Here is a 56,753-nt window from a genome sequence, read left to right on the forward strand (position 1 = left end):
GCTCCTCGACCAGGTCCATGACGAGCCGGATCGCGCGCTCACGCAGCTCGTCCGGGTACTTCCTCGGTGCTGGCATGACTCCACCCTTTCGCGGGTTGGGAGCCTCCATCAATCCCGGAGCGGTTCAAGGTGGTGGGTCACCGCGGACTCGAGTCTCGTGGAGTGGTCGACATACACGGCCTGCCGGTTGTGGGACCTGCAGACACCTGGGCGGATCTCGGTCAATACGTAGGTCCGGGGCGCCCTGTCGGACTGGACGACCTCATCATGGCAGGTGATGCGGCGGCCAATCTCCTCGGTGACATCTCGCCGCTCAAGAGGGCGATCGAGACCCGGTCCCGCCCGCGCGGGAAAGTGACCTTGACCTTCGCGCTTCCCCGAGTCCGCCTGGGGTCGTGGTCCCCGATGGAGACGCGAAGTCGCCTCATGGTCGTGCGGGCTGGGTTGCCCGAGCCGCGCCACAACGTCGATGTCGTAGGCCGCGGCGGAGAGTGGCTCGGGTGCGGTGACCTCGTTTGGGAGGAGCAACGTGTCGTCGGCGAGTATCTCGGCGTCGAGTTCCACACCCGGCTGAGGGATCGAATCCATGACGGTGTGCGGCGTGACCGAGTGGTCCGCGGGGACTGGATCGTGGTCGAAATCCTCGCGCCCGATGTGTTCGATTCGACTCATCGGGCAGCGAAGCTGAGAGAGCTCGCCGGCCACCTGGGGGTGAGCGCCCACCTGCTGGACGTCATGGCCGCCGAGCCGCAGTTCCTCGCGCCGGCACAGTTCGCGCGGCCCCGACGGCGTCGGGACTGACGTGGCTCGCGACCGTCGACGGATGCGTGCTGTTGAGGTTGGCCTCTCGACGGGTGAGGACTCGCGAAGTTTGGCCTCTCGACGGGTGGGGACCCGCGAAGTTTGGCCTTTCGACGGGGGAGGGGTTGGGGGTACGGGAACGGGCCGGGTCCCCTGTGGGGATCCGGCCCGTCCTGGTCAGGCTGGTGTGGCGCTCAGCCGGTGTACGGCTTGGCGGCGACGATCTTGACGTCGATCGTCTTGCCGTTCGGCGCCTCGTACGACGTGCTCTCGCCCACGCTCTTGCCGTTGATCGCGGCGCCCATGGCGGACTTCTCGGAGAAGACCTGCAGGTCCGAGCCGTCGGCGATCTCGCGGTTGCCGAGCAGGAAGGTCTCCTCGTCGCCGAAGATCTCGACGGTCACGAGCATGCCCGGCTCGACGACACCGTCGTCGGGGGGCGTCTCGCCGATGGTCGCGGTCTGGAGCAGCTCGGTGAGCTGGCGGATGCGGGCCTCCATCTTGCCCTGCTCCTCGCGGGCGGCGTGGTAGCCGCCGTTCTCCTTGAGGTCGCCCTCCTCGCGGGCCTCCTCGATCTTGCGTGCGATCTCGAGGCGACCTTCGCCCGTGAGCTGGTCCAGCTCCGCCTTGAGGCGGTCATGGGCCTCCTGGGTCAGGAAGCCAGCGGCAGTCTCGGTCACGGTTGTCACTCCTTGGATGAACAGCGCCCACGCGGTGCTCCGCGTGGGCGCCTGCACAAAAAGATGGGCCCGGACGGGGATGTCGACAACTCGTATGCCGGTCGGCGACGGGTCCGGACCCTGGATGAAGCATTCAGGATAACAAAATGAACGGCGAAGATGCAGTTCACGCCGCTTTCGGTCCTGAAAAGGCGCAGGTCAGGAGCAGGTCTTGACCTGCCCGGTGACGGCCCGCGACGTGGTGCGCAGGGTGGCCGACTCGGTGGTCGTCTCCTCGGCGCTGGCGACCACGCGCACCGTGCTCGTGCCGACCGGAGAGAAGTCCCGCGCCAGCGCCTCGACCGTGCACGTCATGGCGCGACCGCCGGGCCGGGTGACCTGGAAGTCGACGCGCACCTGCTGGTCGCTGACCACCTTGTAGCCGAGCGTGTCCCACGACGGCTGCCCGAGCGTCGCCGAGAGGCCGAACCAGATCACGAGCGCCACGCCGGCGAGGATGCCGACGGCGCCGACGACCCACCACTTGAGCTGACCGGGGGCTGGGCGGGGCAGGGTCGGGCGGGACGGCATACGGGGTCCTGGCGGTTCGAGCCCGCGCGTCGAAGGGCGCAGGGGAGTGAGAGGATGGCAGTCGGGCCCAGTCTCTCCCATGGCAGCACGCCGGAGGGCAGCGGCCCGGGCGCCGGCAGGCATCGGGAGACCGTGAGCCGCCTGCACCCACCCCAAGACACTCCGGACGAACAGGGAGCCACGTGGCCGAGGGCATGCGTTTGATGGCGGTGCACGCGCACCCCGACGACGAGTCGAGCAAGGGCGCCGCGACGACGGCCAGGTACGTCGCCGCCGGCGCGTCCGTCATGGTCGTCTCCTGCACGGGCGGCGAGCGCGGCGACATCCTCAACGAGAAGCTGAAGGACGACCCGCACATCCTGCGCGACATCGCCCAGGTGCGCCGCGACGAGATGAAGGCCGCCCAGGAGGTGCTCGGCTGCGAGCACACGTGGCTCGGCTTCGTCGACTCCGGCCTGCCCGAGGGTGACCCGCTGCCGCCGCTGCCGGTCGGCTGCTTCGCCCTCGAGGACATCGACGTCACCACCGAGGCGCTTGTGCGGGTCATCCGCGCGTGGCGCCCGCACGTCATGACGACGTACGACGAGAAGGGTGGCTACCCCCACCCCGACCACATCATGTGCCACACGGTGTCGATGGCGGCCTTCGAGGCGGCCGGCGACCCGACGCGCTACCCGCACGCGGGCGAGCCCTGGCAGCCGCTCAAGATCTACTACAACGGCGGCTGGTCCAAACCGCGGCTCGAGGCGATCCACGACGCCATGCTCGCCGAGGGCCTCGAGAGCCCGTATGCCGAGTGGCTGGCCAACTGGAAGCCGCGCCGCTCGGGCCTGCCCACGACGACGATCGCGTGTGGTGAGCACTTCGAGACGCGTGACCGGGCGCTCCTGGCCCATGCGACCCAGGTCGACCCGGACGGTTTCTGGTTCCAGGTGCCGCTCGAGATCCAGCGTCGGGTCTGGGGCGTCGAGGAGTTCGAGGCGGCCCTGTCGTACGTGCCGATCGTCGACGGCGAGGACGACCTCTTCGCCGGTCTCGGCGGCGTCGCCGAGGCGGACGCGCTCGCGACCCGGACCGACCTCGAGCTCGTCCACGACGGTCGCATCACCGAGGAGCCCGAGCCCGAGCCGGAAGAGGCCGAGACGCAGCACGGCCGCGCCCGCGGCGACAGCTCCGAGACGCACGCCGACGAGGACGACAGCGCGCGGGGCTCGGAGAAGGCGAGCGCGAGGTGAGCGGCGGCGGCAATCTCCCGGTCGGGCCCGGCATCTGGGGCTTCATCGCCTTCTTCGTGCTGGCCATCGCGCTGTGGTTCCTCGTGCGCAACATGAACAGCCGCCTTCGCCGGATGGCCTACCGCGACCGCGACCGCGCCGAGGAGTTCGCGGCCAACGCTGACGCCGGCGTCGACCGCTCGAGCCGCGGCAGCGCCCGCACCCCCGCACCCGGCGAGCCGGACCCGTCAGCGGACTCGACCTCGCAGGCCGAGCCGGGCGAGGACCCCGACGCCCGCGGAGGGGCCACGCGTCCCTGAGACCCGGGCACACGGCATACGCCATCGACGGATGACGAACGCCCCGGCAGAACCTGCCGGGGCGTTCGTCATGTCACGGGGACGCTCAGGTGGCGGCCTGGTAGCCGATCACGGCGAGCATCACCGCGGTGAAGTGCGTGAGGAAACCGCCGAGGGTGAAGGCGTGGAAGACCTCGTGGAACCCGAACCAGCGGGGCCACGGGTTGGGCCGCTTCGTGCCGTAGACGATGCCGCCGGCGGTGTAGAGCAGGCCGCCCAGGCCGATGAGCGAGCCGATGAGCGGACCGCCCTGGCGCCAGAACGGCACGACGTAGAAGACCGCCGCCCAGCCGAGCGCCAGGTAGAGCGCGGTGTAGAGCCAGCGCGGCGCGCTGACCCAGAAGACGCGGAAGAGCACCCCGGCCACGGCAGCGCCCCAGATGACCGACAGCAGCAGCCGGGCCTGGCCGGTCGGCAGCAGGGTCACCGCGAACGGCGTGTAGGTGCCGGCGATGATGAGGTAGATGTTCGAGTGGTCGAAGCGCTTGAGCAGCCCGGACATCTTCGGGCCCCACGTGCCCCGGTGGTAGACGGCGGAGACGCCGAAGAGCAGGGCCGCGCTGATCGTGAAGACGATCGAGGCGGTGCGCACGGCCCCGGGGTCGGAGACGAGCACGAGCGCGAGGCCCCCGAGGACGGCGACGGGGAACATCGCCAGGTGCAGCCAGCCGCGCAGGCGGGGCTTGACGGTCGCGACGAGGTCGGCGACCGGAGCGCTCGCGTTCGCCTCGGTGCTCGCCTCGGTGCTCGGGAATGGGGTGGCCTCGTGGGTCGGCTCGAGGGGGCTGCTCATGGGCCCGAGTGTAACCTACGCAACCGTAGGTTACGGAAGCGTAGGTTCGGGTCTTCCCGACCGCCGCGGGCGCTCGGAGGGCGAGGGGTACGGTGGGACCGCGGCTCTCCCGGGCTGCCCAGACCTGACCGGCGATGACACGAGCGAGTCGACGAGGAGGCCCCGTGGGGTGGCGCGATGTGGTCTACGGCGCATACGAGCGCCGAGTCCTCAAGGACCTCCCCAAGGAGGCGCTCCCGCGCCACGTGGCCGTCATGCTCGACGGCAACCGCCGCTGGGCCAAGGCGCGCGGCGCCGGCACGGCGAGCGGCCACCAGGCGGGCGCCGACAAGATCGAGGAGCTGCTCGAGTGGTGCCGTGACGCGGGCGTCGAGTACGTCACGCTCTGGCTGCTCTCGACCGACAACCTGCGCCGCGCCGAGGAGGAGCTCGCGCCCCTCCTGAAGATCATCGAGACCGCCGTCGCCGACCTCGCCGAGTCCGGCAACTGGCGTCTCAAGATCGTCGGGGCGCTCGACCTGCTGCCCCCCGAGACGGCCGCGAGCCTCAGCGCCTCCGCCGAGCGCACCAAGGACGTCGAGGGCATGACGGTCAACGTCGCCGTCGGCTACGGCGGCCGCCGCGAGATCGCCGACGCCGTCCGGGACCTGCTCCTCGCCCGCGCCGCCGACGGCGAGTCGATCGAGCAGATCGCCGCCGGGCTGACCGTCGAGGACATCGCCGAGCACCTCTACACCAAGGGCCAGCCCGACCCGGACCTCGTCATCCGGACGTCGGGCGAGCAGCGGCTCGGCGGCTTCCTGCTGTGGCAGAGCGCGACGTCCGAGTTCTACTTCTGCGAGGCCTACTGGCCCGACTTCCGCCACGTCGACTTCCTCCGTGCCCTGAGGGCGTATGCCGGTCGGCACCGTCGCTTCGGTGGCTGAGCGGGCATAGGGGAGTCCTCCCCATTGTCCGGGTTGGCCCGGTTGCGTAGGTTGCGGGTGGGTCGACGTGCCGGGGCCCGTCCGGGCCGGCACACGAGAGCGGCGACGACGTCAGGGGAGCAGCACAGATGGCGATCTACAAGAAGGGTGCCGACCCGGTGGCCCTGCGGGCCTCGGCCGAGCGCATCACCGGTCACGCCCGCGAGTGCGACACCGTCAAGGGTGAGGCGAGCCGCGCGGTGCACGCCCTCAAGGGCCAGTGGGGCGGCGGCGACCTCGACCACCTGATGAGCCGGTGGCCCCCGATCGAGGCACAGCTCACGCAGTTCGGCACCGACCTCGGCAAGCTCGCCGAGGCGCTGCGCCGCAACGCAGGTGCCCAGGACACGACGAGCGGCCAGGGCGCCGGCGGTTCCGGCGGCAACGGGGGAGCGGGCGGCACCGGTGGTCCCGGCAACAGCGGCATCCCCGGCTACGACCTCCTCAAGTCGCTCTGGACCCCGATCAAGGGGCTCGGCACCGCCGTCGGCCTGCTCGGCACGAGCATGAAGGTCAGGAACTTCCTGTCCAACCTCGGCAGCTGGGACAGCACCACCGGCGTGTTCGCCAACCTCAAGAACGCGTGGAAGACCGGCCGGCTGGCCGAGTTCGGCGAGGCGCTGGCACCGAAGAACTGGGGCACGCTGTCCCGCTTCCTGCCCTCCCTGACCGAGGGCGGGGCACTGGCCCGCAGCCTGGGCACCGTGGGCAAGGCGCTCGGCCCGATCGGGGTCGCGTTCGGTGGCTTCACGGTGGCCAACGACATCTCCGAGGGTCACTACGGCCGCGCCGGCTACGACTCGGTCATGACCGGCCTGGGCGCCGCCGCCCTGATGACGCCGCCTCCGGTCGACGTCGTCTGCGGCATCGCCGCCGGCGGCATGGCCGTGGGGCAGCTCGTCTACGACAACTGGGACACCATCACCGACTTCACGTCGAACGCCGCCGATGCCGTCGGTGACTTCACGTCCGACGCGGTCGACGCGGTCGGTGACTTCGCCTCCGGCGCCGCCGACACCCTGGGCGACGTCGCCGATGCCGCGTGGCCCTTCTGACCCGCAGCGGCGACCCGAGGAGGCGACGACCTGCAGGGGCGCCGGCCCTTCGGGAGGCGGGAAGCCGGGCCGCCCGGCATCGTTGGAACCAGGACCTGAGACCGTGAACCGCACGACGTGCCCGACCGCGAACGACCGAGGAGAACCATGGCTGACCCGATGAAGGGCACCCCGCTCGAGGGTTTCGAGCTGCCCGACGACGTCTTCGGGCTGGGGGCCGCCGAGCTCGCCTACCTGATGGCCCGCCACGAGACGCCCGCCGGCGAGCGCTCGCGACGCCTGCTCATGCTCGACCCGCGGTCGGCCGACGACGCCGCCCTGCTCGCCGGGGCCTCCAGCCTCGCGTCGCGCGGCTGGCTCACCGTGACCGACGACGGCGAGGCGCAGACCCGCTCCAACGCCGCCCTGGTCGAGTACGCCGTGGGCGCGGCCACCCGCTGGACCCGCGTCGGGCTCGTCGGTGAGAACGCCAGCCAGATGGACTTCGCGGTGCTCGTCGAGTCCGACACCGTCATCGCGCTCATGCAGCCCCGCCAGCTCGCCTCGTGGTTCATCCGCCTCGGCGAGCGCAACGGCGCGACCGGGGCACTCGTCACCGGGCTCGTGCAGGAGCGGTTCGCCGCCAACCCAGAGTCCGGTGTCTTCCTCGAGGTGCAGACGCTCGAGGGCAGCTCCAACCTCGCCGTCCGGCGGGCCGGTTCGGGGTTCGAGGCCCTGGCCGACGTCGCCGGCCCGGGCACCGGCACCGGCGGGATCGTCGATGCCGACGGCCTGCAGGGTGCGGTCTCGGACCTCTACGCCGAGGCGGTCAGCGCATGAGCACCCCGACCCCCCGCGCGACCGGACCGGCCGGCGCCACGCCGCCGAAGGAGCCCTTCTCCTACGTCAGCCAGCAGCGTGGGCTGCTGACGCTGAAGATCCGCGAACCGGCCCTGATGTTCGTCTTCTTCCTCGCCTTCGCCGTCGTCGGCGTCGTCTTCTTCTTCATGGTCAAGAAGGGCGCCGACCAGGGCGCCGAGGGAGCGATGGGCGTGGCCTACCTCATCCTCGCCATCTTCGCGGGGCTCGGCGTCATCGGGATGGCCATCGCCGCCGCCCGCTGGCGCTGGAAGCGCGAGTACGTCCGCGTCATGGGCCGCTCGCCCTGGGCGTGACCAGCGACCCGCCGCCCTACGCCTGGCTCGAGGACCCCACCCGGCCGTACGGCCCGGTGGGCGTCCGCACGACGATGGTGCTCGGCGGCGTGCTCGCCGGCATCGGCCTGTTCTCGCTGTCGTATGCCGTGTTCGTCGGTCCCGACGCGAGGCCGGCCAGGTCGGTGGCCGGGATCGCCCTGCTGACGGGGTCTCGGCGCCGTTGAGCCCAGCGAGCCCGCGCAGCCCGGCGAGCCCGGCGGAGCCCGGCGAAGCCGGCTGACGTCGACCGGCTCCTCGTCGGCGCTCGACGTCGATCCGGGCCGACCCGACGCGGCCCGGCGACCGCTGCGTTACGCCCGTGTGAACACTCGGGCGACACGACGACACGAGGGCCGTCAATCCCCGCCGGGGTCACTTTTGGGTCGTACCGTCGACCCAACGGCCGACACCCGTCGGACGTTGCCAGGAGGCCCACCCATGGAGCGATCGCTCAGGACGGAGGGCCGGGCACGACGCCACCCTCTGGTGGCCGCCCGGCATCTCGGGAGCGATTAGGCGCGCGAAGCGCGCCGCGTAGGGAGTGGCACATGGCACGTACGACCCGTCAGGTCACGTCGGACCCCGCCAGCACGACTGCCAGCACGACCACCAAGCCGGCCGCGGCCTCCACACGCGCCACCACACGCACGACGGCTCGCCAGCGCGAGCCCGAGCACAAGACGTACGTCCTCGACACGTCGGTGCTGCTGTCCGACCCGCGGGCGATGCTCCGGTTCGCCGAGCACGAGGTCGTCCTTCCGGTCGTCGTCGTCACCGAGCTCGAGGGCAAGCGTCACCACCCGGAGCTCGGCTACTTCGCCCGCCAGGCCCTGCGCCTGCTCGACGACCTGCGGGTCAGCGAGGGCCGTCTGGACAAGCCGGTGGCCGTCGGCACCGACGGCGGCACCCTGCGCGTCGAGCTCAACCACACCGACCCGTCGTCGCTGCCGGCGGGCTTCCGCCTCGGCGACAACGACACCCGAATCCTGGCGGTCGCCCGCAACCTGGCCAACGAGGGCGCCGACGTGACCATCGTGTCCAAGGACCTCCCGATGCGGGTCAAGGCGTCGGCGTGCGGTCTCGAGGCGGAGGAGTACCGCCACGAGCAGGGCGTCGACTCCGGGTGGACCGGCATGCAGGAGCTCGAGGTCAGCTCCGAGGAGCTCGACCAGCTCTACGACCGCGGACGCATCGAGCACGCCGGCGCCGCCGAGCTGCCCTGCCACACCGGTCTCGTCCTGCTCTCGCCGCGGGGAAGCGGTCTGGGGCGGGTCGGGGCCGACAAGCAGATCCGGCTGGTCCGCGGTGACCGGGACGCGTTCGGCCTGCACGGTCGCAGCGCCGAGCAGCGCATCGCCCTCGACCTGCTCCTCGACCCCGACGTCGGCATCCTCAGCCTCGGTGGCCGGGCCGGCACGGGCAAGTCCGCCCTCGCCCTGTGCGCCGGCCTCGAGTCGGTCATGGAGCGCCGGATCCAGCGCAAGGTACTCGTCTTCCGGCCGCTCTTCGCCGTCGGCGGCCAGGAGCTGGGCTACCTGCCCGGCACCGAGGCGGAGAAGATGAACCCATGGGGCCAGGCGGTCTTCGACACCCTGAGCGCCCTCGTCTCGACCGAGGTCGTCGAGGAGATCATGGACCGCGGCCTGCTCGAGGTCCTGCCCCTGACGCACATCCGCGGCCGGTCCCTGCACGACGCGTTCGTCATCGTCGACGAGGCCCAGTCGCTCGAGCGCAACGTGCTGCTCACGGTCCTGAGCCGCATCGGCCAGAACAGCAAGGTCGTGCTCACCCACGACGTCGCCCAGCGCGACAACCTCCGGGTGGGTCGGCACGACGGCGTGGCCGCGGTCATCGAGAAGCTCAAGGGGCACCCGCTCTTCGCCCACGTCACGCTGACCCGGAGCGAGCGCAGCCCGATCGCGGCGCTCGTCACCGACATGCTCGAAGGCATCGATGTGACCTGAGTCACACTGCTCACGGCGTCCCCGAGCACGGTTCTCGGGGACGCTGTGCGCTGGGCCACGTGATCCGCGGCCCTCGGCGGTCTCAGGGGTGGACGCCGATTTGCACCTGTTACGGTCGGCTGGCACCGTGTCTGGTTGAAAGATCTCGGAACGATAACGCTCACCTCGGGGTGTGAGCGCCTCGGGCCGGGATCGCGTACTCACGTCGGGCGCAGCCGTCGACGGGCTCCCGCCCGAAGACGTCCGCGCCGGCGAACCCCCGAAACCCAGGAAGGCGTGACGTCTGTTCATGGCACGGTATGAAGGCCGGCATCGCAACGCACCGGTCCCCTCGACCGCTCCGCGTCCGAACCCCACCCCCTCCCCGGTGCGGTCCGGCACGGCCAGGCGCGAGGAGGTCCCGGCGGTCCCACACGACTCGCGTCCGGTGACCCCGGGCGCCCGTCGGGCCCTCGACTCCACCCGCGCCATCCCCGTCGTCAAGGCGGCCGCCGAGCGCCCGCACACGACGCGCAGCAGCCGCCACACCAAGCCGACGTCGCGCAAGCGTCACGTCGGGCGCCCGATCCTCGCGGGAGCCCTGGCGCTCGGCCTCGGCGCGTCGGGCTTCGCCTACGCCAAGGCCACCAACCTCATCGGCGCCGACGCGGCCGCGTTCGTCGTCGGCAGCGGCGTCGTCGCCCAGACGGACGAGCTCGCCCGCGCCGCGACGGTCGACACGACCTACCGCGCCGCCGCCTCGGTCTCCCGCAACGAGCGACGCACCGCCATCGCGGCCACCGGCCTGCGCACGGCCAAGGAGCTCGAGGCCAAGAAGAAGCAGGAGGCCGCCAAGCAGGCCGAGCTGGCCCGCCAGGCCGCCGCCAAGGCCAAGCGCGACCAGGAGCGCCAGCAGGTCATCGACAACGCGCAGAGCGACCCGCAGTCGGCCGCGCGCATCCTCATGGCCGACCACGGCTGGACGAGCGACGCGCAGTACAACTGCCTCGTCAACCTGTGGACGGGCGAGAGCGGCTGGCGCTGGTCCGCCGAGAACGCCAGCTCCGGCGCCTACGGCATCCCGCAGTCCCTGCCGGCGAGCAAGATGTCGCAGTTCGGTGCCGACTACCGCACCAACCCGCTGACCCAGATCAAGTGGGGCCTCTGGTACATCGAGATGTCCTACGGCAACCCGTGCAACGCGTGGTCGACCTGGCAGGCGCGCTCGCCGCACTGGTACTGACCTGACCGGTCGTATGCCGTGTGGCGCGTTCCCCGGGGAGCGCGCCACACGGCATACGTGCTCCCAGGCGTCCCCTGACGCCTCGCTCGGGCTCAGATCTTGCGCAGCCGTACCCGGCGGACCTCGTGGTTGTCGCCCTTGGACAGCACGAGGCTCGCGCGCGAGCGCGTCGGCAGGATGTTCTCGACGAGGTTCGGCCCGTTGATCTCCCGCCAGATCCGGTTGGCGGTCGCGACGGCCTCCTCGTCGGAGAGCACGGCGTAGCGGTGGAAGTAGGAGTCGGGGTCGGAGAACGCGGTCTCGCGCAGGCGCAGGAAGCGCTCGACGTACCACTTGCGCACGTCGTCGACCCACGCGTCGACGTAGACGGAGAAGTCGAAGAAGTCGCTGACGGCCAGGCCCGTCCCGCGCACGGGGTGCACCTGCGGCGCCTGCAGCACGTTGAGGCCCTCGACGATGAGCACGTCGGGCTGGCGCACGACGATGCGCTCCCCGGGCACGATGTCGTAGGTCAGGTGCGAGTAGACGGGTGCCGTGACCTCGGCGCGTCCCGACTTGATCTCGGCGACGAAGCGCAGCAGGGCGCGGCGGTCGTAGGACTCCGGGAATCCCTTGCGCTGCAGGAGCCCCCGCTCCTCGAGCTCGGCGTTGGGCAGCAGGAAGCCGTCGGTCGTGACGAGCGCGACGCGCGGGGTGTCGGGCCAGCGGGCGAGCATCTCGCGCAGGATGCGGGCGGTCGTGGACTTGCCGACGGCCACGGACCCCGCCACCCCGATGACGAAGGGCGTCTTGGCCGGGCGCTCGCCGAGGAAGTCGCTCGTCACCTGGTGCAGCTGCCGGGTGGCCCCGACGTAGAAGTTGAGCAGGCGCGACAGGGGGAGGTAGACCTCCTCCACCTCGTTGAGGTCGACCCGGTCACCGAGGCCGCGCAGGCGGGCGAGGTCGGCGTCGTCGAGGTTGAGCGGGTGGTTCTCGCGCAGGCGGGACCACGCGGCCCGGTCGAACTCGACGTAGGGCGACGGGATCACGGTGCCGTTGGTGGCGGTGCTCCCGCCGGCGCCGTTCCCGTCGATACCGCTGGATGGCTCCGACACGGGGGCCATTCTTGCGGACACCACGGCCCGGGGTGGCGTTGGCCCCTCCTGCGTTCCCCTAGGCTGGTTCTCATGTGTGGAATCGTGGGTTACGTCGGGCGGTCCAACGACGGGACGGCGCTCGACGTCGTCATGGAGGGCCTCGCCCGCCTTGAGTACCGCGGCTACGACTCGGCCGGCGTGGCGCTCCTGGACGGCGACCACGTCGAGACCCGCAAGAAGTCGGGCAAGCTCGCCAACCTCGTCGCCGAGCTCGAGACGGCCCCGCTCCCGGCGTCGACGACCGGCATCGGCCACACCCGTTGGGCCACCCACGGAGGACCGACCGACCAGAACGCCCACCCGCACCGCGGCGGCAAGGACGGCAAGCTCGCCCTCATCCACAACGGGATCATCGAGAACTTCCACGCCCTGAAGCAGGGCCTGCTCGCCGACGGCGTCGAGTTCACGAGCGAGACCGACACCGAGGTCGTCGCGCACCTCGTCGCGGCGGCCTACGACCGCGAGCACGACCTGACGGCCGCGATGCGGGCCGTCGTCGCCGACCTCGAGGGTGCCTTCACGCTCCTGGCGATCCACGCCGACCAGCCCGGCGTCGTCGTCGGCGCCCGCCGCAACAGCCCGCTCGTCGTCGGCCTCGGTGACGACGCCAACTACCTCGGCTCCGACGTCGCGGCCTTCATCGGCCACACCCGCCACGCGCTCGAGCTCGCCCAGGACCAGATCGTCACGATCACGCCCGACGGCGCCTCCGTCATCAACTTCGACGGCACGCCCGCCGAGGGCAAGGCCTACGAGGTCACGTGGGACGCCGCGGCCGCCGAGAAGGGTGGCTACGCGACGTTCATGGAGAAGGAGATCCACGACCAGCCGCACGCGGTGGCCGACACGCTGCTCGGCCGCACCGATGCCGACGGACGCCTCGTGCTCGACGAGATGAGCATCTCCGAGGAGCAGCTCAAGGCCGTCGACCGGATCACCATCGTCGCGTGCGGCACCGCCGCCTACGCCGGCATGGTCGCGAAGTACGCCATCGAGCACTGGACCCGCATCCCCGTCGAGGTCGCCCTCGCGCACGAGTTCCGCTACTGCGACCCGATCGTCAACGAGCGCACGCTCGTGGTCTCGATCAGCCAGTCCGGCGAGACGATGGACACCCTGATGGCCGTCAAGCACGCCCGCGAGCTCGGCGCCATCACGGTCTCGGTGTGCAACACGCACGGGTCGACCATCCCGCGCGAGTCCGACGCCGTCCTCTACACCCACGCCGGCCCGGAGATCGCCGTCGCCTCGACGAAGGCCTTCCTCGCCCAGATCACAGCCTGCTACGTGCTCGGCCTCTACCTCGCGCAGCTGCGTGGGGGCTCCTACGCGGACGACGCGCAGTCGGTCATGAAGGAGCTGGGCGGCGTCCCGGCCAAGATCGAGGCCCTCCTCGGCCAGATGGGCCGGGTCAAGGAGATCGCGAAGTTCATGGCCGACACCCGCTCGGTCCTCTTCCTCGGCCGCCACGTCGGCTACCCGATCGCCATGGAGGGCGCCCTCAAGCTCAAGGAACTCGCCTACATCCACGCCGAGGGCTTCGCGGCCGGCGAGCTCAAGCACGGCCCGATCGCGCTCATCGAGCCGGGCCAGCCGGTCTTCGTCGTCGTGCCGTCGCCGACGAGCGAGCACGGGCTGCACGGCAAGGTCGTCAGCAACATCCAGGAGATCCGCGCCCGCGGCGCCCGCACCCTCGTCATCGCCGAGGAGGGCGACGAGGCCGTCGTGCCGTTCGCCGACGAGGTCATCCGGGTGCCTGCGACGTCGCCGCTGCTGGCTCCGCTGCTGACCGTCGTGCCGCTCCAGGTCTTCGCCCTCTGGCTCTCCACGGCCAAGGGCCTCGACGTCGACCAGCCGCGCAACCTCGCCAAGTCGGTCACGGTCGAGTGACGTGATCGTCGGGGTCGGGATCGACGTCGTGGACATCGGGCGTTTCGAGGCCACCCTCGAGCGCACCCCGGCGCTGCGCGAGCGGCTCTTCACGATCGAGGAGCGCCACCTCGGCATCGCCTCCCTCGCCGCGCGGTTCGCCGCCAAGGAGGCGCTGGCCAAGTCGCTCGGCGCCCCCGTCGGCCTGCACTGGACCGACGCCCAGGTCGTGACCAACGACGACGGGCGTCCCTCGCTCGAGATCGGCGGCACGGTGCTGGCGCGGGCCAACGACCTCGGCGTGGACTCCTTCCACGTCTCCCTGTCGCACGACGCGGGTGTCGCGTCTGCCGTCGTCATCGCGGAGGGCTGATGATCCGGGCACACGCCGTCGAGACCGTCCGGGCGGCCGAGGCCGCCGCCATGGCGCAGCTGCCGGACGGTGAGCTCATGTCGCGCGCCGCGCTCGGCCTGGCCGAGGTCGCCGTTGCCCGCCTCGCCGACACCGAGGGCACGACCGTCGTCGGCCTCGTCGGCGCCGGCGACAACGGCGGGGACACCTTGTATGCCGTCGCCCACCTCGCCGAGTCGGGCTTCGCCTGCGCCGTGGTGCTGGTGCCGACGTCCGGCCGTTCCGGGGTGCACGCCGCCGGGCTCGAGGCCGCCGAGGCGGCCGGGGTCATGGTCCACGTGGCGGCGGACGACGGGTCCGCCGCGGCCGACGTCGTCGCCGAGGCCGACCTCGTGCTCGACGGGATCGTCGGCATCGGCGGCCGGCCGGGCCTGCGTCCCGAGGCTGCGCGACTCGTCGACGCCGTCGACGACGACGCGTGGGTCATCGCTGTCGACCTCGCCAGCGGGCTCGACCCCGCGGGAGAGGAGGGCGAGGACGACGCGGTCTGGGCCGACGAGACCGTCACCTTCGGCACCCCCAAGCCGGTCCACCTGCTGCCGGCGGGCGAGGCCGCCACGGGGCGGCTCACCGTCGTCGACATCGGCATCGACGTCGACGAGGCGCCCGCCGCGGTCGAGCGGCTGACCTGGGACGACGTCGTCGCCCTGTGGCCGGTCCCTGGCAGCGGCGACGACAAGTACTCCCGCGGCGTGCTCGGCGTGGTCGCCGGCAGCGAGGCCTATCCCGGTGCCGCGGTGCTCTGCACGACCTCGGCCGCCGAGGCCGGCGTGGGCATGCTCCGCTACGTCGGCACTCCCACGCCCGTCGGCCTCGTGCACCAGGCGGTGCCCGAGGCGGTCGTGGGCGACGGGCGCGTCCAGGCCTGGGTCGTCGGCCCCGGCCTCGACACCGACGCCGACGACACTCACGGCCGTACGCAGCTCGACGCTGCGCGAGCCGCCCTCGAGAGCGACCTGCCCGTCGTCGTCGACGCCGGAGGACTGGCCCTCGTCGAGGGTCGGCGTGCGGCGCCGACCGTCCTGACGCCCCACGCCGGCGAGCTCGCGCGGCTGCTGACCCGCCTCGAGGGCGCTGCGGAGGGGACCGATGACGCACCTTCGGCTGGTTCCGGGTCAGGCCCGAGCACGGACGACGCCCGAAGCTCCGTCAACCGTCCCGCGGGCGGGACGGCCGGCGGGCAGCAGGGCGCCGGCTCAGCTTCGCCGAGCACGGCCGGTGACGAGCTGCCAGCCCGTGGTCCCGGCCACGGCTCCGTCACGGCCGACGACGTCAAGGGCGACCCGCTCGGGCACGGCCGCCGCCTCGTCGCCCTGACCGGCGCCACCGTGCTGCTCAAGGGCGCGACGACGCTCGTCGTCACTGACGGCGAGCCGGTGCGCTCCCAGGCCGACGCACCGCCCTGGCTCGCCACCGCGGGTGCCGGCGACGTGCTCTCCGGGGTCATCGGCGCCCTGCTCGCGGCCGGTCTCACGCCCCACGACGCGGCCTCGCTCGGCGCGCTCGTGCACGGCGTGACGGCTGACCGGGTCTCCGGCGGCGGCCCGCTGCGGGCGCTCGCGGTGGCCCACGGCATACGACCGACCGTGCGTGACCTGCTGGCGCGCGGACGGTCCGCTCCGAGCTGACCCGGCCCCGCGGCGACCACGGTCGCAACGCCCCGTTCCCGGACAGCCCTGACGAACTGCGAGACTGCACGCATGAGCCAGATCGACGCCTCTGACGCCGACCGGACCGCGACCCCCGCCCCGGACACCCACGGCCTGACCGTGTGGGCCGAGATCGACCTCGCGGCGCTCGAGGCCAACGTGCGCACGCTGCGGGCCCTCGCCCCGACGTCCGAGTTCATGGCCGTCGTCAAGGCCGACGCCTACGGCCACGGGCTGCTCCCGGTCGCTCGCGCGGCCGTGCGGGGCGGCGCGACGTGGCTCGGCGTCGCCCAGTTCGCCGAGGCGTTCGCGCTGCGCGACGCCGGTCTGACGACGCGCCTGCTCACCTGGCTCAGCGTCCCCGGTGCCGACTTCGCCGGCGCCGTGCGGCGTGACATCGACCTCTCCGCGTCCGCGCCCTGGGTGCTCGACGAGATCGCCGCGGCGGCCTCGGCCCTGGGCCGCACGGCCCGCGTCCACCTCAAGGTCGACACCGGGCTGGGCCGGGGCGGCGCCTACGGCCCCGACTGGACGACGCTCGTGCAGCACGCCCGCCACGTCGAGGCCGAGGGCTCGGTCACGGTCGTCGGCATCTGGACCCACTTCGCGCACGCGGACTCGCCCGAGCACCCCACGGTCCTCGCGCAGCAGGAGCGCTTCTTCGAGGCCGTCGCCGAGGCGGAGCAGGCGGGGCTGCGGCCCGAGGTGCGCCACCTCGCCAACTCGGCCGCGACCCTCGTGCACCCGTCGGCGCACGCCGACCTCGTGCGACCCGGCATCGCGATGTACGGCCTGACGCCGGTGCCGCAGGTCGACGACGACTTCGGCCTGCGCCCCGTCATGACGCTGCGGGCTCGGCTCGCGCTCGTCAAGGCGCTGCCGGCAGGCCAGGGCATCAGCTACGGCCACGCCTACGTGCCCGACGTCGACACCGTCGTCGGTCTCGTCCCGGCCGGCTACGCCGACGGCGTGCCGCGCAACGCCACCAACGTCGGCCCCCTGCTCGTCGACGGCCGGCGCACCACGATCGCGGGGCGGGTGTGCATGGACCAGTTCGTCGTCGACCTCGGGCCCGGCTCGCAGGCCCGCGCGGGCGACGTCGTCACGCTCTTCGGCGGCGCCCCCGGCGAGCCGACCGCCCAGGACTGGGCCGACGCGACCGACACCATCAGCTACGAGATCGTCACCAGGCTCGGCGCCCGGGTGCCGAGGCTCTACGTCGGCGCTCCGGGGGACGACGCATGAGCGCGCGCCGCAACCCCGTCATCGGCATCGCCGCCGCCACCCTCGGGGTCGCGGCCGGCGTCGCAGCGGGCATCGCCGCCGACCGGGCCGGCAAGCACCGCGCGGCCATGGAGGCCCTCGAGACGCCCGAGCTGCTCGACATCACGCCCGACGAGGAGCACGTCGTGCTCACCGACGACGGCGTCCCGCTCCACGCCGAGATCGACCTGCCGGCCCCCGCGGCCGCCCGCGAGGCCGCCGACGGCACCACCCGGCACGACCGCCCCGACGAGCTCCCGACCGTCGTGCTGACCCACGGCTACTGCCTCAGCCTGCGCTGCTGGGTCTACCAGCGTCGGGCGCTCAAGGAGGCCGGCTACCGCGTCGTCAGCTGGGACCAGCGTGGCCACGGCCGCTCCGGTCGCGGCGACAAGGACAGCTACACCATCGACCGCCTCGGTCAGGACCTCCACACCGTCATCGACCAGCTCGTGCCCGAGGGCGACATCGTCCTCGTCGGGCACTCGATGGGAGGCATGACGATGCTGGCGCTGGGGGAGCAGCAGCCCCGCTTCGTCGTCGAGCGCGTCGTCGGTGCCGGATTCGTCGCCACGAGTCCCGGCGGCATCATGCTCGCCAACGGCGGTCGCGTCGCCACGCTCGGCCGGCTCATGCTCGAGCGGCTCGGCCCCGGCGTCCTCGGACCCCTCAGCCACCGGCCGGACCTGTTCACCCGGATCCGCCGCGTCGGCCGCGACATCGAGCACTTCATGGTCGAGCAGAACTCGTTCGCCTCACCCGTGCCCCGGTCGGTCGTGCGCTACACCGCCGACATCCTGCTCAGCACCCCGCTCGACGTCATCAACGACTACCTCCAGACGTTCGACGGCTTCGACAAGCGGCCCGCGCTGCTCGAGTTCCGGCACGCCGTGGTCCTCGTCTTCAACGGCCGCGACGACATCCTCACCCCGCCCACGCACAGCGAGCTCATCGTCGAGGGCATCCCCGGCGCCGAGCACATCGTCGTCAACGACGCCGGGCACGTCATCATGCTCGAGCACCCCGACCTGCTCAACGCCCACCTCGTCCAGCTCGTCGACCAGTCCGCCCGGGCGCGCGCCGAGCAGATCGAGGTCGACAAGCAGCCCCGCGTGCGCCGCATCGTCACCGACGTCGCCAAGAACCGTCGCCAGCGGCGCCTCGAGAAGGAGGCCTCCGAGCTCGCCCGTGCGCGCCGGGGCAAGCAGACCCGGCCCAAGGGGGCATGAGCGACGTGGAGCGCGAGCTGAGCTGGGCCACCACCGACGACACCCAGGCCTTCGGCCGGCGTCTCGGGGCGCTCCTGCGCGGCGGTGACGTCCTCGTCCTCACCGGCGACCTCGGCGCAGGCAAGACGACGCTGACCCAGGGCATCGCCGAGGGGCTCGGGGTGCGGGGCCCGATCACGTCACCGACGTTCGTCATCGCCCGCGTGCACCCTTCGGTCGTCGGCGGGCCCGCGCTCGTCCACGTAGACGCCTACCGCCTCGGGAGCGCCCTCGAGCTCGACGACCTCGACCTCGACGCCGACCTCGACGCGAGCGTGACCATCGTCGAGTGGGGTGCGGGACTCGCCGAGCAGCTGAGCGACGAGCGCCTGGAGATGACGATCACGGGCGAGGACGTGCGCACGGCTCACCTCGTCGGGGTCGGCGACCGCTGGGACGACGTCCTCGACGCCGTCGCGCCCACGAGCTGACGCCACCCGGCGCCCGGGGCCACGCGGCTGACCCCGCGCGGACTTCGCGCGGACGTCGCGTCCGCTCCAGCCCGGGCACGCGGCACACGACCTCGGGTTCGGGGAGCCCGCTCGTGCTCGGATAGCCTGACCGTCGTGCTCCTGCTCGCGATCGACACCTCCACGACCGCCATCACCGTCGGCCTGCACGACGGCTCCTCGGTGGTCGCGGAGTCCACGACCCTCGACGCACGCGCGCACGCCGAGCACCTCGCCCCCAACATCCGCGCCGCGCTGGCGTCCGCCGGCGCCGAGCCGGGCGACGTCACCGACGTCGTCGTCGGCATCGGTCCCGGACCGTTCACGGGGCTGCGCGTCGGCATCGTCACCGGCCGCACCTTCGCCTTCGCCCTCGGGCTGCCCGTGCGCGGCCTGACGAGCCTCGACGCGATCGCCCACGAGGCCTGGCTGGAGGGGCGCCGCGGCGACCTGCTCGTCGCCACCGACGCCCGCCGCAAGGAGGTGTATGCCGCCGCCTACGTCCTCGGGGACGAGCGCGTCGACCGCGTGGCCGAGCCCGTCGTGTCGCGTGCCGCCGACCTGCCCGCCGAGCTGCGGGCGCTGCCCACCGCGGGGCGAGGGCCGTCGCTCTACGCCGACGCGCTGCCCGGTGCCGTGGCGCCCCTCGACGTCAGCGGGGGAGTGCTCGCCGACCTCGCGGCCTGCCGTCTGCACGAGAGCCCACCGGTGCCGGACGCCGAGCTGCAGCGCGTCGACCCGGGCCACGGCTTCGACGGGCTCGAGCCCCTCTATCTCCGGCGTCCGGATGCGGCGCCCGCCCCGCCGTCGAAGAAGTCGACGCTCGGATGACCGTGGCACAGCCGGAGGCCGCCGCTCCCGCTGAGGTCGTGCTGCGCGACCTCGAGTGGACGGACCTCGCGCACCTGGCGGAGCTCGAGCAGCGGCTCTTTGCCGACGACGCGTGGAACCAGGCCAGCTGGTGGAGCGAGCTGGCCGGGCGACCCCGCCGCGACTACGTCGTCGCCGTGACGCCCGAGGGGACGATCAGCGGGTATGCCGGTCTCGACGTCTCGGGAGGCGTCGCCGACGTCATGACCATCGCCACGGCGCCCCACCACCAGGGCCGCGGCATCGGACGGGTGCTGCTGAGCGAGCTCGTCCGGCGCGCCACGGCACACGGCGTCGAGGCCCTGCTCCTCGAGGTGCGGGCCGACAACGACGCGGCCCGTCGCCTCTACGACCGCGCCGGCTTCGAGGTCATCTCGGTGCGGCGCCGCTACTACCAACCCGGCGATGTGGACGCGCTCGTCATGCGCCTGCTCGTCACGAAGGGACACGCATGATCGACGAGCCCCTCGTCCTCGGCATCGAGACGTCCTGCGACGAGACCGGCGTCGGCATCGTCCGCGGGCAGACGCTGCTCGTCGACACCGTCGCGAGCAGCGTCGAGGAGCACGCGCGCTTCGGCGGCGTCGTGCCCGAGGTCGCGAGCCGAGCCCACCTCGAGGCGATGGTCCCGACCATCGAGCGCGCCTGCCGCGAGGCCGGCGTGCAGCTGCGCGACCTCGACGCCATCTCCGTGACGTCCGGCCCCGGCCTGGCCGGCGCACTCCTCGTCGGGGTCGCGTCGGCGAAGGCGCTCGCCCTCGCCCTCGGCAAGCCGATCTACGGCGTCAACCACCTCGCCTCGCACGTCGCCGTCGACATCGTCGAGCACGGCCCGCTGCCCGAGCCCACCATGGCGATGCTCGTCTCCGGCGGCCACTCCTCGCTGCTGCTCGTCCCCGACGTCACCAACGACGTGCGCTCGCTCGGCGCGACGATGGACGACGCCGCCGGCGAGGCCTTCGACAAGGTCGCGCGCGTCCTCGGACTGCCGTTCCCCGGAGGGCCGCACGTGGATCGCGCTGCGCGAGAAGGCAACCGGATCGCCATCGACTTCCCGCGTGGCCTCACGACGGGCCGCGACATGGAGCGTCACCGATTCGACTTCTCCTTCTCCGGGCTCAAGACGGCCGTTGCGCGCTGGGTCGAGACCCGTCAGCGCGCCGGCGAGACCGTGCCCGTCGCGGACGTCGCGGCGAGCTTCCAGGAGGCCGTCGTCGACGTGCTCACCCGCAAGGCGCTGCTGGCATGCAAGGAGCACGACGTCGACCACCTGCTGATCGGTGGCGGCGTCGCGGCCAACTCCCGCCTGCGAGCGCTCGCCCAGGAGCGGTGCGACAAGGCCGGCGTGACCCTCCGCGTCCCGCGGCCCGGGCTCTGCACCGACAACGGCGCGATGGTGGCGGCGCTCGGGGCGCAGATGGTGGCCAAGGGGCGCGAGCCGAGCGACCTCGGTCTTCCTACGGACTCGTCGATGCCGGTGACTCTGGTTCAGGCTTAGGTCGTTTCAGGCCCGCGTGGCTGGGGTCGTCGGGCGCGCGCACACCCTCGCGGCGTGGAGCGTCAGCCGGCCCTACCAGCCCACCCTTGCTCGCGTACGCCGGTTGCCGGCTGCCGATGCCGCTCGGGCGCCCGCGCGCCCTCCTTCTCGACCCAGCGCTCGGCTCTCGTCCTGGCTGGGTGTCACCCGGCCCCGACGTGAAGCTGCCTCCTCCCGCTTCGTCCGCTCACACCTGAAGTGGTCGGGGTTCGGTGGGGGCTGGCGCCCGGGAGGTCGGGGGTGTCGGTGGGGGCTGGCGCCCGGGAGGTCGGGGGTGTCGGTGGGGGCTGGTGACTGTCACGTGTCCGGGTGCTGAGGGCAACCCGACGGGTGGTCAGCGGCAGTGGGCTAGGCCCATACGCAGCTTGAGGTCGACGACTCGGGTGGCGGCTGCTTCGACCTGCTTGGCGAAGGTGGGGCTCGACTTCATCCTGGTGGTGATGGCGTCGTGCATGAGGGGGACGGTGCTGGGGCGCGCGGTCAGGGTGATGTCCCCGCCGGCCTCGATGAAGCGGGTGGCCCGCTGGCCGACCGGCACGGCGGCCACGGCCTTGGCCGCGCCCACGTCGTCGGTGATGACGACCCCGCCGTAGGAGAGCCGGTCGCGCAGCAGGCCGGTGACGATCGGCCGGGAGAAGACGGCGTTGGTGCCGGGGTCGATGCGGCTGTAGATCGCCGACCCCACCATGACGAGCTCGACGCCGTCCTGGATGCCGGTCCGGAACGGCCGAAGGTAGGGGTCGTCCACCGTCGTCGTCCCGTCCGTGATGCCGCGGGCCGTGACGTCCGTGTTGCCGGTGATCCGCCCGATGCCGGGGAAGTGCTTGACCGTGCCCGCCACGCCTCCGGCCCTCATGCCGGCGAGGAAGGCGCCGACCATCCGGGACACCCGCTCGGGGTTGCTCGAGAACTGCCGGTCGTACTGTCCGATCGGCCCGTTGGCCCGACCGATCGACGTCGGGACCGTGTCGGCGACCGGCGCGAGGTTGACGTTGATGCCCGCCGCCCGCAGCTGGTTGGCCCAGCGGGTCGCGTCGGCGGTCAGGGCGCCCGGCGAGCCCTGGTCCTGGACGCGGGCGGACGGCATACGGCTGAAGCCGTCGCCCTTCAGCTGCTGGACCGCGCCACCCTCCTGGTCGGCGGCGACGAGCAGGCCCAGGCCCGCGGTGTCCTCCGACGACGCGAGGGCCGACAGGTGACGGGTCGTCGCGCGCACGCCGTCGATGCCGCCGGTCCAGCCACCGAGCAGGATGACCCCGCCCAGGTGCCGGCGCGCCACGAGCGCGTCGAGACTGGTGCGGCCCGCTCGGCTGCCGAGGCCCACCATGAGCAGCTGTCCCGCGCGTTCGTCGGCGCCCATGCGAGCGACGATCGCCGGCGCGCACGAGGTCGGCGTCGCGGGCTTCGTCTGGGTCGGAACGGGCGTCGAGGTGGTGGCCGACGGCGTGGCGCCCGTGGGCGTGCTCGTCGGCGCGCTCGTCGGTGGGGTCGACGTCGCGACGGACGAGGGCGTCGGGGACGTCGCCGTCGCGGACGGTCCGGCGGTGGGCGGCGCGGACGAGCAGGCCGCCGCGACCATCGTCACGGTCGCGGCCAGGACGGTCCAGCCCACCGCGGACGAGGGTCGTCGGCTCTGGCTCGTGCGCATCGTTCGAGCCTATCCCGGTTGCGTGGCAGTCATCTTCGTCGTGCTCGCCCTCGCGGGCCGACGACGGTCGAGCAGGTACGTTTCCGCTGTGACGACTGAACCCACTCCCGTCGTGCTCGACGTCGACACCGGTGTCGACGACGCGTGCGCGCTGCTCCTCGCCGCCCTGCACCCGGCCCTCGACCTGCGCGCCGTCTCGTGCGTCGGCGGCAACGCCTCCGTCGACGACGTCGTGCGCAACACGCTGCTCGTGCTCGAGACGGCCGGCCGCACCGACGTGCCGGTCGCCCGGGGCGCCGAACGCCCCCTGCTCGAGGTGCCGGTCGATGCACGGCACGTGCACGGCGACGACGGCATGGGCGACCTCGGCTGGGGCCCGGCCGCCGCCACCGTCGACCGCCGCCACGCGGTCGAGCTGCTGCGCGACGTGTGTCGCGAGGCCGCCGAGGCCGAACGGCCGGTCGTGCTCGTCCCGCTCGCGCCACTCACCAACATCGCACTCCTGCTCCGGACCTATCCCGATGCGGCACAAGGCATCTCGGAGATCGTCTTCATGGGTGGAGCCGCCGACGTCGGCAACGCGACGGCCTCTGCGGAGTTCAACGTCTTCCACGACCCGGAGGCCGCCGCCATCGTCCTCGACGCCGCGGCCGACCTGGGCATCCCCGTCACGATGTACGGCCTCGACGTCTTCTACGAGCCGGTCGTCGGGGCCGACGTGGTCGAGCAGCTGGTCGCCGTCGGTGGTCGCGGGCCTGCCGAGCTCGGCGGGCGGTTGCTCGCCTTCCAGAACGCTCGCTTCGACCGTGAGGCGTCCACGATCGGCGACGCCGGAGCCGTCTGCGCCGTCATCGACCGATCCGGCCTCACGACCGAGACGCTGCCGCTGCGGGTGGAGCTCGCGGGCACGTGGTCGCGCGGCCGCACCATCGTCGACCGGCGGGACTGGAGCGGCGACATGGCCCACGACCCGCACGGCGAGGCGCCGGTCCGCCTCGAGGTGGCCCTCGGCGTCGACGGGCCGCGCTACGCCCGTCTGTGGGCCGACACCCTCCTCGGGCACGTGGGGGAGCGCTGATGGGTCGGGTCGCCGTTCTCGGCTCGCTCAACGTCGACGTCGTGACCCTCGTGGAGCGGCACCCGTCGCCCGGCGAGACGGTGCTCGGCCGGGCCGGTGGCCGGTTCGCGGGCGGCAAGGGCGGCAACCAGGCGGCGGCCGCGGCGCGCGCCGGGGCGAGCGTCCGGATGCTCGCGCGCGTGGGGGATGACGACGCCGGGGTCGCGTATGCCGCCCGCCTCCGCGCGCTCGGGATCGACGTGTCCGCAGTGTCGACCAGTGCCGGCGCCCCGACGGGGACCGCGCTCATCACCGTCGACGAGCACGGCGAGAACTCGATCATCGTCGTCGCCGGCGCCAACGCCGAGGCGGACCCGTCGTTCGCGCGCGAGGCCGCCCGGCTCGGGCCCGGGGACGTGCTGCTCTGCTCGCTCGAGGTCGACCTCGGGGCCGTCGCCGACGCCGCCCGCGCCGCGCACGCAGCCGGAGCCCGGGTCGTCATCAACCTCGCGCCGTATGCCGGCCTGCCGCCCGACGTCATAGCCCTCGCCGACCCGGTCGTGGTCAACGAGACCGAGATGCGCCAGCTCGCCGACTCCGACCTGCTGCCGCAGTCGCTGCTGGTCACCTTCGGGGCAGCCGGGGCACGGTGGGGCACCGACGGCGTCGACGGCATACCCGTGGCGTCCGGCGAGGTGGGCGACACCGTCGGCGCCGGGGACGCGTTCTGCGGGGCGCTCGCCGCGGCGCTCGCGAGCGGCGCCGACCCCCAGGCCGCCCTCGAGGTCGCCAACGCGGCCGGTGCCGCCGCCGTGCGCTGGGTCGGTGCCCAGCCCGACGCCGCCCTCTGACGCCCACCACGACGCAACCCACCGAGCAGTCGTCGACGCACCCCGCCCCCAGCCGGGTGCGTCGACGACTGCTCGTGTTGCGGACGGGTGTGTGCCTTTTGGGTTACGTAACGCGTGAGTTACGCTTCGTCAGGTGAGTGGGACCTGGGAGGCGCTGACCGACCCGACGCGGCGCACGATCGTCTAGCAGCTGGCCCGACGTGAGCTGACGGCCGGCGAGGTCGCGGCCCTCTTCGACGCGGCACGTCCGGGGATCTCGCGGCACCTGCGGGTGCTGCGCGAGGCCGGCGTCGTCGAGGCGGAGGCGGTCGGGCAGCGCCGGGTCTACCGGCTGGCGCCAGGCGCGCTCGACGAGGTCGAGCAGTGGTGTTCCGAGGTCCGTTCGTTCTGGGGGCAGCGACTCGACGCCCTCGACACCGAGATCGCCCGCGGAGCGCGGGCCCGACGACAGGGGCAGTGATGAGCGAGCTGGAGCAGGTGCTGGGACGGATCGAGCGGGTGGGCGAGTCGGTCGCCGTCGTCTTCGACCGGGGCTACGCGACGTCACCGGGCGACCTGTGGGAGGCGTGCACCCACCCCGAGCGTCTCGCCCGCTGGTTCGCCCCGGTGTCGGGAGAGCTGCGCCCGGGTGGCCGCTTCACGATCCACTTCGACGACGCCGATACCCCGACCTGCCGGGTCGTGACGTGCGAGCCGCCGGCGCGGCTCGTCTGGGAGTGGCCGCTCGGTGACGTCGCCACCCTCGTGACCGCTGAGGTGAGCGCCGACGGCCCAAGCGCCCGGCTGGTCCTGCGCCACGAGCGGCTGAGTGCCGGGCAGGCGCCGGGGTATGCCGCGGGCTGGGACACCTACGTGCGCCGCCTCGAGGCCGACCTGGCCGGCGACCCCCTGCCGGACTGGGACGCCACGTGGACGGCCCTGCACGCCCGGTACGCCGACCGAGTCTGAGCGGCCGGAGTTCCGAGGACCTTTCGCCTCCTCGTACGCGTTCGGTCGCCTCGGCAGTGGCAGACCGCGTACCAAGAGCCTTTTGCGGTCACGAAGGAACCAAGCACCGACGGGCCGTTGCCGTCAGTGACCTCGGGAGCGTTGCGTCCGTCGCTGGGAGCGGCATCGGCGGCGGGCAACGTGTGCTGGAAGGTCACGTTGCCCGAGAACCGCCCGCCGACGCTCCACGCCGCGAGCAGGGGCGGACGCAGCGGTCGCTGCCGACCCAGGGGCAGGTGATCGGTGTCAGGCGGGGGTGACGACGAGCGCGACCTGGCTGCCGCCGACGCGGGTGAGCACCAGCGTGGCCTCGGACCCGCCCCTGCCCCGGCCGGTCATCTTCAGCTGGCGCCGGAGCACGTCGGCATCGAGCGTGACCCCACGTTTCTTGATCGTCACCCGGTCGTGGCCGTGGTCGCGCAGCCAGCGCGCCAGTCGCTTCGTCGACAGCGGCATCGCCTCGACGACCCGGTAGCGCCGGGCCCACGGCAGGTCGCGGGACCGGTCGCTCGTGACGTAGCCGACCCCGGCGGCGAGCTCGGCGCCGTCCACCGCTGCGACGAGCGCGCCCGTCAGGCCGGCCCGGATGACGGCGCGGTCCGGCTCGTAGAGCCAGTCCTGCACGGCATCGAGCGAGGTCAGTCCCGCGACGCCGTCGCCCTCGGAGGCGTCGGCCTCGGTGACGACCGACGTCGAGGTCTCGGTGCACACGGCGGCGGTGCGGCCGGCCGTGGCCACGAGCGGGCCCCACCAGACCGCGCACTCGAGCACCTCGCCGTGCCACGACGTCCACTGCGCCTCAGCCCCGCGCGGCACCGATCCGTGCGGGAAGGCGGGGGAGAGCTTGGCGCCCGTGGCCGGGACCTGCTCGGCGAAGGCCCGCACCTGCGACCAGGACGGCGAGATGGCGTCGAGGGAGAAGACGCGCTTGGTGCGGCCGGTGATGTCGGCGACCCCCGTGACGCGGCGGGCGGGGTCGAGCCACAGGCCGAGGTGGCGTCGCCCCTCACCCTGCGGCAGGCGTACGTCCTCGGCGAGCGCGTGCGTCACCCGCGCCGACGGCCAGTGGCGCAGGTTCACGGCGGCGATGCGGGCGGTCGTGTCGTCCGCGTCCACCGCGTGCACGGTGAGGTCGAGCCCGGCGAAGGCCAGGGCGTCGGCACCGAGGCCGCAGCCGAGGTCGTAGACCTCGCGGACGCCGGCAGCGGCGTACCGGTGGGCGTGACGGGCCGCGATCGCGAGCCGCGTCGACTGCTCGAGGCCGTCCGGGGTGAAGAGCATGCCCGCGGCGAAGTCGCCGAACTTCTCCACGCCCCGCGCCCGCAGCCGCGACTGCGTCATCGCCGCGGCGACGAGGTCGGCGGCGAAGCCCGCATCGCGCAGGCGCCCCTGCAGGTGCAGCGACTCGCGCTCGTCGTAGGGCGGCAGCGACTGCAGCAGCGCCCAGCCCTCGCCCGCGGAGAGGCGGTCGACCATCGCGGCGTCCATGGCCTCATCCTGCCAGCGGACGCGACGAGCGCGACGCGCCGGTGAATCTGGCACTCGACTTGACCGAGTGCTAATGGCAAACCTAGATTTCTTCTTGTTGGCACTCTCGACCTGAAAGTGCCAGCGCCCTCCTCGAGGGAGGTCGACCCCCGCGACGGCGGCCAGCCTCGAAGAGCCCACAGTCCGTAGTCAGTTCCGACTGTCCCGAAGGGAAGGTCACCACCGTGTCGGTTTCCATCAAGCCGCTCGAAGACCGCATTGTCGTCAAGTCCCTCGAGGCCGAGCAGACCACTGCGTCCGGCCTCGTCATCCCGGACACGGCCAAGGAGAAGCCCCAGGAGGGCGAGGTCCTCGCTGTCGGCCCCGGCCGCTTCAACGACAACGGCACCGAGCGCGTCCCGCTCGACGTCAAGGTCGGCGACAAGGTCATCTACAGCAAGTACGGCGGCACCGAGGTCAAGTACGGCGGCGAGGAGTACCTCATCCTCTCCGCCCGCGACGTCCTCGCCATCGTCGGCTGACCCAGCCGTATGCCGTGAACGCACCCCGGTGAGCCCCGCTGGGGTCTCACCGGGGTGCGTCCCGTTTCACCCCGGCCCGCGCGGAACGAACGCGCGCGAGACCGGAACCACCCAGAACCGCCAAGCACCCCGAGCCAAAGGAACACCATGGCCAAGCAGCTGGAGTTCGACGACTCCGCCCGCAAGTCGCTCGAGCGCGGCGTCAACGCGCTCGCCAACGCCGTCAAGGTCACGCTGGGCCCGAAGGGCCGCAACGTCGTCATCGACAAGAAGTGGGGCGCCCCCACGATCACGAACGACGGCGTGACCATCGCCCGCGAGATCGAGCTCGAAGACCCCTACGAGAACCTCGGCGCCCAGCTCGCCAAGGAGGTCGCGACCAAGACCAACGACGTCGCCGGTGACGGCACGACGACCGCGACCGTGCTCGCCCAGGCCATGGTCAAGGAGGGCCTGCGCAACGTCGCCGCCGGCGCCGCTCCCGCCGCGCTCAAGCGCGGCATGGACAAGGCCGTCACCGCGGTCAACGACCAGCTCCTCGCCAACGCCCGCGAGGTCGACGGCAAGGACGAGATCGCCTCCGTCGCCACGCTCTCCGCCCAGGACGCCACCCTCGGCGGCCTCATCGGCGAGGCGTTCGACAAGGTCGGCAAGGACGGCGTCATCACCGTCGAGGAGTCCTCGACGACCGCCACCGAGCTCGAGTTCACCGAGGGCATGCAGTTCGACAAGGGCTACCTGTCGGCCTACTTCGTCACCGACACCGAGCGCATGGAGACCGTCCTCGAGGACGCCTACGTGCTCATCAACCAGGGCAAGATCTCCTCGGTCGCCGAGGTGCTCCCCGTCCTCGAGAAGGTCGTGCAGTCCGGCAAGCCGCTGCTCATCATCGCCGAGGACGTCGACGGCGAGGCCCTCTCGACGCTCGTCGTCAACAAGATCCGCGGCACGTTCAACGTCGCGGCCGTCAAGGCCCCCGGCTTCGGCGACCGCCGCAAGGCCATGCTCCAGGACATCGCCATCCTCACCGGTGGCCAGGTCATCGCGCCCGAGGTCGGGCTCAGCCTCGACCAGGCCGACCTGACCGTCCTCGGCCAGGCCCGCCGCGTCGTCCTCACCAAGGACAACACGACGATCATCGACGGCAACGGCGAGGAGGGCGAGGTCGCCGGCCGCGTCCACCAGATCAAGGCCGAGATCGAGCGCACCGACTCCGACTGGGACAAGGAGAAGCTCCAGGAGCGTCTCGCCAAGCTCGCCGGTGGCGTCTGCGTCATCAAGGTCGGCGCCCACACCGAGGTCGAGCTCAAGGAGAAGAAGCACCGCATCGAGGACGCCATCTCCGCGACGCGTGCTGCGATCGAGGAGGGCATCGTCGCCGGTGGCGGCACCGCCCTCATCCACGCCGCCTCCGCCATCGACGCGCTCGAGCTGAGCGGTGACGAGGCGACCGGTGCCTCCATCGTGCGCAAGGCCGTCGCCGAGCCGCTGCGCTGGATCGCCGAGAACGCCGGCCTCCAGGGCTACGTCGTGACCTCCAAGGTGGCCGAGCTGCCCCTCGGCCAGGGCCTCAACGCCGCCACGGGCGAGTACGGCGACCTCATCGCCGCCGGCGTCATCGACCCGGTCAAGGTCACGCGCTCCGCACTGCGCAACGCCGAGTCCATCGCGTCGATGATCCTCACGACCGACACGCTCGTCGTCGACAAGCCCGAGGACGAGCCGGAGGCCGGTGGCCACGGTCACGGCCACGGTCACTGAGCGACACCGACGAACACCGCCACACGGCATAAGGCAGGGGGCGCCTGAGGGCGCACCTTGCCGGTGCCGGGGCACGACAGCAAGGGCCGCTCCCTGGTGGGAGCGGCCCTTGCTGCTGCTCGACCTCCGCGACCCCGTCGTGACTCGCGGGTGGGTCGAGGGGCTGGGCGCCGCCGGCGACGTGTGCCGGCGGCCGTCAGGTGGTCACGACGCCTGCGGGATGCCGTCGTAGAGGACCTCGCGCTCGGACTCGGTCAGACCGCCCCAGACGCCGTAGGGCTCGCGGACCTCGAGGGCGTGCGAGCGGCACTGGGTCAGCACGGGGCACGCGCCGCACACGGCCTTGGCCTCGGCGTCACGGTTGCGGCGGCGTGGTCCACGCTCGCCCTCGGGGTGGAAGAAGACCTCGGGACTGACGCCTCGGCAGGCTCCGTCCAGCTGCCAGTCCCAGAGGTCGGCAACCGGTCCGGGCAGGCGGGTGATCTCGGCCATGAACTCGTCTCTCGGTGGGGCGGGGGTTGCCGCCGTGTCGTACCGGCCCGCTCGGTGCACGACGTGGTGGTGCGGGACCGCGGAATCGACGCTAACCGGGCACGCGATCACGGATAAAGAGCGGAATCTTAAGGACTTGTTCAAGAATTGCCATCCGGATGGCATGCTCGTCCTCGGAGGGAGACGCGACCGGTCGCTCGTGCGAAACGGGCGCATCGCACTAGCATGGGTCCGCTCCGGGCGAGGGTCGACCGGAGCGCTGACGATGGCGTCACCAGCACAGACGACAGTTCGGGGGGACGACGACTCTCATGGGTCTTGGGTGGTCCACACACACGGGCGTAACGCCCGGTGGTGTTGGCGCGATGGAGCGGATGGACGCTCCATCGCTTCGTGAGCTTGCGGCGCTCGCCGTGCGTGACTCCAACGCACGCGACGTCCTGCTGGCGCGCGTCAGGGACATGGCCCTGCGGTACTCCCGCGTCCGCCTCGGGCGCTTCGGCGCCGAGGACACTGCCCAGGACGTCGCTCAGGAGGTGTGCATGGCCGTCGTGACCGCCCTGCCGACCTACCAGGAGCGCGGGCTTCCCTTCGAGGCCTTCGTCTACACGATCACCTCCCGCAAGCTGGCCGACGCGCAGCGCGCCGCGATGCGGGGTCCGGCCCCGGTCGCCGACCTGCCCGACGGACCGGACGACGGGCCGTCCCCGGAGTCCGTGGCCGTCATGCGTGACGACGCCGCCACGGCCATGGCGCTCATGCAGCAGCTTCCCACGCAGCAGCGCGAGATCCTGACGCTGCGCGTCGCCGTGGGGATGAGCACCGACGAGACGGCGGCTGCGCTCGGCATGTCCGCCGGCGCGGTCCGCGTCGCCCAGCACCGGGCGCTGACCAAGCTGCGAGCGCTGCTCGCCCAGGCCGGGGCGGGTGACGTGGCGTGAACGACCTGTCTCCCATGAGCGACCTCATCGCCGACGACCTCTTCCTCGACCGCCTCGCCGGTCGGGTCGACGCCGGCTCGGACCCGCTGGCCGGCCTCCTCGGCGCTCTCGCCACCCAGGCGGACACGCCGCTGCCCTCGCGCACGGGTCGTCGTCGGGTCGCCAACAAGCACCGCTACTTCGGGGCGTTCGCCGCTCTCGCGGTGGCCGCCTCGGGCGCCGGTGTGGCCGCGGCGGTCACCCTTCCCTCCAACGGTCCGAGCCAGGCCGACCGGGCCCGCATCGTCAAGATGATGGACGACAGCGCCCGGAGCAGCGCGCCGAGCGCGCTGCTGAGCCGTCTCGGGCTCCCGCAGACCGTCGGCTCCGTGCAGGCGGCGGGGCTCGTCCTCGCACGTCGCGACGACGGCACCATCGTGCTGCTGCCCGCCGCCATGGTCACGGCGGGGCGGCCCAAGCCCGGAACCGGCCAGACCGAGGCGTCCGGCGCCACCGGCGCCGGCAACGGTCAGGGCGCCAACGGCCAGAACGGCAACGCCGCCACCGGCAACGGTCAGGGCAGCAACGGCCAGGGCGGCACCGGCGGCACCGTGGGCGCCGGTGGCACCACGACCGGACAGGGCGACCAGGGAAGCCAGGGGGCTCAGGGGGCTCAGGGGAGCCAGGGTGGCAGCACCCAGACCGGGACCCCCCAGGCGACCAACAACGGCAAGAAGCCCACCCCCGGGTCCAAGGGCGGCAAGAACTCCACCCCGACGCCGACGGGCACCACGACCAGCGAGGCCGTCGCGCCCCAGACGGCGCTGGCCCCGGCGACCAGCGGCACGTCCACCCCGACGGCCAAGGCTCGCGTGACCGGGTCGAGCCCGACGAACCCGCCGCGGGTCAAGGCGACCTCCAAGCCGACCCCCACGTCGACGCCCAGCACCACCAGCACCACCAGCACCACCAGCACCTCCGGCAGCGTGGACAGCGCGACGGCAGGCGCCGTGGACGCGGTCGGAGGGGTCGTCGACACGGCCGTCCCGGCGGTGGCCCGGACCATCGCCCCCGCCTCGCCCGCGAGCGGCAGCACCCCGTCCTGACACCCGTTCGGACGGGCTCTCGCGAGCCCGTAGAATCGGGCAATGAGCCTCGGATCGTCAGACGTGCCCGCTGCTTTCGCCCCGATGGGCCTGACGTACGACGACGTCCTGCTCCTGCCGGGCTACAGCGACCTCGCCCCCAACGACATCGACACCTCGACGCGCCTGACGCGTGAGCTGTCGATCAGGTCCCCGCTCATCTCGGCGGCGATGGACACCGTGACCGAGGCCCGCATGGCGATCGCCATGGCCCGCCAGGGCGGCCTCGGCGTGCTGCACCGCAACCTCTCCATCCAGGACCAGGCCTACCAGGTCGACCTCGTCAAGCGCACCCAGACCGGGATGATCTCCAACCCGATCACCATCGGCCCCGACCGCACCCTCGAGGAGCTCGACGCGATCTGCGGTGAGTACCGCGTGTCCGGCCTGCCGGTCATCGGCGAGGACAAGAAGCTCATCGGCATGGTGACCAACCGGGACCTGCGCTTCACGCCGGTCGCCGAGTGGGCCACGACTCTCGTGCGCGACGTCATGACGCCGATGCCGCTCATCACGGGTCCGGTCGGCATCACCCGTGACGAGGCGACGGCACTGCTGCGCCAGCACAAGCGCGAGCGCCTGCCGATCGTCGACGCCGACGGTCACCTGGCGGGGCTCATCACGGTCAAGGACTTCGTCAAGGGCGAGCAGTTCCCCGACGCGAGCAACGACGCCGACGGTCGCCTCATGGTGGGTGCCGCGATCGGCTACTTCGGCGACGCGTGGGAGCGGGCGACCACCCTCATCGAGGCCGGTGTCGACGTGCTCGTCGCCGACACCGCGCACGGCCACGTGCGGCTGCTCATCGAGATGGTGGCGCGCCTCAAGAGCGACCCGGCGACGCGTCACGTGCAGGTCATCGGCGGCAACGTCGCCACCCGCGAGGGCGCCCAGGCGTTCGTCGACGCAGGCGCCGACGCGGTCAAGGTCGGCGTGGGTCCGGGCTCGATCTGCACGACCCGCATCGTCACCGGCGTGGGCGCCCCGCAGATCACGGCGGTCCACGCGGCCGCGCAGGCCTGCAAGCCAGCCGGCGTCCCGGTGATCGCCGACGGTGGCCTGCAGTACTCCGGCGACATCGCCAAGGCCATCGTGGCCGGCGCCGACTCGGTCATGGTGGGCTCGCTGCTCGCCGGCTGCGAGGAGAGCCCCGGCGACCTGATCTTCGTCGCCGGCAAGCAGTTCAAGAGCTACCGCGGCATGGGGTCGCTCGGGGCGATGAGCTCGCGCGGCAAGAAGTCCTACTCCAAGGACCGCTACTTCCAGGCCGAGGTCGAGTCCGACGACATGATCGTCCCTGAGGGCATCGAGGGGCGCGTCGCCTACCGCGGGCCGCTCTCGGCCGTCGCCCACCAGATGCTCGGTGGCCTGCGCCAGTCGATGTTCTACGTCGGCGCGCGCACGGTGCCCGAGCTGCAGGACAAGGGCCAGTTCGTGCGCATCACCTCCGCGTCGCTCAAGGAGAGCCACCCGCACGACATCCAGGGCATCGTCGAGGCACCCAACTACACCGTGGGCTGACCGTCCTCCCGCGAACCACCCGATGGCGTATGCCGTCCCGCGGAGCCCGCGGGACGGCATACGTGCGCTCGTGGCCGGGTCGGTAGGATCGGCCGGTGACCGAGATCGAGATTGGCCGAGGCAAGCGCGGACGGCGCGCCTACTCCTTCGACGACATCGCCGTCGTGCCCTCGCGGCGCACGCGCGACCCCGAGGAGGTCTCGGTGTCGTGGCAGATCGACGCCTACCACTTCGACATCCCGGTCATGGCCGCCCCGATGGACTCGGTCGTCTCGCCCGAGACCGCCATCGCCCTCGGCAAGCTCGGCGCGCTGCCGGTCCTCGACCTCGAGGGTCTCTGGACGCGCTACGACGACCCGACTGCGCAGCTGGCCGAGATCGCGGCCCTCGACGACGCCGCCGCGACGGCGCGCATGCAGCAGATCTACGCCGAGCCGATCAAGCCCGAGCTCATCACCGAGCGCCTGCGCCAGCTGCGTGAGGCCGGCGTGACGGTGGCCGGTGCCCTGTCGCCGCAGCGCACCCAGCAGCACTGGAAGACCGTCGTCGAGGCCGGCGTCGACCTCTTCGTCATCCGCGGGACCACGGTGTCGGCCGAGCACGTGTCGGGCCGCGCCGAGCCGCTCAACCTCAAGCGTTTCATCTACGAGCTCGACGTGCCGGTCATCGTCGGCGGTGCGGCCACCTACACGGCGGCGCTGCACCTCATGCGCACCGGCGCGGCGGGCGTGCTCGTCGGCTTCGGTGGCGGAGCCGCGCACACGACGCGCACGGCCCTCGGCATCCACGCCCCGATGGCCTCGGCCGTCGCCGACGTCGCGGCGGCCCGCCGCGACTACCTCGACGAGTCGGGCGGCCGCTACGTCCACGTCATCGCCGATGGCGGCGTCGGCACCTCCGGCGACATCGTCAAGGCCGTCGCGTGCGGCGCCGACGCGGTCATGCTCGGTGCGGCCCTGGCGCGCGCGACCGACGCCCCCGGCGGCGGCTACCACTGGGGTCCTGAGGCTCACCACCAGCAGCTCCCGCGCGGCGAGCGCATCGCCCTCGGCGGGCAGGCCTCGCTCGAGGAGGTCCTCTTCGGACCGGGCCGCCAGGCCGACGGCGCGACCAACGTCATCGGTGCCCTGAAGCGCGCGATGGCCACGACCGGCTACTCCGACGTCAAGGAGTTCCAGCGCGTCGAGGTCGTCGTCTCGCCCTACCTCGGCAACTGAGCCCGGCCCCTCCGGGGCGCGTGTGGCGAAGGTTACTGCCGGTAGCCTGATGCGCCGGCGCTCCCTAGGGTGGGCACATGGAGTTCGACCACGACGTCGTCGTCATCGGGTCCGGCTTCGGCGGGTCCGTGGCCGCGCTGCGGCTCGCCGAGAAGGGCTACCGCGTCCACGTCTACGAGGCGGGGCGCCGCTTCGAGGACGAGGACTTCGCCCGGACGAGCTGGGACGTGCGCCGCTACCTGTGGGCGCCGAAGCTCGGAATGTTCGGCGTCCAGCGCATCCACCGGCTGCCGGACTGCCTCGTGCTCGCAGGCGCGGGCGTCGGCGGCGGGTCGCTCAACTACGCCAACACCCTCTACGTGCCGCCCACGCCGTTCTTCCGGGACCGGCAGTGGGGGCACATCACCGACTGGCAGGCCGAGCTGGCGCCGCACTACGCGACAGCGCAGCGGATGCTCGGCGTCACCGTCAACCCGTGCGACGGGCCGGTCGAGCAGCTGATGCGCGACACCGCGGCCGACCTCGGTGTCGGCGACACCTTCCGCAAGACGCCGGTCGGGGTCTTCTTCGGCGAGCCGGGCAAGCGGGTCCCCGACCCCTACTTCGGCGGCGACGGGCCGGCGCGCACCGGCTGCACCGAGTGCGGCAACTGCATGGTCGGATGCCGGGTCGGTGCCAAGAACACCCTCGTCAAGAACTACCTCGCCCTCGCGGAGCGACGCGGGGTCACCATCGAGCCGTTGCGCACCGTGACGCGCGTGCGCCCGCTCGACCCGGCTGCGCCGGAGGAGGGGTATGCCGTGACGACCGTGCGCAGCGGGTCGTGGGGTCGGCGCCGGGCGGGGGAGCGCACCGTCACCGCCGCGCAGGTGGTCGTCGCTGCGGGGGCCTGGGGCACGGCGCAGCTGCTGCAGGCGATGAAGGCCGAGCCCGAGGGGCAGGGGCTGCCACGTCTGTCGGACTCCCTCGGTGAGCTGACGCGCACCAACTCCGAGGCCCTGGGCGGGGCCATGACAGCCCGCGTGCCGGACGGGGTCGACCTGACCAAGGGCGTGGCGATCACGTCGAGCTTCCACGTCTCCGACACGACGCACGTCGAGAACTGCCGCTACGGCAAGGGCTCCAACCTCATGGGAGCACTCGCGGTCATGCAGGTCGACGGTGGCGGCGGCATACCCCGGTGGTTGCGTTTCGCCGGCGGCGCCGCCCGGCACCCGCTGGTGTTCGCCCGCTCGCTGTCGACCCGGCGCTGGAGCGAGCGCACGGTCATCGCCCTCGTCATGCAGACGAGCGACAACTCGATCAAGGTGCGGCGGCGGCGCGGGCTGCTCGGCTGGCACCTGACGTCGTCGCAGGGCCACGGCGAGCCCAACCCGACCTACATCCCCGAGGGCAACGTCGCGGTGCGCGCCATGGCGGAACGTCTCGAGCAGAGCACCGGCGAGCGGGCCTGGCCCGGGTCGTCGGTCGGCGAGGTCTTCGACATCCCCATGACGGCCCACTTCCTCGGCGGCGCGGTCATCTCCGACTCGCCCGAGCACGGCGTCATCGACCCCTACCAGCGCGTGTGGGGCTATCCCGGGCTGCACGTGCTCGACGGGTCGGCGGTCTCGGCCAACCTCGGCGTCAACCCGAGCCTGACGATCACCGCCCAGGCCGAGCGGGCCGTGTCGCTGTGGCCTGCCCTGGGCCAGGCCGACCGGCGGCCCGCACAGGGCGAGGCGTACCGGCTCGTCGACGCCTGAAGGCTGCCCGCCCGGGCCAGGTGACGTCGCGCGGGCGCCGGCCTGGCCCGGGGTGCCGACGTGCTGCCCCCGGCCACCCGCGGCGGGGCGGCCTCCGGTGCCGTAGGTGGACGGAGGGCGTCAGGCGACGGGCGTCAGGCGCAGGATGACGTTGCTCTTGTCGTCCGAGACGTAGATGCGGCCGGCGGCGTCGACGAGCAGACCCTGCGGCTCGACAAGTCCGGAGCGGGCCAGGACGGTGGAGGCGCCTCCGCTGAGCGACCAGCGGCGCACGTCGTGGTTGACGTGCCGGACGTCGGTCACGAGCAGGTTGCCGTGGCCGTCGAGCACGACGTCGTCGGGCATGCTGGCTCGGGCGACCCTGGTGTGGCTCCCTCCGGCGCCGAGACGCCACACGTCGCCGCCGCACTCGTCGGCGACGTAGACGGCGCCGTCGGGTCCGACCGCGGCACCGACCGGGTGCGCGAAGCCGCTCGACAGCCGGGTGCGGCCTGAGCCGTCCGGCTGCATCCGGTAGATGGTGCCGGTGACCGGGTCAGGCACGACGAGGGTGTGGGTCCCCGCGTCCCAGGCGATCCCGTCGACGCCTTCGTGGCAGGTGACCTTGACCGGTGTCCCGGGGAGCGCAGTCAGCACGTGCGGGCTGCTGGCCCCGGAGGCGTAGGCGAGCACGCGGTTCGTGTTCTCCTCCGCGACGACGAGGGTGCCGTCGGCGAGCAGCACCATGCCCTCGGGCCCGTCGAGGCCGCGGTGGATGACGGTGGCGGTGCCGCCTGGGTCGAGCCGGCTGATGGTCCCGTTGGTGTAGTCGCTGTAGAGCAGGCGACCCGAGGCGTCGAGCACGAGGTCGTCGGGGTGGTCGGCCCCGTGGTGGACGACAGCGGTCCGGTACGCCGTGGGCGCCGGGCCGGACCCGGTGGACGGCTGCGAGGCGCGCGGGCGGGGCGCGGCCGCAGTGGTCGTGGGCGAGCTGGCGGGCGTGCTCGTCGAGGGGGCGATGGACGGCCGGGCCGAGGTGGGTGGCGAGGCCGAGGTCGTCGCGCCGGCAGCGGTTGCCGGGGCCGACGTCGGCGCGGCCGGGCCCGTGCACGCGGCGAGAGCCACGCACGCACCGAGCACCGTGATGAGACGGGGGAGGCCGTTCATGGTCTGACGGTAGGCGCCGAGCCTGTGACGCATCGGGGAGAGCGTGCAGGATCGCCCGAGTCCGTCGACAGAGGGAGGGTGAGGCCGTCACCCCTCAGAGACGGCCCCACCCGGCGGTGCGGGCCTGCAACCGGTCGAGAAACAGCCCGGCACCGCGCTGCAAACGAGGCAGTCGGGACCGGGTTACGGGTCCTGTCGATTCTTTGCAGATCTCCTTGTCCGACTGCGGCTCTGTGACGACGGGGCCACCCGAGGGTGGGACGGCGGGGCCACTGCAGGGTGCGACGGCGGGGCCACTGGGGTGTGACGGCGGGGCCGCTCGACGTGGTGGTCGAGTGGCCCCGTCGTCACATCGTGGGTCAGCGAGCGGGCTGGGGCTCGTCGCGCCAGGAGCGCCACAGGGCGGCATACGCCCCGTCGGAGGCGAGCAGCTCCTCGTGCGACCCGATCTCGCTGATCCGGCCGTCCTCGACGACGCAGACCCGGTCGGCGTCGTGCGCAGTCATGAGCCGGTGCGCGATGGCGACGACGGTGCGTCCCTCGACGACGGCCGCCAGCGAGCGCTCGAGGTGCCGGGCGGCCCGAGGGTCGAGCAGCGACGTCGCCTCGTCGAGGACCAGCGTGTGCGGGTCGGCGAGGACGAGCCGAGCGAGCGCCAGCTGCTGCGCCTGCGGCTCGGTGAGCCGGTGGCCGCCGGAGCCGACCATGGTGTCGAGGCCGTCGGGCAGCCCGAGCGCCCAGCCGCGGGCGTCGACGGCCGTCAGCGCCTCGAGCAGCTGCTCTCGGGAGGCCTCCGGGCGCGCCAGGAGCAGGTTGTCCTCCAGCGATCCCACGAAGACGTGGTGCTCCTGCGTCACCAGGGCCACCTGCCCGCGCAGCTGGGCGAGCTCGAGGTCGACGAGGCGCACGCCGCCCACGTCGACGCGTCCCTCGCGGGGGCCGTCGATCCCGGCCATGAGCCGACCCAGCGTCGACTTGCCGGCGCCCGATGGGCCGACGATGGCGAGGCGCTCACCCGGCCGGAGGTCGAGCGAGACGCCGCGCAGCACGTCGCGGCCGGCGCGGTAGGAGTAGTGCACGTCCTCGACCTCGAGGTGGTCGTCCGCCGGCTCCTCGCCCGTCGCCGCGCGGTCGGCCGGCACGTCGGCGATGCCGATGACGCGCGCGAGGCTCGTCGCGCCGACCTGGATCTCGTCGAGCCAGGAGATGAGCTCGTCGAGGGGGCCGGCCATCTGCTGGACGTAGAGCGCCACCGCGGTGACGGTGCCCGCGGTCGCGAGGTCGCGCGAGATGAGGAAGCCGCCCCACAGCAGCGTCACCGCGACCGGCGCGAAGAAGGCGAACTCGACCGAGGGGAACCACCGCAGCCGCAGCTTCAACGTGTAGAGCTCGGCGTCGTAGCAGTCCCGCAGGGCATCGTCCATGCGACGGCGACGACGACCGCGCAGGCCGAGGGCGTCGACGGTGCGAGCGCCGTCGGCGGACTCGGTGACGACCCCGTTGAGGACGGCATACGTGGCTCGCTCACGCAGGTAGCCCTCGGGCGCGTGCCTCAGGTAGCGCCGGGTCGAGACCACCAGGATCGGCACGCCGACGACGATGGCCAGCGCGACCTGCCACCCGGTGAGGAACGCGGCGACGACGGTGATGGTCGTCGTGACGGCCCCGACGAAGATCGACGGGATGCCGAACCGGATGACGTGCGAGAGGGCCTCGACGTCGTTCGTCGTGCGGGAGACGAGGTCTCCGGTGCCGGCGCGCTCGACGGTCGACAGCGGCAGCTCGACGACGCGCTCCATGAACTGCTCGCGCAGCTCGGCGAAGATCGTCTCGCCCATGACGAACGAGGCCCGTCGGGCGAACCACGTGACAACCGTCTGCACGACGACGGCGCCGGCGATCCAGAGCGCGAGCCGGTCGACGACCTCGAGGGAGCGACCGTGGCTGATCTCGTCAACGAGCAGTCCGATGACGCGCGGCGCCACGAGCGCGGCGCAGGCGGCGACGGCGTGCAGGCCGATGACCGTCAGGAGGCTGCCACGGTGTCGACGGAGCAGCCCGCGGGTGTGCTCCTTGACCGACGTCATGTCGGCCACGGGAAGGGTGCGCGCGGACGGCGCGGGTGTCAGCGACATCAGTCCTCCTCTCCTCGGACGACGGTGCGTCGGTAGTCGGGAACGTCGACCATGAGCTCGCCGTGGGTGCCGGTCGCGGCGACCCTGCCCTCCCGCAGGAAGACGACGTGGTCGGCCTGGTCCAGGATCAGCGGGCTCGCCGACATGACGACGGTCGTGCGGCCGGCACGGGCCGCCGTCAGCCGACCGGCGATCCGGGCCTCGGTGTGGGCGTCGACGGCGCTCGTCGGCTCGACGAGCACCAGGGTGTCGGCATCCGTCAGCAGGGCGCGGGTGAGCGCGAGCCGCTGGCGCTGGCCACCGGAGAAGGCCCGACCGCGCTCCTCGACCTCGTTGTCGAGACCGCCCGGGAGAGCCTCGAGGACGTCCTCGCCGCTCGCCACGGCGAGAGCACCGAGCACCGTCTCGTCGTCGTGCTCGCCCCACGGGTCGAGCTCGTCGCGCAGGGTTCCGGTGAAGAGCCGCGGGTCGGTCTCGGAGACGACGATGCGCCGGCGCACCTCGGCGAGCGAGGCGTCCGCGAGGCGAGTGCCGTCGAGCCGCGCTTCGGTGCCGGCGGCGCCGAAGCGGCCGAGGCGGTCGGCGAGGGACGCCGAGTCCTCGGGCCGCGCCGACACGACGACGGTGAAGCGGCCCGGCTCGATGGTGACGCCGCTGCTCGGGTCGTGGAGTCGGGCCGGCCCGGTCGGCAGCGGCTTCGGGTCCGGCGTCTCGACGTCGTCCGGCTCGACGAGCAGGATCCTCGTCAGCTTGCGGGCGCCGATGTGGGCCCGCGTCGCCCGGTCGACCATCTCGGTCGCGGTGCGCAGCGGGATGACGAGGAAGGCCGTGTAGCCGTAGAACGCGACGAGCTGCCCCGCCGTGATCTCGCCGGCCACGGCGAAGCGCGCGCCGAGCCACACGACGACGAGGACGAAGAGGCCGGGCAGCAGCACCTGCGCGGAGTCGAGGGCGGCCTGGTAGCCGGCGACCCGGTTGCCCACGAGGCGCACGGACTGCGACTGGACGGCATACCGGCGCAGGAAGGTGTGCTCGCCGCCGATGCCGCCCAGGACGCGCAGGCCGGCGACGGTGTCGGCTCCGAGCCCGATGAGCTTGCCGGACTCCTCGCGCTGGGCGAGCTGGCGGGCCTGGAGCGGCCGGACGATGAAGGTGAGGCACGCGACGAGGACCGGGACCCCGATGAGGACGACGAGGCCGAGCGTCGTCGAGGCACCGAGCAGGATGAGGGCGACGACGACGTAGGACACGACGGCGCCGGCGAATCGCGCTGTCACGTCGTAGAGCCCACCGATGCGCATCGCGTCGGAGCTGACCGTGGCCACGACGTCGCCCGTCGGGACGGTGCGCGACAGAGCCTCTCCGGTGTCGGCCGCCTTGTGCCCGATGAGCTGCGCCGAGCGGAACGCCCCCTGCATCCAGTTGGCGACGGCATACCGGTGGCGCATGGCTCCGGACAGCGCGCTGACGACGACGAGGCCGACGAGGATGCCGCACCACAGCAGCAGCGAGCCGGAGTCGCCGCCGATGATGCCCTCGTCGATGGCCTTGCCCATCGCGGCCGGGAAGAGCGCCTGGCTGACGAGCCACACGATCCCGAAGGCGATGGCGAGGACGAGGGTGCGCCACTGGCCCCTGCCGACCCACCGGAGGTCTGCCGTCGGGCTGGTCAGGTCCGGGGTGCCGGGGTCGGCGTGGGGGAGCGGGATCACTTGGTTCATTTTACGTTCGGCGGGGTGGCGCCTCACGTGGTTTTCCGGTCGGGTCACCGCTCGACCGTAGGAGTTCGAGCAGCCTTGAGGTCAAACGCTGCTGGGGTATGCCGGCTGGCCGGGTCTCGGTCAGCCCGCGGTGTCCGCGCCGCGCCCCTCGGGGCCGTCCGGGCTGTCGGAGTCGCCGCCGGCGGCTCGCTCGAGCGCGTCGGACAGCTCGTCGATCTCGAGGGTCTCGGAGTCGACGCACCGGTTGCGGTAGGCCGCCCGCCCGACGAGGTGCGCCGAGACGGGCGAGGTGAAGAACTGCGTGGCCGCGAGCAGCACGAGCGTCGTGACGGCCGCCCAGGTGCGCAGCGTCAGGGCGAGCCCGGTGAGGATGAAGATGAGCCCGAGCGTCTGCGGCTTGGTCGCGGCGTGCAGTCGCGACAGCGTGTCGGGGAAGCGGAGCAGGCCGATGGCCCCGGCGAGGCAGAGGAACGAGCCGAGCAGGAGGCAGACGGCCCCGGCGGCGTCGAGCAGCGAGGTCCACGTCATGACTGCTCCCTGTCCTCGCGCGGCTCGTACGCCTCGGGCTGCTCACGGACGACGGCCTCGGGCTCGTCGGAGTCGCGGGACAGGAACCGGGTGACGGCGACGCCGCCGACGAAGCCCACGAGCCCGAGGATCATGAGCAGCGGGAGGTAGGTCGTGGTGCGCTGGCGCGCCGACTCGAGTGCGACGCCGGCGATGACGATGACGAGCAGGATCTCGGCGGCGACGATGCGGTCGAGGTTGCTCGGTCCCCGGTAGAGGCGCACGAGGACGAGCGCCGCGGCCGCGCCGAGCATGGCGAGGGAGACGGCGAGGACGACGGTCATGCGAGATCCTCCTCGTCACGGTCGGTGCGGTCGGTGCTGCCGGTGCGCTCGGTGCCGCCGGCGGGGACGGTCGGCCACGGGCCGCCGGTCTCGATCGCCTCGATCTCCGCGCGCGAGCCGAGGGCCCGCACGACGCGTCGTTCGACGGCGAGGACGTGGGCGCGCTGTGCCTCGATGCGGCCCTCGTGCTCGACGTCGAGCAGGTGCAGGTAGAGCACCGAGGTCGAACGCCTCGCGTCGATGACGACCGACCCGGGCACCAGCGCGACGAGCTCGGCGGTGATGGTGAGGTAGAAGTCCGAGCGCGAGCGGAGCTGGACCTCGATGACGGCGTTGCGGGGGCTGCGCCGGCCGAACGCGAGCCGCATGACCTGCCACGAGGCGCCCACGAGGTCGACGAGGAAGTGGCCGATGAGGAGCAGCACGCGGTGCGGGCGCAGGCGGCCCGAGAACTCGATCGACGGCAGGGGGAACGCGTAGGTGACGAGCAGCCCCACGAGGACGCCGTTGACGGCGTTGCCCCACGTGACCCGGTCCCACAGCAGCACCCAGGCCAGGGCGATGGTCGCCACCGCGCGGGGCTGCAGCACGCGGCGCCGACGGCGCGGGCTCTCGGGACCGCGGGGCGCGGTGGCCGTCCGGACCTCGCTCATCGCCGCACCTCCACCGGCAGGACGCTCGTGATGTAGGGCTGCCGGCTCGTCAGGTCGGCTGCGGCGCGCTGCGTGTAGGCGAAGAGAGGCCCGGCGACGACGGTGATGAGCAGCCCGACGAGCGTCATGACGGCCGTCGCCCCGAGCATGGTGCGGGGCAGGGCGCGCGGGGCCGAGTCGACCAGCACGGCGCTCGCGGGGTCGCGCGCCGGCTCGACGTCGAGCGTGCCGTCCTGCAGGGCGGCCGCCGTCTCGGTGGAGCGAGGCGCGTCCGCGAGGGTGCGCCAGAACGCCTGGCTCCAGACCTTGGCGAGCGCGTAGAGCGTCAGCAGGCTCGTGACGATGCCGCCCACGACGAGCAGCCACGCGAGCGGGGTGCCGACGGCGATGCCGGCGTCGAGGAGGCCGACCTTGGCCAGGAAGCCCGAGAGCGGCGGGATGCCGGAGAGGTTCATCGCCGAGACGAAGAAGAGCGTCGCGAGCACGGGGGAGGCCACGGCCAGCCCGCCGAGCCGGTCGAGGGACGTGGTGCCGCCGAGGCGCTCGACGAGGCCGGTGATGAGGAAGAGCGCGGTCTGGATCGTGATGTGGTGGGCGACGTAGAAGATCGCCCCGGCCGTGCCCTGCGGCGTCGCCAGGGCGATGCCGAAGATCATGTAGCCGATGTGGCTGACGAGCGTGAAGGACAGGATCCGCTTGAGGCCCGACTGCGACACGGCGCCGAGGATGCCGATGACCATGGTCAGCAGGGCCGCCCACATGAGCAGTCCCTGCAGCGGCGAGTCCGGGAAGAGCAGGGTCTGCGTGCGGATGATCGCGTAGACACCGACCTTCGTCAGCAGGCCGGCGAAGACGGCGGTGACGGGCGCCGGCGCCGTGGGGTAGCTGTCGGGCAGCCACGCCGACATGGGGAAGACGGCGGCCTTGATCGCGAAGGCCGTGAGCAGCGAGAGCTGGAGCACGAGCGCGACCCCGGGGGAGAGGTCGCCGATGCGGATCGCGAGCTGCGCGAGGTTGACGGTGCCCGTCGCGGCATACACGGCGGCGATGCCGACGAGGAAGAGCGCGGAGCTGAGCAGGCTGACGACGACGTAGGTCGTGCCCGCGTGGATGCGGGCCGCGGCGCCGCCGAGGGTGATGAGGACGTAGGAGCTGAAGAGCAGGATCTCGAAGCCGACGAAGAGGTTGAAGAGGTCGCCGGCGAGGAAGGCGTTGGAGACACCCGCCGCGAGCACCAGGTAGGTCGGGTGGAAGATCGTCAGCGGCGTCTCGCTCTCGGTCTCGTCGTCGCTGTCGGCCTGGCCCTGACCGATGGCGAAGACGAGCACGAGCAGCGTGACGATGGCCGAGACGAGCAGCATGAGCGCGCTGAGGCGGTCGGCGACGAGCGAGATGCCGAGCGGCTCCTGCCAGGCGCCGAGCCAGAGCACCTGCGGGCCCCTGGCGTCGGTCTGCCAGACGAGGACGGCGGCCACGACCACGACGGCTGCGAGCGCGGCGAGGCTGACGATGCGCTGCAGGCGCGGCGACCTACGGAAGGCGAGCGCGAGGGCGGCCCCGAGCAGCGGCAGCAGCACGGGCAGTGGCACGAGGTCGGCCACGGGGAAGTCGGTGAGATCCATGGCGTCAGGGGCTCCCGTCGCCGTGGGCGAGCTCGTCAGAGGTCGTCGTCGACGCCTCGGAGGGGTCGTAGGTCGAGGACGTCTGGTCCTCGAGGGCGAGGCGCTGGATGCGGGCGTCCTCGGCGTCGTCGGGGACGTCGTCGGTGCCGGCGATCTGCCAGAGCCGGTAGGACAGGGCGAGCAGGAACCCGATCGTCGCGAGCGAGATGACGATGGCCGTCAGCACCATGGCCTGCGGGAGCGGGTCGCTGATCGCCGCGGCGTCCTCACCGACGAACGGCGCGCGCCCGGCACGCCCGCTGATGACGAGGTAGAGCACGGCGATGCCGTTGCCGATGAGGACCATGCCGAGCAGGACGCGCACGAGGCTGCGGTCGAGCGCGAGCGCCGTGCCGGCAGCGACGAGCCCCACCGTGACGAGCACGAGCGTGATGTTCGGCTGGAGGGTCGGCTCGATGAGGGCCGGAGCGAGGGTCGTCATGGCCGGACCGCCTCCTCCTGGCTGCCGCTGCCGGCGTCCTCGGCCTCTTCGGACGTCTCGGACTCCTCGGCGATCTGGCGGTCGATGCCCGTGCCGAGGCTGCGCACGATGTCGAGCATCATGCCGACGACGATGAGGTAGACGCCGATGTCGAAGACGAGGGAGGTCACGATGTGCACCTCGCCCCACGGCGGCAGGGTGAAGTCGACGGTCGTCGTCTCGAGGATGGTGCCGCCGAACGCCAACGGGGCCAGGGCCGAGCCGACCGCGACGAGGAGCCCCAGGCCCACGAGCAGTCCCGCGTCGAACGGCGCCGCCTCGTCGAGCTCGTACCGGCCGCCGGCGAGGTAGCGCACGACGAGGGCGAGGCCGGCGACGAGGCCGCCCGCGAAACCACCTCCGGGCTGGTTGTGTCCGGCGAAGAGGAGGAAGAGCGAGGCGGCCAGCATGACGTGGAAGACGAGCCTGGTCACGACCTCGAAGATCACCGAGCGCTTCTCCGTGCGCATCGTCCGCCCGCCGTGCAGCCACGTGCCGCGGGCGGGGTCGCTCGACGGGAGTGCCTTGGACGTCGCGCGTGACAGTCGCGTGTTGCGGGTGCGGACGAAGATCAGGCTGGCGATGCCGGTCGCGGCGGCCACGAGCACCGACACCTCGCCGAGGGTGTCCCAGGCGCGGATGTCGACGAGCGTGACGTTGACGATGTTCTTGCCGTGGCCGAACGCGTAGGCCTCCGTGGGGAACCCGGCGGACACGGGCTCGGTGTTGCGTCCACCGGACGCGACGAGCGCGATCGCGCCGACGGATACACCGACGGCCGCGCCGAGCGCGATGCGCCACGTGCGAGAGGGGGAGTGGGGGTGCCGCGTGAACTTCGTCGGCAGCCGGCGCAGCGCGAGGACGAAGACGACGAGCGACACCGTCTCGACGAGCATCTGGGTGATGGCGAGGTCGGGAGCGCCGTGGAGGATGAAGAGGAGGGAGACGCCGTAGCCGGTGGCCCCGACGAGCATCACCGCCGTGAGGCGCCGGCGGGTCACGAGCACGAGCACGGCGGCCGCGACGACGACGACCCCGACGACCGCCTGCCCGGCGTTGTCCCAGAGCCGCACCTGCGGGAACGACCCGCTCGTGACGGCCGCGGCCCCGGGCAGCGCCACGAAGACGATGAGGATGCCGGCGAGGTAGATGGGCAGCGAGCCGCGCTGCGTGACCGCGGTGGTCTCGACGGCGCCGCGGTCGACCCACCGCAAGGTCCGGGCGAAGCCGCGCTCGCCGTCGACGTGCGCCGGCACGCGCGACTGGACGCGGGAGACGAGGTCGCGCTGGGCGAAGAGCACGATGCCGACGGCCACCGACACGAGCGAGAGCAGCAGCGGCACCGTGACGCCGTGCCACAGCGCGAGCGTCTGCGGCTCGGACCCGACGGGGAAGCCCACGGCATACGGCAGCAGCCACGGCGACTCGAGCGGCGCGAGGAGTCCCAGCAGCAGGCTCGTCACGCCGAGCAGCAGCGGGGCCAGCACGAAGCCCGGGTGCGCGGCCCTGACCGTCGTCGGCGGGACGCCGGGCTTGGTCGCGAACGCGCCCCAGAGGAACCGCGCGGTGTAGGCCACCGTGAGCGCCGACCCGACGACCACACCGACGACCGCGAGCCAGCTCCACGGTGCGGCGAGCGGGGCCGAGGTGTGCACGTCCTCCCAGAGGGACTCGAGCGCGCTCTCCTTGGACACGAACCCGGCCAGCGGCACGATGCCGGCCATGGACAGCCCCGCGAGCGTCGCCGGCACCGCGACCGGGAGCAGCCGGCGTCCCACCCCCGAGAGCCGGCGCAGGTCGCGCGTGCCCGTGCACTTGTCGATCACCCCGACGGTGAGGAAGAGCGTCGACTTGAACAGGGCGTGGGCCACGACGAGGGCGAGCGCGGACAGCGCGGACTGCTTGGTGCCGAGACCGGCGATGGCGACGATGAAGCCGAGCTGGCTGACGGTGCCGTAGGCGAGGAGCAGCTTGATGTCGTGCTGGCGCAGGGCCCGCCAGCCGCCGACGAGCATGGTGAAGAGGCCGAGCCCGACGGTGAGCGCGTGCCAGGCCGGTGCGCCGGCGAAGGCCGGCGCGAGCAGCGCGACGAGGTAGATGCCGGCCTTGACCATCGCGGCGGCGTGGAGGTAGGCGCTGACCGGGGTCGGCGCTGCCATCGCGCCCGGCAGCCAGAAGTGGAACGGCACGAGCGCGGACTTGCTCAGGGCCCCGACGAGGAGCAGGACGACCGACGCCACCGTCACGGCGTCGAGCGGCGGAGGGTCGGCGAGCAGCCCGGAGATGGAGTAGGTGTGGTGGACGCCGAGGGCGATGATGCCGATGAGCATCGCGAGGCCGCCGAAGGTCGTGACGATGAGGGCCTGCATGGCGGCGCGACGGTTGGTCGAGCTCGCCGGGTTGTGGCCGATGAGCAGGTAGGAGAAGACCGTCGTCAGCTCCCAGAAGACGTAGAGCACGAGGAAGTTGTCGGTGAGGACGAGCCCGAGCATCGCCCCGGCGAAGGCCGTGAAGACCGAGGTGAAACGCCACAGCGTCGGGTCGCGGTCGGTGAAGTACCACGTGCAGTAGACCAGGACGAGCGCGCCGACGCCCGTGACGAGCAGGCCGAGGACCCACGACAGCGTGGTGACGCGGAAGTCGAGGTCGATCCCGAGCCCCGGCACCCACGAGATCCGTTGTGTCGGAAGGGTGCCCGAGCGCACGTCGTTCGAGACGGACACGAGCCAGCCGAACGAGATCGCGGGTGCGAGCGCCAGGACGAGGAACGCCTTGGTGCGCAGGACCTTTGCCAGCCACGGCGCGAGGGCGGCGGCGAGCAGGTGCAGGAGCAGGAGTTGCGCCACGGCGGCCCTTCGGTCGTCGGGTGGGTTGAGCTCGGTCCTCGTCGGTTCAGGTCGTGCCCCAATCCTAGGTGCAGCGAAGGGCCCCGCCGACCACTGGCCGGCGGGGCCCCTCGTGCTCAGTCCCTCGGAGCCCCCTCGGGGATCACCTCGGGTTCGCTGCTGCGGTCACTTCGGCGCGACGAGGACGTTGAGCGAGCCGCCCTGCTTCGAGGTGCCGACGACGCGGATCGTCGTGCCGGTCTTGGGCACGTCGACGCCGTACCAGCCGGGCTGGTAGCGGCCCGGGTGCGAGCCGGTCGCGCCGTGCTGGTCGGCGCCCACCCACCAGGTCCTCGTGTCGTCGAAGACCGGCTGGGCCGGCTTGCTCGCGACGGTGCCCGTGGTGCCGTCGGCCGGGTTGTGCAGCGTGATCGCGTCGGTGGCCTCGAGCCCGAAGGTCGAGTCGTAGGACAGGATCCGGTTGCGCATCAGCGTGCCGTTGGACCAGTGCGTGAACTCCGGGTGGGCGTCGACCGGGAGGACGAGTCCGGACCCGGGGTGGTCTCCGACGTTGTTGTCGTTCTGCGAGGTGTCCCAGTAGTTGATGAGCAGCCCGTTCTGGTACGGGTAGCTCTCGACCGTGTCCGGCTTCGTCGGGAAGCCGAAGTTGTAGGCCGTCCGCAGGGACGTGTCGTAGCCGTCGTACTGACGGTTCTCGGCGATGTACGCGTTGAAGAAGGTGCGCTGGACCGATGCGCCCGTGGCCCGGAAGCCGCTGCCGTCCGCGGGGCTGAACGTCCAGCCCGCAGCGGTCTCGGCCCCGTCGAGCGGCTGGCCCGTGATCGCGATGGCATCGACCTGGAACCCCGGCGGCGGGGTGCTCACCCCGGGCTGCCCGACCTGGGCGCCGTCGGCCTTGTAGCGGAACTGGACCTGCACGGTCCGGCCGGCCCACGACGTCAGGTCCGCGGTCAGGTCGGTCCACGACGCCTTGACGCCGGTGATGCCCTGGCCGAGGTTGTTGCCGTTCGGGTCGGTCGTGCGCGACAGGCTCGTCGGGACCTGGGTCCACGTGGCACCGTTGTCGGCCGAGACGCGCAGGTACGCGTAGTCCCAGTCCTCCTCGATGTTGTAGCGGGCCTTGGCCGCGAGCTTGACCGTGCCGGCCGGCAGCGTGACCGACCTGGTCATCGTCGTGTCGAGGTCGTCGGCCGCGTCGCTGTAGTAGAGCTTGGAGCCCTCGTAGGGGGCGCCCAGCTCGAGCGGGACCACCTTGTCCGGGAGCACGGTGAACAGCGCCTGCGCCTGCTTCGTCGCCGGCACGTTGGAGCCGAGGGTGTGCGAGGAGCGCTTGCCGGCGTACGCGACGTCGTAGAACGGTCCCTGCTTGCCCTGGGGCTGGAGCCAGCCGAGCTGGAAGAGCTCGAAGGCGCCGAGGTCGGTCGGGTCGTCGCCGATGCCGTCCGGGCCGCCGTCGCCGATGTTGGCGCCGGAGCTCATGAGCGTCCAGAAGGCGGTGTTGTTCTCCGCTCCGCCCGTGTTGCCGGACGTGTCGTAGAGGTCCGGCAGGCCGAGGTCGTGGCCGAACTCGTGGGCGAAGACGCCGAGCCCGCCGTTCTCGGGCTGCATCGTGTAGTCGCCGACCCAGACACCCGTCGGGTTGTTCGGCACGAGGCTGCTCGAGACGAGTCCCGCGTTGCTGCCGACGTTGACGCCGGCCCCGAGGGGGCCGCCGCCCTGGACCGCGGCGAAGGAGCGGTGGCTCCAGATGGCGTCGGAGCCCTGGTTGGGGTCGCCGGCCGCCTCGTCGCCACCCGCGTGGACGATCTGGAAGTGGTCGATGACACCGTCGGGCTCGTTGAAATTGCCGTCACCGTCGATGTCGTAGCGGTCCTGCTGGTCGAACGTCTTGAGGTACGCCTGGACCTCGGCCATGGTCTTGCCGGAGTCGAGCTGGGACTTCACCCAGACCGCCAGGGCGTCACGCACGAGCGCCGTCGAGGTGTTGCAGACGATGCTGCCGCAGTAGTTGCGACCGTAGAGCGCCTCGTTGAAGGGCACCTTGACCCACTCGGTGACGTCGCCCTCGACCGAGTAGCGGCCGGAGGACTGGCGCTCGTAGTACTTCGCCATCCGGTTGAAGTACATGTCCTGGTAGTGCGCCCGGTTGTAGTCGGCCTGCCACAGCGTCGAGTTGTCCAGGGCGCGGTTCGGCGCCGGGATCTCGTTGTGGCGCGGGCCGGTCACGTCGGCGGCGCTGCCGTCCTTCGGCGGGCCCGTGAAGGTGCCGGGCGGGTACGACCCGGTTCCCCCGGTGTACTGCTGGTCGCCGAACTCGACGATGACGACGAAGATCTTGTCGGTGCCCTCCCGCTCGAGCTGGACGTGCTGTCCCCTGCCGAGCGTGGCCACCTTGCCCTGGGCGCTCGGGTCGCCCTTGAGGCGCTTCTCGAGCGCCTTCTGGCGCATGGCGTCCTGCTTGACCGCCAACGGCGATCGCAGGTTGTCGTTCCGGCTCTTGCCCGTGACCGCGTTGTCGGTCTTGGCCTTGCCGTTGCTGGGAGCCGCCTGGACCGGCGACGCCGCAACGGCGCCGGTGACGAGGGCTCCGGTGGCGAGCAGGCCGATGAGCCTGCGGCGCCCGGAGTGCAGTGATTGCCTCACGTGGACCGTCCCTAGAAGTGTGAGTTTCCTGTGGGATGCCGTGCTCGCCGCAGATGCTCCGCTCCGCCCCCGAAGCGCGACTTTCGCAGTCAAGACCTCGGTGGGAGCCCGCGACCGATCGAGGCCGTCACCGTTACCGATTCGAGATCTTCCATGGGGGTGGTTTCACCCGGACGGTCCGATTCGTCGTGTTCGGGCCCTCGGGCCCTCGGGCCCTCGGGCCTTCGGGCCTTCGGGCCCTCGGTCCCGTCGTTCAGAAGGTGACGAAGGTGCCCCGGGCCAGGAAGAAGCCGTGCCGCCCCGTGAGCTCGATGCACGTCACCCCGGTCGACTCGCTGAGGCACGCGGTCGTCCCCGAGGGCTGGGTGCGCGAGCCGTAGCCCAGCGCGGGCTCCGAGCCGGCGCGGATGCTGTCGGTGTTGCAGACCGGCCGCGCACCGCCCACGGCCAGCTCGATGCGGCCGATGTCGGTCGCGCCGCCGGGCGGGCAGATCGAGGGCAGGGGTGGCGGGATGCGTCCCTGCTGCACCTCGCACGCGACGGCCGAGGCGCCGGTCCGGTGGCACACGATGTTGCCCGTCGGGCTGCGGAAGGCGGCGCCGACGGAAGGGGCCGGGGCCGCCTTGTCGATCCGACCCTCCGCCTCGTCGAAGGACTTCGGGGCTCCGCGCTGCTTACCGGCTGCCAGCGCCGTGGGGACCGCAGGCGTCGTGGTCGTCGTGGCCGGCGGCGTCGTGGCGGGAGGGGCCGCCGGTGACGCGGGTGCGCTCGGCGGGTCGACGGTCACCGTCACGGTGCGTCGCGGCGCCGGGATGTCGGTGGCGCCGCACGAGGCGAGGAGGGACGCCACGGCCACGGCGGCCAGGACGACGACGGCGCGACACGGCATACCTGATCGGCGTCGACGCGAGGAGCGCGTCGGTGACATCGGGAGCATGGCGAAGGAGTCTGGCACGGGTGGCGCCCCCGGGTCAGGTCGGAGCCGGGCCGGTGACCTACCCTTGGGAGGTGTTCCGGCGCCTGCTCACCCCTCGCTGGGTCGGTATGTTCGCCGGCCTGGTCGTGGTCGTCGCCGCGTGCGTGCTGCTCGGCCTGTGGCAGCTCGGCGTGGCCCGCGACTCCGGTCGCCAGGACGCCGTGACCGCTGCCGCCACGCTCGAGCGCGCGCCCCTGCAGAAGGTGACCGCGCCGCACAGCGACTTCCAGGCCGACTACTCCAACCGCGCCGTCACGGTCACGGGCACGTATGCCGCCGAGCGCACCCTGCTCGTCGTCGACCGTCGGCTGGGCGGCCGGGTGGGGTCGTGGGTCGTGACGCCGCTCGAGACGCAGGGAGGCACCGTCCCGGTGCTGCGCGGTTTCGTCGACGGCACGCCCACGGAGGTGCCCCGGCCGCCGACCGGGGTCGTCACCGTGACCGGCACGTTGGGACCGGGGGAGTCGCCGCGCGACGGAGCCCCGCTGCCCGCGCCGCAGGTGCGCTCGATCGACCTGGCCTCCCTCGTCAACGAGTGGCCCGGCGACCTCTACAACGTCGTCGTGCTCGCCTCGGCCGAGTCCACCGGCCCGGCCGCAGGCCTGACGCGCGTGCCACCGCCCGACCTCGACGCCCCGCTCAACCTGCGCAACGCGGCCTACGCCGTGCAGTGGTGGGTCTTCGGGATCTTCGCGATCTGGATGTGGTGGAAGATGTTCCGAGCAGAGCAGCAGGCCGAGGAGCTCGCCGACGAGCCGGCGCACCCGCAGGACCCCCAGCAGGCAGCGCAGCAGGCGGACGCGTCCGCCGCTGCACCGAGAGAAGGCGCGACGACGTGAGCACGTATCCCCAGACCCTGGCCAAGCCGCAGCAGATCAGGTCGGCCCTGTCGACCTACCGCGTGCTCGCGATCATCGCCGGCATCGCGCTGTTCGTCCTCATCCTCGAGATGGTGATGAAGTACGGCTTCAAGCAGACCAACGTGCTGACGCAGTACTGGAGCCCCATCCACGGGATCATCTACTTCGCGTATGCCGTGTCGGTCGCCAACCTGGGCCTCAAGGCCGCGTGGGGCCCGCTCCGCATCGTCAAGAACCTCCTCGCCGGCTTCGTGCCGGTGGTGCCGTGGATCGCCGAGCGGCGCAACAGCCGCGAGACCGAGGCGCTGCTCTCGCGGGCCTACGCCGCGGGCGACGGGACGTCGTCCGAGGAGCACCTGCAGGGCCGATAGGCTGGCGCGCGTGACCGAAGCGCACCCGACCGACCTGCAGAGCCACCCCGTCCTCGTCGTCGACTTCGGCGCGCAGTACGCCCAGCTGATCGCCCGACGGGTGCGTGAGGCGCAGGTCTACAGCGAGGTCGTGCCCCACTCGATGGCGGCGGCCGACATCCTCGCCAAGCAGCCGGCGGCGATCATCCTCTCCGGTGGGCCGAGCTCGGTCTACGAGGACGGCGCCCCGCGACTCGACCCGGCGCTGCTCGAGGCCGGTGTCCCCGTCTTCGGCATGTGCTACGGCTTCCAGTCGATGGCCCAGGCCCTCGGCGGCACCGTCGCCCGCACCGGTGCGCGCGAGTACGGCAAGACCGACGCCGCGATCAGCGACGTCGAGTCGACGCTCTTCGCCGGCCAGCCGCCCAGCCAGACCGTCTGGATGTCGCACGGCGACTCCGTCAGCGCCGCGCCCGAGGGCTTCGCCGTCACGGCCACGACCGCCGGCACGCCGGTCGCCGCCTTCGAGGACGACGAGCGTCGCCTCTACGGCGTGCAGTGGCACCCGGAGGTCCTGCACTCCGAGCAGGGCCAGCGGGTCCTCGAGAACTTCCTCTGGAAGGGCGCCCGCATCACGCCCGACTGGACCCCCGGCCACGTCGTCGACGACCTCGTCGAGTCGATCCGCGAGCAGGTGGGCGAGGACCGCGTCCTCTGCGCCCTCTCCGGCGGCGTCGACTCGTCAGTCGCGGCAGCCTTGGTGCAGAAGGCGATCGGCGAGCAGCTGACCTGTGTCTTCGTCGACCACGGCCTGCTCCGCGAGGGTGAGGCCGAGCAGGTCGAGACCGACTTCGTCGAGGCGACCGGCGTCGACCTCGTCGTCATCGACGCCCGGGAGCGCTTCCTCGAGGCGCTCGCGGGGGTCACCGACCCCGAGACCAAGCGCAAGATCATCGGCGAGCAGTTCATCCGCGTCTTCGAGCAGGCGGCGCGCGACATCGTGCACGACCGCGGCGACGAGCAGCACCCCGTCAAGTGGCTCGTCCAGGGCACGCTCTACCCCGACGTCGTAGAGTCCGGCGGCGGCGAGGGCGCGGCCAACATCAAGAGCCACCACAACGTCGGCGGCCTGCCCGACGACCTCCAGTTCTCGCTCATAGAGCCGCTACGCACCCTGTTCAAGGACGAGGTGCGCCAGGTCGGCCTCGAGCTGGGCGTCCCCGAGGTCATCGTGTGGCGCCAGCCGTTCCCCGGCCCCGGCCTCGGCATCCGCATCATCGGTGCCGTCGACGCCGACCGGCTCGCGATCCTGCGACGCGCCGACGCCATCGCCCGTGAGGAGCTGACCCGGGCCGGCCTCGACCGGGACATCTGGCAGTGCCCCGTCGTGCTGCTCGCGGACGTCCGCTCCGTGGGTGTCCAGGGCGACGGCCGCACCTACGGCCACCCGGTCGTGCTGCGCCCGGTGGCCTCCGAGGACGCCATGACCGCCGACTGGGCGCGCGTGCCGTACGACGTGCTCGCGACCATCTCGACGCGCATCACCAACGAGGTCGAAGAGGTCAACCGGGTCGTCCTCGACGTGACGAGCAAGCCGCCGGGCACCATCGAGTGGGAGTGACCGCGGCCGCCCGGCCACCCCAGCGCTGAACCGTCGAGAGGCCACGTCTGGCCTCCTCGGCGCGGTCGAGAGGCCACGTCCGGTCCCGGGACGTGGCCTCTCGACGTGTCCGCAGGGGCACGTCGTGGCCTCTCGACGGTCGGGAGGGGGCGTATGCCGGGTGGCCGGGCACGCGGCATACGCCCGCGGGTGCTCAGCGACCGGAAGTGCTCGAAGCGCGGGGTGCTCAGCGTCCGGTCGCGGCGATGTAGGCGCCGCCGTTGCTCAGCGGGTTGAGCAGCACGACGGGCGCCAGGCACCGGGTGGGCAGGCTGACACGGGTCTCGATCCGTGCGTCACCCGCGCTGCTGAACGGCACGGGCGCCGTCATCATCACGTCCCTGCCGTTGCAGACGACCGTGGCCGAGAGGGTGGCCAAGGGGTTGTCGCCCCGCGTCGGGATGATGAGGCCCTCGACCTCGACCTGCAGCAGGCCGTCGGCACGCAGCCGGGCCGTGCCCTCGGAGATGACCCACGGGGCGCCGCCGCGGACGAGACCGAAGAGCGGTGGGTCGCTCAGCTGGCTGCCCTGCAGGGGCGCGCGGAGGATGTCGCTGCGCGGCACACCGCCGCTGTCGGCCGACGCGCTCGAGGTGGCGGCGAGGGCGGAGACGCCGATGACGGCGCCCGCGAGGAAGGCTGCGGTTCGGGAGATCACGTGCATGGTGCTCGCTCCTGGGTGCTGGTGGGGGACCGCTGGTGCCGGAGAGGCCGTGGTCGACACGGACGAGGCCTCTCCCGCGAAGACGACGGCGGACCCTCCCTGGGTTCAGTGCAGACGGGCCTCACGAAGGGTGGAGCGACGACACAGGTCTGCTCGTTACCGTGGTCGCCATGACGACCCGCCCGACCAGCCGGCCCACCGGGTCCTCCGGGCCCACCGGGTCTGCTCGGGAGTCGGCGCCGGTGGCGAAGCCCGGGTCGGGGGACACCGCGGGTTTCTGGCGTCGCCTGTCCGGTCCGGTCGTCGCCGTGCTGCTCGCGGCCGGGCTCGTGCTCGTCACGCTGAGCGTCGTCTCGGGCGGGATGGCCGTCCGCCTCGACGACCGCGTGCTGGCCCTGACACCGGGGCGCGGCAACGGACCGGTGCTGCTCGACCTGCTGACCTTCGGCATCGTGCAGCTCGCGACGCCCGTCCTCTCGGTCGCCGTCGTCGGCGCGGTCACCATGGCGGTCTGCCTGCGCACGGGTCGGTGGACGCCGCTGCTCCTCGCCGGGCCGGCGATCGCGGTGATGTCGACCACGGTGCTCCTCGGCAAGAGCGTCATCACCCGCACGGCTCCCGACGTGCCCGGCATGCTCGGCGGAGACGGGTCCTTCCCCTCGGGCCACACGGCGACGGCGCTCGTCTGCGCGGGAGTCGCCGCCGAGCTCGTGTCGCGGCTGCGTCCGCCGCGACGGGCGATGGCGTGGGCGGCTGCCGTGGTGTGGACCGTGCTCGTCGTCTCGTCCCTGCTGTGGCTGCACTTCCACTGGCTCAGCGACGTCGTCGCGTCGCTCCTGCTCGGGTCCCTCGTGCTGTGGCTGCTGCTCCGGTGGCCCCTGCGCCTCGGACGGGCCGTGGGCGCGCAGTGGCTGCACGAGGGGCGCCCGAGCGCCCGTTAGGGTTGAGCTCATGTGTGGAATCGCGGCCTACTGCGGGTTCGAGGCCGACGAGGCCCTGCTCGACCGAATGCTGGCGACGCACCCGGGTGCGGGTGGTCCGGCGACGGCACGTGACGGCGACGCCGGTCTCGCGGTGCGCGAGGGCCGGCCGCAGCAGGCTCGCGCGGCCTCCGACGACGGTGGCGACGGCGGCGACACCCCGGCCGACGGGGCGGGGGTGGCGAGGCTCGCCGTGGCGCCCGGTGGCCGGTTCACGCTGGCCCTCGACGGTGAGCTCTACAACCGCGCCGAGCTGCGCGCCGACCTCGAGACCCTCGGTCACGACTTCGGCGTCGGCAGTGACGCCGAGGTCGTGCTCGCCGCCTTCACCGAGTGGGGCACCGACGGCCTGGACCGGCTCGACGGCGCCTTCGCCATCGTCGTCTGGGACCGTGACACCCGGCGCCTGACGCTGGCTCGGGACCCGTTCGGGGTGCGCCCCCTCTACCTCGCGCGCAGCGGCGACGGCTGGCTCGTCGGCAGCGAGATCCGGGGCATCCTCGACAGCGGCCGGCACGAGCG

General features: G+C 72.4%; 54 protein-coding genes (1 of these 54 running past the window's edge). 35 read left to right on the forward strand and 19 right to left on the reverse strand.

The window, feature by feature from the left end:
* Positions 1-267: 267 nt before the first annotated feature.
* The gene (locus tag ABD297_RS18790; protein WP_344256619.1) at positions 268-801 is read left to right on the forward strand and encodes a hypothetical protein; all 534 of its coding nucleotides are present in this window, start codon (positions 268-270) and stop codon (positions 799-801) included.
* 194 nt (positions 802-995) lie between these two features.
* Here ABD297_RS18790 and greA read toward each other — a convergent pair whose 3' ends face one another.
* Positions 996-1,481 (reverse strand): transcription elongation factor GreA, encoded by a 486-nt coding sequence (gene greA / locus ABD297_RS18795; protein WP_344256621.1) that lies wholly within the window; start codon positions 1,479-1,481, stop codon positions 996-998.
* 198 nt (positions 1,482-1,679) lie between these two features.
* The gene (locus ABD297_RS18800; RefSeq protein WP_344256622.1) at positions 1,680-2,051 is read right to left on the reverse strand and encodes a DUF4307 domain-containing protein; all 372 of its coding nucleotides are present in this window, start codon (positions 2,049-2,051) and stop codon (positions 1,680-1,682) included.
* Between the two features lie 182 nt (positions 2,052-2,233).
* On the opposite strand from ABD297_RS18800, the gene mca reads away from it, so the two are divergent.
* Complete coding sequence (gene mca / locus ABD297_RS18805) at positions 2,234-3,286, forward strand: mycothiol conjugate amidase Mca (protein ID WP_344256623.1); 1,053 nt, start codon at positions 2,234-2,236, stop codon at positions 3,284-3,286.
* Positions 3,283-3,585 (forward strand): hypothetical protein, encoded by a 303-nt coding sequence (locus ABD297_RS18810; RefSeq protein ID WP_344256624.1) that lies wholly within the window; start codon positions 3,283-3,285, stop codon positions 3,583-3,585. The genes mca and ABD297_RS18810 overlap by 4 nt, the downstream gene beginning before the upstream one ends.
* A gap of 85 nt (positions 3,586-3,670) precedes the next feature.
* Here the strand turns inward: ABD297_RS18810 and trhA are convergent, their stop codons facing one another.
* Positions 3,671-4,417 (reverse strand): PAQR family membrane homeostasis protein TrhA, encoded by a 747-nt coding sequence (gene trhA, locus ABD297_RS18815; RefSeq protein WP_344256625.1) that lies wholly within the window; start codon positions 4,415-4,417, stop codon positions 3,671-3,673.
* 134 nt (positions 4,418-4,551) lie between these two features.
* Between trhA and ABD297_RS18820 the strand changes: the two genes are divergently transcribed.
* The 7 genes from ABD297_RS18820 (at position 4,552) to ABD297_RS18850 (ending at position 10,798) form a co-directional block, all read left to right on the forward strand.
* Entirely contained in the window at positions 4,552-5,343 is a 792-nt protein-coding gene (locus ABD297_RS18820; protein ID WP_425581196.1) for an isoprenyl transferase, read from the forward strand.
* Between the two features lie 128 nt (positions 5,344-5,471).
* Entirely contained in the window at positions 5,472-6,437 is a 966-nt protein-coding gene (locus ABD297_RS18825) for a hypothetical protein (RefSeq protein ID WP_344256627.1), read from the forward strand.
* A 147-nt stretch (positions 6,438-6,584) separates the two neighbouring features.
* Entirely contained in the window at positions 6,585-7,256 is a 672-nt protein-coding gene (locus tag ABD297_RS18830; protein WP_344256628.1) for a hypothetical protein, read from the forward strand.
* A complete protein-coding gene (locus tag ABD297_RS18835) occupies positions 7,253-7,591 on the forward strand; it encodes a hypothetical protein (RefSeq protein WP_344256629.1) in 339 nt (112 codons plus the stop codon). The genes ABD297_RS18830 and ABD297_RS18835 overlap by 4 nt, the downstream gene beginning before the upstream one ends.
* On the forward strand, positions 7,588-7,797 hold the full coding sequence (locus ABD297_RS18840; protein WP_344256630.1) for a hypothetical protein: 210 nt from the start codon (positions 7,588-7,590) through the stop codon (positions 7,795-7,797). The genes ABD297_RS18835 and ABD297_RS18840 overlap by 4 nt, the downstream gene beginning before the upstream one ends.
* A gap of 540 nt (positions 7,798-8,337) precedes the next feature.
* Positions 8,338-9,576 carry an RNA 5'-3' helicase PhoH2 gene (gene phoH2 / locus ABD297_RS18845; protein WP_425581198.1) on the forward strand — a complete coding sequence of 413 codons (1,239 nt, stop codon included), beginning with the start codon at positions 8,338-8,340 and terminating at the stop codon, positions 9,574-9,576.
* 427 nt (positions 9,577-10,003) lie between these two features.
* Complete coding sequence (locus tag ABD297_RS18850; RefSeq protein ID WP_344256632.1) at positions 10,004-10,798, forward strand: aggregation-promoting factor C-terminal-like domain-containing protein; 795 nt, start codon at positions 10,004-10,006, stop codon at positions 10,796-10,798.
* A gap of 92 nt (positions 10,799-10,890) precedes the next feature.
* On the opposite strand, the gene coaA is transcribed toward ABD297_RS18850, so the two are convergent.
* Positions 10,891-11,901, reverse strand: coding sequence for a type I pantothenate kinase (gene coaA, locus ABD297_RS18855; RefSeq protein WP_344256633.1), 1,011 nt, complete (start codon positions 11,899-11,901; stop codon positions 10,891-10,893).
* A gap of 63 nt (positions 11,902-11,964) precedes the next feature.
* On the opposite strand from coaA, the gene glmS reads away from it, so the two are divergent.
* From glmS to tsaD, 9 genes are all read left to right on the forward strand, one after another.
* Positions 11,965-13,824 carry a glutamine--fructose-6-phosphate transaminase (isomerizing) gene (gene glmS / locus ABD297_RS18860; RefSeq protein ID WP_344256634.1) on the forward strand — a complete coding sequence of 620 codons (1,860 nt, stop codon included), beginning with the start codon at positions 11,965-11,967 and terminating at the stop codon, positions 13,822-13,824.
* A 1-nt stretch (position 13,825) separates the two neighbouring features.
* Complete coding sequence (locus tag ABD297_RS18865; RefSeq protein WP_344256635.1) at positions 13,826-14,176, forward strand: holo-ACP synthase; 351 nt, start codon at positions 13,826-13,828, stop codon at positions 14,174-14,176.
* On the forward strand, positions 14,176-15,843 hold the full coding sequence (locus ABD297_RS18870; RefSeq protein ID WP_344256636.1) for an NAD(P)H-hydrate dehydratase: 1,668 nt from the start codon (positions 14,176-14,178) through the stop codon (positions 15,841-15,843). Before ABD297_RS18865 ends, ABD297_RS18870 begins: the two co-directional genes overlap by 1 nt.
* Positions 15,844-15,915: 72 nt before the next feature.
* On the forward strand, positions 15,916-17,109 hold the full coding sequence (gene alr / locus ABD297_RS18875; RefSeq protein ID WP_344256637.1) for an alanine racemase: 1,194 nt from the start codon (positions 15,916-15,918) through the stop codon (positions 17,107-17,109).
* Positions 17,106-18,356, forward strand: coding sequence for an alpha/beta fold hydrolase (locus tag ABD297_RS18880; protein ID WP_344256638.1), 1,251 nt, complete (start codon positions 17,106-17,108; stop codon positions 18,354-18,356). Before alr ends, ABD297_RS18880 begins: the two co-directional genes overlap by 4 nt.
* Positions 18,353-18,826, forward strand: coding sequence for a tRNA (adenosine(37)-N6)-threonylcarbamoyltransferase complex ATPase subunit type 1 TsaE (gene tsaE / locus ABD297_RS18885; RefSeq protein WP_344256639.1), 474 nt, complete (start codon positions 18,353-18,355; stop codon positions 18,824-18,826). Before ABD297_RS18880 ends, tsaE begins: the two co-directional genes overlap by 4 nt.
* Before the next feature lie 135 nt (positions 18,827-18,961).
* The gene (gene tsaB / locus ABD297_RS18890; RefSeq protein ID WP_344256640.1) at positions 18,962-19,675 is read left to right on the forward strand and encodes a tRNA (adenosine(37)-N6)-threonylcarbamoyltransferase complex dimerization subunit type 1 TsaB; all 714 of its coding nucleotides are present in this window, start codon (positions 18,962-18,964) and stop codon (positions 19,673-19,675) included.
* Positions 19,672-20,169, forward strand: coding sequence for a ribosomal protein S18-alanine N-acetyltransferase (rimI, locus tag ABD297_RS18895; protein ID WP_344256641.1), 498 nt, complete (start codon positions 19,672-19,674; stop codon positions 20,167-20,169). Before tsaB ends, rimI begins: the two co-directional genes overlap by 4 nt.
* Positions 20,166-21,212 (forward strand): tRNA (adenosine(37)-N6)-threonylcarbamoyltransferase complex transferase subunit TsaD, encoded by a 1,047-nt coding sequence (gene tsaD / locus ABD297_RS18900; protein WP_344256642.1) that lies wholly within the window; start codon positions 20,166-20,168, stop codon positions 21,210-21,212. The genes rimI and tsaD overlap by 4 nt, the downstream gene beginning before the upstream one ends.
* A 373-nt stretch (positions 21,213-21,585) precedes the next feature.
* Here the strand turns inward: tsaD and ABD297_RS18905 are convergent, their stop codons facing one another.
* Positions 21,586-22,611 (reverse strand): glycoside hydrolase family 3 N-terminal domain-containing protein, encoded by a 1,026-nt coding sequence (locus ABD297_RS18905; protein WP_344256643.1) that lies wholly within the window; start codon positions 22,609-22,611, stop codon positions 21,586-21,588.
* On the opposite strand from ABD297_RS18905, the gene ABD297_RS18910 reads away from it, so the two are divergent.
* From ABD297_RS18910 to ABD297_RS18925, 4 genes are all read left to right on the forward strand, one after another.
* Positions 22,610-23,977 carry a nucleoside hydrolase gene (locus ABD297_RS18910; RefSeq protein WP_344256644.1) on the forward strand — a complete coding sequence of 456 codons (1,368 nt, stop codon included), beginning with the start codon at positions 22,610-22,612 and terminating at the stop codon, positions 23,975-23,977. The genes ABD297_RS18905 and ABD297_RS18910 overlap by 2 nt on opposite strands.
* Complete coding sequence (locus ABD297_RS18915) at positions 23,977-24,807, forward strand: PfkB family carbohydrate kinase (protein WP_344256645.1); 831 nt, start codon at positions 23,977-23,979, stop codon at positions 24,805-24,807. Before ABD297_RS18910 ends, ABD297_RS18915 begins: the two co-directional genes overlap by 1 nt.
* Positions 24,808-24,997: 190 nt before the next feature.
* Positions 24,998-25,267 (forward strand): ArsR/SmtB family transcription factor, encoded by a 270-nt coding sequence (locus ABD297_RS18920; protein WP_344256698.1) that lies wholly within the window; start codon positions 24,998-25,000, stop codon positions 25,265-25,267.
* Positions 25,267-25,755, forward strand: coding sequence for an SRPBCC family protein (locus ABD297_RS18925; RefSeq protein ID WP_344256646.1), 489 nt, complete (start codon positions 25,267-25,269; stop codon positions 25,753-25,755). The genes ABD297_RS18920 and ABD297_RS18925 overlap by 1 nt, the downstream gene beginning before the upstream one ends.
* Positions 25,756-26,040: 285 nt before the next feature.
* On the opposite strand, the gene ABD297_RS18930 is transcribed toward ABD297_RS18925, so the two are convergent.
* Positions 26,041-27,282 carry a class I SAM-dependent methyltransferase gene (locus ABD297_RS18930; RefSeq protein WP_344256648.1) on the reverse strand — a complete coding sequence of 414 codons (1,242 nt, stop codon included), beginning with the start codon at positions 27,280-27,282 and terminating at the stop codon, positions 26,041-26,043.
* A gap of 224 nt (positions 27,283-27,506) precedes the next feature.
* Here ABD297_RS18930 and groES point away from each other — a divergent pair, with 224 nt between their 5' ends.
* Together groES and groL are read left to right on the forward strand one after the other, a co-directional pair.
* Positions 27,507-27,803: a co-chaperone GroES gene (gene groES / locus ABD297_RS18935; protein ID WP_076259712.1), complete on the forward strand. Its 297-nt coding sequence runs from the start codon at positions 27,507-27,509 to the stop codon at positions 27,801-27,803.
* Between the two features lie 147 nt (positions 27,804-27,950).
* Positions 27,951-29,564, forward strand: a complete 1,614-nt coding sequence (gene groL / locus ABD297_RS18940) for a chaperonin GroEL (RefSeq protein ID WP_344256650.1) — start codon at positions 27,951-27,953, stop codon at positions 29,562-29,564.
* 204 nt (positions 29,565-29,768) lie between these two features.
* On the opposite strand, the gene ABD297_RS18945 is transcribed toward groL, so the two are convergent.
* Positions 29,769-30,056, reverse strand: coding sequence for a WhiB family transcriptional regulator (locus ABD297_RS18945; RefSeq protein ID WP_344256651.1), 288 nt, complete (start codon positions 30,054-30,056; stop codon positions 29,769-29,771).
* 374 nt (positions 30,057-30,430) lie between these two features.
* On the opposite strand from ABD297_RS18945, the gene ABD297_RS18950 reads away from it, so the two are divergent.
* From ABD297_RS18950 to ABD297_RS18970, 5 genes are all read left to right on the forward strand, one after another.
* Complete coding sequence (locus ABD297_RS18950; RefSeq protein WP_344256652.1) at positions 30,431-30,997, forward strand: sigma-70 family RNA polymerase sigma factor; 567 nt, start codon at positions 30,431-30,433, stop codon at positions 30,995-30,997.
* A 14-nt stretch (positions 30,998-31,011) separates the two neighbouring features.
* Complete coding sequence (locus ABD297_RS18955) at positions 31,012-32,082, forward strand: hypothetical protein (RefSeq protein ID WP_344256653.1); 1,071 nt, start codon at positions 31,012-31,014, stop codon at positions 32,080-32,082.
* Between the two features lie 42 nt (positions 32,083-32,124).
* Positions 32,125-33,642 carry an IMP dehydrogenase gene (guaB, locus tag ABD297_RS18960; protein ID WP_344256654.1) on the forward strand — a complete coding sequence of 506 codons (1,518 nt, stop codon included), beginning with the start codon at positions 32,125-32,127 and terminating at the stop codon, positions 33,640-33,642.
* A 95-nt stretch (positions 33,643-33,737) separates the two neighbouring features.
* Entirely contained in the window at positions 33,738-34,859 is a 1,122-nt protein-coding gene (locus ABD297_RS18965) for a GuaB3 family IMP dehydrogenase-related protein (RefSeq protein ID WP_344256655.1), read from the forward strand.
* Between the two features lie 77 nt (positions 34,860-34,936).
* Positions 34,937-36,604 (forward strand): GMC oxidoreductase, encoded by a 1,668-nt coding sequence (locus tag ABD297_RS18970; protein WP_344256656.1) that lies wholly within the window; start codon positions 34,937-34,939, stop codon positions 36,602-36,604.
* 120 nt (positions 36,605-36,724) lie between these two features.
* Here ABD297_RS18970 and ABD297_RS18975 read toward each other — a convergent pair whose 3' ends face one another.
* From ABD297_RS18975 to ABD297_RS19025, 11 genes are all read right to left on the reverse strand, one after another.
* Positions 36,725-37,750 carry an SMP-30/gluconolactonase/LRE family protein gene (locus ABD297_RS18975; protein WP_344256657.1) on the reverse strand — a complete coding sequence of 342 codons (1,026 nt, stop codon included), beginning with the start codon at positions 37,748-37,750 and terminating at the stop codon, positions 36,725-36,727.
* Between the two features lie 359 nt (positions 37,751-38,109).
* Entirely contained in the window at positions 38,110-39,885 is a 1,776-nt protein-coding gene (locus ABD297_RS18980; protein WP_344256659.1) for an ABC transporter ATP-binding protein, read from the reverse strand.
* Positions 39,885-41,597: an ABC transporter ATP-binding protein gene (locus tag ABD297_RS18985; protein ID WP_344256660.1), complete on the reverse strand. Its 1,713-nt coding sequence runs from the start codon at positions 41,595-41,597 to the stop codon at positions 39,885-39,887. Before ABD297_RS18985 ends, ABD297_RS18980 begins: the two co-directional genes overlap by 1 nt.
* Positions 41,598-41,726: 129 nt before the next feature.
* Positions 41,727-42,134, reverse strand: a complete 408-nt coding sequence (gene mnhG, locus ABD297_RS18990; protein ID WP_344256661.1) for a monovalent cation/H(+) antiporter subunit G — start codon at positions 42,132-42,134, stop codon at positions 41,727-41,729.
* Positions 42,131-42,457, reverse strand: coding sequence for an MrpF/PhaF family protein (locus tag ABD297_RS18995; RefSeq protein ID WP_344256662.1), 327 nt, complete (start codon positions 42,455-42,457; stop codon positions 42,131-42,133). The genes mnhG and ABD297_RS18995 overlap by 4 nt, the downstream gene beginning before the upstream one ends.
* On the reverse strand, positions 42,454-43,110 hold the full coding sequence (locus tag ABD297_RS19000) for a Na+/H+ antiporter subunit E (protein ID WP_344256663.1): 657 nt from the start codon (positions 43,108-43,110) through the stop codon (positions 42,454-42,456). The genes ABD297_RS18995 and ABD297_RS19000 overlap by 4 nt, the downstream gene beginning before the upstream one ends.
* Entirely contained in the window at positions 43,107-44,732 is a 1,626-nt protein-coding gene (locus ABD297_RS19005; protein WP_344256664.1) for a Na+/H+ antiporter subunit D, read from the reverse strand. The genes ABD297_RS19000 and ABD297_RS19005 overlap by 4 nt, the downstream gene beginning before the upstream one ends.
* Positions 44,733-44,736: 4 nt before the next feature.
* On the reverse strand, positions 44,737-45,213 hold the full coding sequence (locus tag ABD297_RS19010; RefSeq protein ID WP_344256665.1) for an NADH-quinone oxidoreductase subunit K: 477 nt from the start codon (positions 45,211-45,213) through the stop codon (positions 44,737-44,739).
* Positions 45,210-48,098, reverse strand: coding sequence for a Na+/H+ antiporter subunit A (locus ABD297_RS19015; RefSeq protein ID WP_344256666.1), 2,889 nt, complete (start codon positions 48,096-48,098; stop codon positions 45,210-45,212). The genes ABD297_RS19010 and ABD297_RS19015 overlap by 4 nt, the downstream gene beginning before the upstream one ends.
* A gap of 165 nt (positions 48,099-48,263) precedes the next feature.
* On the reverse strand, positions 48,264-50,741 hold the full coding sequence (locus ABD297_RS19020; protein WP_344256667.1) for an immune inhibitor A domain-containing protein: 2,478 nt from the start codon (positions 50,739-50,741) through the stop codon (positions 48,264-48,266).
* A gap of 253 nt (positions 50,742-50,994) precedes the next feature.
* Positions 50,995-51,678, reverse strand: coding sequence for a hypothetical protein (locus ABD297_RS19025; protein ID WP_344256668.1), 684 nt, complete (start codon positions 51,676-51,678; stop codon positions 50,995-50,997).
* A 53-nt stretch (positions 51,679-51,731) separates the two neighbouring features.
* Between ABD297_RS19025 and ABD297_RS19030 the strand changes: the two genes are divergently transcribed.
* From ABD297_RS19030 to guaA, 3 genes are read left to right on the forward strand one after another with little or no spacing between them, the layout of a single operon-like run.
* The gene (locus ABD297_RS19030; protein ID WP_344256669.1) at positions 51,732-52,556 is read left to right on the forward strand and encodes an SURF1 family protein; all 825 of its coding nucleotides are present in this window, start codon (positions 51,732-51,734) and stop codon (positions 52,554-52,556) included.
* Complete coding sequence (locus ABD297_RS19035; RefSeq protein ID WP_344256670.1) at positions 52,553-52,948, forward strand: DUF3817 domain-containing protein; 396 nt, start codon at positions 52,553-52,555, stop codon at positions 52,946-52,948. Before ABD297_RS19030 ends, ABD297_RS19035 begins: the two co-directional genes overlap by 4 nt.
* 10 nt (positions 52,949-52,958) lie before the next feature.
* Positions 52,959-54,548, forward strand: a complete 1,590-nt coding sequence (gene guaA / locus ABD297_RS19040) for a glutamine-hydrolyzing GMP synthase (protein WP_344256671.1) — start codon at positions 52,959-52,961, stop codon at positions 54,546-54,548.
* Positions 54,549-54,774: 226 nt separating this feature from the next.
* Here guaA and ABD297_RS19045 read toward each other — a convergent pair whose 3' ends face one another.
* Positions 54,775-55,251, reverse strand: a complete 477-nt coding sequence (locus ABD297_RS19045; RefSeq protein WP_344256672.1) for a hypothetical protein — start codon at positions 55,249-55,251, stop codon at positions 54,775-54,777.
* 170 nt (positions 55,252-55,421) lie between these two features.
* Between ABD297_RS19045 and ABD297_RS19050 the strand changes: the two genes are divergently transcribed.
* The gene (locus ABD297_RS19050) at positions 55,422-56,192 is read left to right on the forward strand and encodes a phosphatase PAP2 family protein (RefSeq protein ID WP_344256673.1); all 771 of its coding nucleotides are present in this window, start codon (positions 55,422-55,424) and stop codon (positions 56,190-56,192) included.
* A 10-nt stretch (positions 56,193-56,202) separates the two neighbouring features.
* A protein-coding gene (asnB, locus tag ABD297_RS19055; protein ID WP_344256674.1) for an asparagine synthase (glutamine-hydrolyzing) crosses the window boundary here: on the forward strand, positions 56,203-56,753 show its beginning. The gene runs 2,152 nt beyond the window's last position; the window shows 551 of its 2,703 coding nt (coding positions 1-551); it begins with the start codon at positions 56,203-56,205; its stop codon lies off the right edge, out of view.

It is taken from the genome of Terrabacter carboxydivorans, from assembly GCF_039532035.1.
Taxonomy (GTDB): Bacteria; Actinomycetota; Actinomycetes; order Actinomycetales; family Dermatophilaceae; genus Terrabacter; species Terrabacter carboxydivorans.

Coding starts and splice junctions, on each gene's coding strand:
- ABD297_RS18790 (WP_344256619.1), top strand. CDS start 268: ATGGCAGGTGATGCGGCGGCCAATCTCCTCGGTGACATCTCGCCGCTC.
- ABD297_RS18800 (WP_344256622.1), bottom strand. CDS start 2,051: ATGCCGTCCCGCCCGACCCTGCCCCGCCCAGCCCCCGGTCAGCTCAAG.
- trhA (WP_344256625.1), bottom strand. CDS start 4,417: ATGAGCAGCCCCCTCGAGCCGACCCACGAGGCCACCCCATTCCCGAGC.
- ABD297_RS18820 (WP_425581196.1), top strand. CDS start 4,552: ATGACACGAGCGAGTCGACGAGGAGGCCCCGTGGGGTGGCGCGATGTG.
- ABD297_RS18825 (WP_344256627.1), top strand. CDS start 5,472: ATGGCGATCTACAAGAAGGGTGCCGACCCGGTGGCCCTGCGGGCCTCG.
- ABD297_RS18830 (WP_344256628.1), top strand. CDS start 6,585: ATGGCTGACCCGATGAAGGGCACCCCGCTCGAGGGTTTCGAGCTGCCC.
- ABD297_RS18835 (WP_344256629.1), top strand. CDS start 7,253: ATGAGCACCCCGACCCCCCGCGCGACCGGACCGGCCGGCGCCACGCCG.
- phoH2 (WP_425581198.1), top strand. CDS start 8,338: ATGCTCCGGTTCGCCGAGCACGAGGTCGTCCTTCCGGTCGTCGTCGTC.
- coaA (WP_344256633.1), bottom strand. CDS start 11,901: ATGGCCCCCGTGTCGGAGCCATCCAGCGGTATCGACGGGAACGGCGCC.
- glmS (WP_344256634.1), top strand. CDS start 11,965: ATGTGTGGAATCGTGGGTTACGTCGGGCGGTCCAACGACGGGACGGCG.
- ABD297_RS18870 (WP_344256636.1), top strand. CDS start 14,176: ATGATCCGGGCACACGCCGTCGAGACCGTCCGGGCGGCCGAGGCCGCC.
- alr (WP_344256637.1), top strand. CDS start 15,916: ATGAGCCAGATCGACGCCTCTGACGCCGACCGGACCGCGACCCCCGCC.
- ABD297_RS18880 (WP_344256638.1), top strand. CDS start 17,106: ATGAGCGCGCGCCGCAACCCCGTCATCGGCATCGCCGCCGCCACCCTC.
- tsaE (WP_344256639.1), top strand. CDS start 18,353: ATGAGCGACGTGGAGCGCGAGCTGAGCTGGGCCACCACCGACGACACC.
- rimI (WP_344256641.1), top strand. CDS start 19,672: ATGACCGTGGCACAGCCGGAGGCCGCCGCTCCCGCTGAGGTCGTGCTG.
- tsaD (WP_344256642.1), top strand. CDS start 20,166: ATGATCGACGAGCCCCTCGTCCTCGGCATCGAGACGTCCTGCGACGAG.
- ABD297_RS18910 (WP_344256644.1), top strand. CDS start 22,610: ATGCGAGCGACGATCGCCGGCGCGCACGAGGTCGGCGTCGCGGGCTTC.
- ABD297_RS18905 (WP_344256643.1), bottom strand. CDS start 22,611: ATGGGCGCCGACGAACGCGCGGGACAGCTGCTCATGGTGGGCCTCGGC.
- ABD297_RS18915 (WP_344256645.1), top strand. CDS start 23,977: ATGGGTCGGGTCGCCGTTCTCGGCTCGCTCAACGTCGACGTCGTGACC.
- ABD297_RS18925 (WP_344256646.1), top strand. CDS start 25,267: ATGAGCGAGCTGGAGCAGGTGCTGGGACGGATCGAGCGGGTGGGCGAG.
- ABD297_RS18930 (WP_344256648.1), bottom strand. CDS start 27,282: ATGGACGCCGCGATGGTCGACCGCCTCTCCGCGGGCGAGGGCTGGGCG.
- groL (WP_344256650.1), top strand. CDS start 27,951: ATGGCCAAGCAGCTGGAGTTCGACGACTCCGCCCGCAAGTCGCTCGAG.
- ABD297_RS18945 (WP_344256651.1), bottom strand. CDS start 30,056: ATGGCCGAGATCACCCGCCTGCCCGGACCGGTTGCCGACCTCTGGGAC.
- ABD297_RS18950 (WP_344256652.1), top strand. CDS start 30,431: ATGGACGCTCCATCGCTTCGTGAGCTTGCGGCGCTCGCCGTGCGTGAC.
- ABD297_RS18955 (WP_344256653.1), top strand. CDS start 31,012: ATGAGCGACCTCATCGCCGACGACCTCTTCCTCGACCGCCTCGCCGGT.
- guaB (WP_344256654.1), top strand. CDS start 32,125: ATGAGCCTCGGATCGTCAGACGTGCCCGCTGCTTTCGCCCCGATGGGC.
- ABD297_RS18970 (WP_344256656.1), top strand. CDS start 34,937: ATGGAGTTCGACCACGACGTCGTCGTCATCGGGTCCGGCTTCGGCGGG.
- ABD297_RS18975 (WP_344256657.1), bottom strand. CDS start 37,750: ATGAACGGCCTCCCCCGTCTCATCACGGTGCTCGGTGCGTGCGTGGCT.
- ABD297_RS18980 (WP_344256659.1), bottom strand. CDS start 39,885: ATGTCGCTGACACCCGCGCCGTCCGCGCGCACCCTTCCCGTGGCCGAC.
- mnhG (WP_344256661.1), bottom strand. CDS start 42,134: ATGACGTGGACCTCGCTGCTCGACGCCGCCGGGGCCGTCTGCCTCCTG.
- ABD297_RS18995 (WP_344256662.1), bottom strand. CDS start 42,457: ATGACCGTCGTCCTCGCCGTCTCCCTCGCCATGCTCGGCGCGGCCGCG.
- ABD297_RS19000 (WP_344256663.1), bottom strand. CDS start 43,110: ATGAGCGAGGTCCGGACGGCCACCGCGCCCCGCGGTCCCGAGAGCCCG.
- ABD297_RS19005 (WP_344256664.1), bottom strand. CDS start 44,732: ATGGATCTCACCGACTTCCCCGTGGCCGACCTCGTGCCACTGCCCGTG.
- ABD297_RS19010 (WP_344256665.1), bottom strand. CDS start 45,213: ATGACGACCCTCGCTCCGGCCCTCATCGAGCCGACCCTCCAGCCGAAC.
- ABD297_RS19025 (WP_344256668.1), bottom strand. CDS start 51,678: ATGCTCCCGATGTCACCGACGCGCTCCTCGCGTCGACGCCGATCAGGT.
- ABD297_RS19045 (WP_344256672.1), bottom strand. CDS start 55,251: ATGCACGTGATCTCCCGAACCGCAGCCTTCCTCGCGGGCGCCGTCATC.
- ABD297_RS19050 (WP_344256673.1), top strand. CDS start 55,422: ATGACGACCCGCCCGACCAGCCGGCCCACCGGGTCCTCCGGGCCCACC.